The organism is Comamonas nitrativorans (assembly GCF_042654765.1).
Lineage (GTDB): Bacteria > Pseudomonadota > Gammaproteobacteria > Burkholderiales > Burkholderiaceae_C > Comamonas > Comamonas nitrativorans.
In genome coordinates, this window is record NZ_JBHSEW010000011.1 from 76,367 (window position 1) to 130,973 (window position 54,607).

General features: G+C 63.2%; 49 protein-coding genes, 3 tRNA genes, 1 other RNA gene and 2 pseudogenes. 33 read left to right on the forward strand and 22 right to left on the reverse strand.

What is annotated here, in order from left to right; genetic code table 11:
- From ACFO3A_RS12750 to ACFO3A_RS12790, 9 genes are all read left to right on the forward strand, one after another.
- On the forward strand, positions 1–734 hold a 734-nt coding region (locus tag ACFO3A_RS12750), incomplete at its 5' end, for a head fiber protein (RefSeq protein WP_377726959.1).
- Positions 731–1,126 (forward strand): hypothetical protein, encoded by a 396-nt coding sequence (locus ACFO3A_RS12755; RefSeq protein WP_377726962.1) that lies wholly within the window; start codon positions 731–733, stop codon positions 1,124–1,126. The genes ACFO3A_RS12750 and ACFO3A_RS12755, both read left to right, overlap by 4 nt.
- An 88-nt stretch (positions 1,127–1,214) precedes the next feature.
- The gene (locus ACFO3A_RS12760) at positions 1,215–2,408 is read left to right on the forward strand and encodes a phage tail sheath protein (protein ID WP_377726965.1); all 1,194 of its coding nucleotides are present in this window, start codon (positions 1,215–1,217) and stop codon (positions 2,406–2,408) included.
- 32 nt (positions 2,409–2,440) lie between these two features.
- Entirely contained in the window at positions 2,441–2,950 is a 510-nt protein-coding gene (locus tag ACFO3A_RS12765; protein WP_377726968.1) for a phage major tail tube protein, read from the forward strand.
- A 56-nt stretch (positions 2,951–3,006) separates the two neighbouring features.
- Positions 3,007–3,339 (forward strand): phage tail assembly protein, encoded by a 333-nt coding sequence (locus ACFO3A_RS12770; RefSeq protein WP_377726971.1) that lies wholly within the window; start codon positions 3,007–3,009, stop codon positions 3,337–3,339.
- 17 nt (positions 3,340–3,356) lie between these two features.
- Complete coding sequence (locus ACFO3A_RS12775) at positions 3,357–3,476, forward strand: GpE family phage tail protein (protein ID WP_377726973.1); 120 nt, start codon at positions 3,357–3,359, stop codon at positions 3,474–3,476.
- 4 nt (positions 3,477–3,480) lie between these two features.
- Positions 3,481–6,699 (forward strand): phage tail tape measure protein, encoded by a 3,219-nt coding sequence (locus ACFO3A_RS12780; protein ID WP_377726976.1) that lies wholly within the window; start codon positions 3,481–3,483, stop codon positions 6,697–6,699.
- Positions 6,700–6,704: 5 nt separating this feature from the next.
- Entirely contained in the window at positions 6,705–7,178 is a 474-nt protein-coding gene (locus tag ACFO3A_RS12785; RefSeq protein ID WP_377726979.1) for a phage tail protein, read from the forward strand.
- Between the two features lie 2 nt (positions 7,179–7,180).
- Positions 7,181–8,209: a phage late control D family protein gene (locus ACFO3A_RS12790; protein ID WP_377726982.1), complete on the forward strand. Its 1,029-nt coding sequence runs from the start codon at positions 7,181–7,183 to the stop codon at positions 8,207–8,209.
- Between the two features lie 89 nt (positions 8,210–8,298).
- Here ACFO3A_RS12790 and ACFO3A_RS12795 read toward each other — a convergent pair whose 3' ends face one another.
- The 5 genes from ACFO3A_RS12795 to ACFO3A_RS12815 all read right to left on the reverse strand — a co-directional run bounded on the left by ACFO3A_RS12795 (position 8,299) and on the right by ACFO3A_RS12815 (position 10,229).
- On the reverse strand, positions 8,299–8,532 hold the full coding sequence (locus tag ACFO3A_RS12795) for a hypothetical protein (protein ID WP_377726984.1): 234 nt from the start codon (positions 8,530–8,532) through the stop codon (positions 8,299–8,301).
- Between the two features lie 155 nt (positions 8,533–8,687).
- Positions 8,688–9,290 (reverse strand): hypothetical protein, encoded by a 603-nt coding sequence (locus ACFO3A_RS12800; protein ID WP_377726987.1) that lies wholly within the window; start codon positions 9,288–9,290, stop codon positions 8,688–8,690.
- The gene (locus ACFO3A_RS12805; protein WP_377726990.1) at positions 9,265–9,447 is read right to left on the reverse strand and encodes a YdcA family protein; all 183 of its coding nucleotides are present in this window, start codon (positions 9,445–9,447) and stop codon (positions 9,265–9,267) included. The genes ACFO3A_RS12800 and ACFO3A_RS12805 overlap by 26 nt, the downstream gene beginning before the upstream one ends.
- A gap of 68 nt (positions 9,448–9,515) precedes the next feature.
- Positions 9,516–9,863 carry a helix-turn-helix domain-containing protein gene (locus tag ACFO3A_RS12810; protein ID WP_377726993.1) on the reverse strand — a complete coding sequence of 116 codons (348 nt, stop codon included), beginning with the start codon at positions 9,861–9,863 and terminating at the stop codon, positions 9,516–9,518.
- 12 nt (positions 9,864–9,875) lie between these two features.
- Positions 9,876–10,229: a helix-turn-helix domain-containing protein gene (locus tag ACFO3A_RS12815; protein ID WP_377726995.1), complete on the reverse strand. Its 354-nt coding sequence runs from the start codon at positions 10,227–10,229 to the stop codon at positions 9,876–9,878.
- An 82-nt stretch (positions 10,230–10,311) separates the two neighbouring features.
- On the opposite strand from ACFO3A_RS12815, the gene ACFO3A_RS12820 reads away from it, so the two are divergent.
- The 7 genes from ACFO3A_RS12820 (at position 10,312) to ACFO3A_RS12850 (ending at position 16,333) form a co-directional block, all read left to right on the forward strand.
- The gene (locus ACFO3A_RS12820; RefSeq protein ID WP_377726998.1) at positions 10,312–10,527 is read left to right on the forward strand and encodes a hypothetical protein; all 216 of its coding nucleotides are present in this window, start codon (positions 10,312–10,314) and stop codon (positions 10,525–10,527) included.
- The gene (locus ACFO3A_RS12825; protein WP_377727000.1) at positions 10,524–10,913 is read left to right on the forward strand and encodes an Ogr/Delta-like zinc finger protein; all 390 of its coding nucleotides are present in this window, start codon (positions 10,524–10,526) and stop codon (positions 10,911–10,913) included. The genes ACFO3A_RS12820 and ACFO3A_RS12825 overlap by 4 nt, the downstream gene beginning before the upstream one ends.
- 92 nt (positions 10,914–11,005) lie before the next feature.
- A complete protein-coding gene (locus tag ACFO3A_RS12830; RefSeq protein ID WP_377727003.1) occupies positions 11,006–11,230 on the forward strand; it encodes a hypothetical protein in 225 nt (74 codons plus the stop codon).
- A gap of 60 nt (positions 11,231–11,290) precedes the next feature.
- The gene (locus ACFO3A_RS12835) at positions 11,291–11,698 is read left to right on the forward strand and encodes an ASCH domain-containing protein (RefSeq protein WP_377727006.1); all 408 of its coding nucleotides are present in this window, start codon (positions 11,291–11,293) and stop codon (positions 11,696–11,698) included.
- Positions 11,695–14,478 carry a toprim domain-containing protein gene (locus ACFO3A_RS12840; protein ID WP_377727008.1) on the forward strand — a complete coding sequence of 928 codons (2,784 nt, stop codon included), beginning with the start codon at positions 11,695–11,697 and terminating at the stop codon, positions 14,476–14,478. Before ACFO3A_RS12835 ends, ACFO3A_RS12840 begins: the two co-directional genes overlap by 4 nt.
- Before the next feature lie 3 nt (positions 14,479–14,481).
- On the forward strand, positions 14,482–14,688 hold the full coding sequence (locus ACFO3A_RS12845; protein ID WP_377727010.1) for a helix-turn-helix transcriptional regulator: 207 nt from the start codon (positions 14,482–14,484) through the stop codon (positions 14,686–14,688).
- Between the two features lie 295 nt (positions 14,689–14,983).
- Positions 14,984–16,333: an esterase/lipase family protein gene (locus tag ACFO3A_RS12850; protein ID WP_377727013.1), complete on the forward strand. Its 1,350-nt coding sequence runs from the start codon at positions 14,984–14,986 to the stop codon at positions 16,331–16,333.
- A gap of 21 nt (positions 16,334–16,354) precedes the next feature.
- On the opposite strand, the gene ACFO3A_RS12855 is transcribed toward ACFO3A_RS12850, so the two are convergent.
- Both ACFO3A_RS12855 and ACFO3A_RS12860 read right to left on the reverse strand, forming a co-directional pair.
- Positions 16,355–17,905 (reverse strand): DHA2 family efflux MFS transporter permease subunit, encoded by a 1,551-nt coding sequence (locus ACFO3A_RS12855; protein WP_377727016.1) that lies wholly within the window; start codon positions 17,903–17,905, stop codon positions 16,355–16,357.
- 10 nt (positions 17,906–17,915) lie between these two features.
- A complete protein-coding gene (locus ACFO3A_RS12860) occupies positions 17,916–19,223 on the reverse strand; it encodes an HlyD family efflux transporter periplasmic adaptor subunit (protein WP_377727018.1) in 1,308 nt (435 codons plus the stop codon).
- A gap of 129 nt (positions 19,224–19,352) precedes the next feature.
- Between ACFO3A_RS12860 and moaA the strand changes: the two genes are divergently transcribed.
- From moaA to moeA, 3 genes are read left to right on the forward strand one after another with little or no spacing between them, the layout of a single operon-like run.
- On the forward strand, positions 19,353–20,465 hold the full coding sequence (moaA, locus tag ACFO3A_RS12865) for a GTP 3',8-cyclase MoaA (protein WP_377727021.1): 1,113 nt from the start codon (positions 19,353–19,355) through the stop codon (positions 20,463–20,465).
- A complete protein-coding gene (mobA, locus tag ACFO3A_RS12870) occupies positions 20,465–21,106 on the forward strand; it encodes a molybdenum cofactor guanylyltransferase MobA (RefSeq protein WP_377727024.1) in 642 nt (213 codons plus the stop codon). The genes moaA and mobA overlap by 1 nt, the downstream gene beginning before the upstream one ends.
- Before the next feature lie 28 nt (positions 21,107–21,134).
- Positions 21,135–22,415 (forward strand): molybdopterin molybdotransferase MoeA, encoded by a 1,281-nt coding sequence (gene moeA / locus ACFO3A_RS12875; protein WP_377727027.1) that lies wholly within the window; start codon positions 21,135–21,137, stop codon positions 22,413–22,415.
- A gap of 18 nt (positions 22,416–22,433) precedes the next feature.
- On the opposite strand, the gene infA is transcribed toward moeA, so the two are convergent.
- The 4 genes from infA to ACFO3A_RS12895 form a co-directional block, all read right to left on the reverse strand.
- A complete protein-coding gene (infA, locus tag ACFO3A_RS12880; protein ID WP_377727032.1) occupies positions 22,434–22,697 on the reverse strand; it encodes a translation initiation factor IF-1 in 264 nt (87 codons plus the stop codon).
- Between the two features lie 47 nt (positions 22,698–22,744).
- A complete protein-coding gene (locus tag ACFO3A_RS12885; RefSeq protein ID WP_377727034.1) occupies positions 22,745–22,963 on the reverse strand; it encodes a hypothetical protein in 219 nt (72 codons plus the stop codon).
- A gap of 294 nt (positions 22,964–23,257) precedes the next feature.
- The gene (gene rnhA / locus ACFO3A_RS12890) at positions 23,258–23,701 is read right to left on the reverse strand and encodes a ribonuclease HI (protein ID WP_377727036.1); all 444 of its coding nucleotides are present in this window, start codon (positions 23,699–23,701) and stop codon (positions 23,258–23,260) included.
- Between the two features lie 9 nt (positions 23,702–23,710).
- Entirely contained in the window at positions 23,711–24,454 is a 744-nt protein-coding gene (locus tag ACFO3A_RS12895; protein WP_377727039.1) for a class I SAM-dependent methyltransferase, read from the reverse strand.
- A 41-nt stretch (positions 24,455–24,495) separates the two neighbouring features.
- Between ACFO3A_RS12895 and gloB the strand changes: the two genes are divergently transcribed.
- Both gloB and ACFO3A_RS12905 read left to right on the forward strand, forming a co-directional pair.
- A complete protein-coding gene (gloB, locus tag ACFO3A_RS12900) occupies positions 24,496–25,269 on the forward strand; it encodes a hydroxyacylglutathione hydrolase (protein WP_377727042.1) in 774 nt (257 codons plus the stop codon).
- Positions 25,270–25,274: 5 nt separating this feature from the next.
- Positions 25,275–26,747, forward strand: coding sequence for a transglycosylase SLT domain-containing protein (locus ACFO3A_RS12905; protein WP_377727045.1), 1,473 nt, complete (start codon positions 25,275–25,277; stop codon positions 26,745–26,747).
- Positions 26,748–26,767: 20 nt separating this feature from the next.
- Here the strand turns inward: ACFO3A_RS12905 and recR are convergent, their stop codons facing one another.
- From recR to dnaX, 3 genes are all read right to left on the reverse strand, one after another.
- Positions 26,768–27,367 carry a recombination mediator RecR gene (gene recR / locus ACFO3A_RS12910; protein WP_377727047.1) on the reverse strand — a complete coding sequence of 200 codons (600 nt, stop codon included), beginning with the start codon at positions 27,365–27,367 and terminating at the stop codon, positions 26,768–26,770.
- 380 nt (positions 27,368–27,747) lie between these two features.
- Positions 27,748–28,080 (reverse strand): YbaB/EbfC family nucleoid-associated protein, encoded by a 333-nt coding sequence (locus ACFO3A_RS12915; RefSeq protein WP_377727050.1) that lies wholly within the window; start codon positions 28,078–28,080, stop codon positions 27,748–27,750.
- 87 nt (positions 28,081–28,167) lie between these two features.
- On the reverse strand, positions 28,168–30,138 hold the full coding sequence (gene dnaX / locus ACFO3A_RS12920; protein WP_377727053.1) for a DNA polymerase III subunit gamma/tau: 1,971 nt from the start codon (positions 30,136–30,138) through the stop codon (positions 28,168–28,170).
- Between the two features lie 53 nt (positions 30,139–30,191).
- Between dnaX and ffs the strand changes: the two genes are divergently transcribed.
- An RNA gene (gene ffs, locus ACFO3A_RS12925) (signal recognition particle sRNA small type) lies at positions 30,192–30,288 on the forward strand.
- A gap of 163 nt (positions 30,289–30,451) precedes the next feature.
- Here the strand turns inward: ffs and ACFO3A_RS12930 are convergent.
- The 4 genes from ACFO3A_RS12930 to ACFO3A_RS12945 form a co-directional block, all read right to left on the reverse strand.
- Positions 30,452–40,744 (reverse strand): YDG domain-containing protein, encoded by a 10,293-nt coding sequence (locus ACFO3A_RS12930; RefSeq protein ID WP_377727056.1) that lies wholly within the window; start codon positions 40,742–40,744, stop codon positions 30,452–30,454.
- Between the two features lie 138 nt (positions 40,745–40,882).
- Complete coding sequence (locus tag ACFO3A_RS12935) at positions 40,883–42,613, reverse strand: ShlB/FhaC/HecB family hemolysin secretion/activation protein (RefSeq protein WP_377727059.1); 1,731 nt, start codon at positions 42,611–42,613, stop codon at positions 40,883–40,885.
- 151 nt (positions 42,614–42,764) lie between these two features.
- Entirely contained in the window at positions 42,765–43,826 is a 1,062-nt protein-coding gene (locus tag ACFO3A_RS12940; protein WP_377727061.1) for a helix-turn-helix domain-containing protein, read from the reverse strand.
- Between the two features lie 75 nt (positions 43,827–43,901).
- Entirely contained in the window at positions 43,902–44,906 is a 1,005-nt protein-coding gene (locus ACFO3A_RS12945) for a helix-turn-helix transcriptional regulator (RefSeq protein ID WP_377727064.1), read from the reverse strand.
- A gap of 144 nt (positions 44,907–45,050) precedes the next feature.
- On the opposite strand from ACFO3A_RS12945, the gene ACFO3A_RS12950 reads away from it, so the two are divergent.
- The 9 genes and pseudogenes from ACFO3A_RS12950 to ACFO3A_RS12990 all read left to right on the forward strand — a co-directional run bounded on the left by ACFO3A_RS12950 (position 45,051) and on the right by ACFO3A_RS12990 (position 51,003).
- Positions 45,051–47,042: a peptidase U32 family protein gene (locus ACFO3A_RS12950; RefSeq protein ID WP_377727067.1), complete on the forward strand. Its 1,992-nt coding sequence runs from the start codon at positions 45,051–45,053 to the stop codon at positions 47,040–47,042.
- Positions 47,043–47,164: 122 nt separating this feature from the next.
- Entirely contained in the window at positions 47,165–47,317 is a 153-nt protein-coding gene (locus ACFO3A_RS12955; protein ID WP_377727070.1) for a hypothetical protein, read from the forward strand.
- 10 nt (positions 47,318–47,327) lie between these two features.
- Positions 47,328–47,897 (forward strand): annotated as a pseudogene (locus tag ACFO3A_RS12960) (3'-5' exonuclease); the annotation flags it as partial.
- Between the two features lie 138 nt (positions 47,898–48,035).
- Positions 48,036–48,404 (forward strand): YbaN family protein, encoded by a 369-nt coding sequence (locus ACFO3A_RS12965; protein ID WP_377727096.1) that lies wholly within the window; start codon positions 48,036–48,038, stop codon positions 48,402–48,404.
- 57 nt (positions 48,405–48,461) lie between these two features.
- Positions 48,462–48,537: transfer RNA gene (locus ACFO3A_RS12970), tRNA-Asn, on the forward strand.
- Positions 48,538–48,560: 23 nt separating this feature from the next.
- Positions 48,561–48,636, forward strand: a tRNA-Asn gene (locus tag ACFO3A_RS12975).
- Positions 48,637–48,690: 54 nt separating this feature from the next.
- The gene (gene aat, locus ACFO3A_RS12980; RefSeq protein ID WP_377727073.1) at positions 48,691–49,437 is read left to right on the forward strand and encodes a leucyl/phenylalanyl-tRNA--protein transferase; all 747 of its coding nucleotides are present in this window, start codon (positions 48,691–48,693) and stop codon (positions 49,435–49,437) included.
- 3 nt (positions 49,438–49,440) lie between these two features.
- On the forward strand, positions 49,441–50,169 hold the full coding sequence (locus ACFO3A_RS12985; RefSeq protein ID WP_377727076.1) for an arginyltransferase: 729 nt from the start codon (positions 49,441–49,443) through the stop codon (positions 50,167–50,169).
- A 51-nt stretch (positions 50,170–50,220) separates the two neighbouring features.
- Complete coding sequence (locus ACFO3A_RS12990) at positions 50,221–51,003, forward strand: IclR family transcriptional regulator (RefSeq protein ID WP_377727079.1); 783 nt, start codon at positions 50,221–50,223, stop codon at positions 51,001–51,003.
- Between the two features lie 17 nt (positions 51,004–51,020).
- Here the strand turns inward: ACFO3A_RS12990 and ACFO3A_RS12995 are convergent, their stop codons facing one another.
- From ACFO3A_RS12995 to ACFO3A_RS13005, 3 genes and pseudogenes are all read right to left on the reverse strand, one after another.
- Entirely contained in the window at positions 51,021–51,644 is a 624-nt protein-coding gene (locus tag ACFO3A_RS12995; protein WP_377727081.1) for a DUF6806 family protein, read from the reverse strand.
- Between the two features lie 11 nt (positions 51,645–51,655).
- A tRNA-Leu gene (locus tag ACFO3A_RS13000) sits at positions 51,656–51,748 on the reverse strand.
- Between the two features lie 355 nt (positions 51,749–52,103).
- Positions 52,104–52,178, reverse strand: a pseudogene (locus ACFO3A_RS13005) (toxin YhaV); the annotation flags it as partial.
- Positions 52,179–52,329: 151 nt separating this feature from the next.
- On the opposite strand from ACFO3A_RS13005, the gene ACFO3A_RS13010 reads away from it, so the two are divergent.
- Complete coding sequence (locus ACFO3A_RS13010; protein WP_377727083.1) at positions 52,330–53,088, forward strand: type IV toxin-antitoxin system AbiEi family antitoxin domain-containing protein; 759 nt, start codon at positions 52,330–52,332, stop codon at positions 53,086–53,088.
- A complete protein-coding gene (locus ACFO3A_RS13015; protein WP_377727085.1) occupies positions 53,081–54,004 on the forward strand; it encodes a nucleotidyl transferase AbiEii/AbiGii toxin family protein in 924 nt (307 codons plus the stop codon). The genes ACFO3A_RS13010 and ACFO3A_RS13015 overlap by 8 nt, the downstream gene beginning before the upstream one ends.
- Before the next feature lie 367 nt (positions 54,005–54,371).
- Here the strand turns inward: ACFO3A_RS13015 and ACFO3A_RS13020 are convergent.
- Positions 54,372–54,607 (reverse strand): transposase (locus tag ACFO3A_RS13020; protein WP_377727087.1); only part of this gene is annotated, 236 nt, incomplete at its 5' end.

The following is a 54,607-nucleotide window of genomic DNA, read 5'->3' on the forward strand; positions in this document are numbered from 1 at the left end:
AGGTCAATGCCACCGGCCAGGCCGTAGTGAACGTGCCCTGGGTGGATACCAACACCACCTACAACGCCGCTACCACCGGCGCAGCGGGCCTGATGAGCGCTACCGATAAAACAAAGCTCGACGGCATAGAAGCCGAGGCCAACAAGTACACGCTGCCCAGCGCAAGTGCAACGGTGTTGGGCGGCATCAAGCTGGGCCACGCCACGGTGCAGACCGTCGCTGCGGCAGCGCCCACGGCTACGGCCAGCCGCAGCTACGCCGTGCAGGCCAATGCCAGCGGGCAGGCCGTGGTGAACGTGCCCTGGACAAACACCACCTACAGCGCCGCCACGGCCACCGCAGTGGGCTTGGTAGAGCTTGCAACAAACGCAGAAACACAATCTGGCACGGATGCTGCCCGGGCTGTCACGCCCGCTGCCCTGGCTGCCGTGGCACTGGGGCAGAAACAGACTTGGCAGGACTTAACAGGTAGTCGAGCTGCGAATACGAATTACACGAACACCACAGGCCGGGCAATTTTTGTGCATGTGCTTACGGCTCATATAAGTAATGGATCAGCAAATCTGGAAGTGGGTGGTGTATTGGTTTCACATGAATCCGCAGCCATTGGTGGGGGACAGAACAACAATTTGCGGGCAGTGCTAACGGCGGTCGTTCCGGATGGTGGAACATATAAAGTTTCAGCAGGCATTTGGGGTGGCCCCTACATCGAATCATGGGTTGAACTACGATGAAATACTACAAAAACGACATCACGGGCGACGTTTACGCCTACGAAAACGACGGTTCCCAAGACGACAGCATCCTGCCCGAACTGCGCCAGATGACTGCTGCGGAAGTCCACGCCCACCTGAACCCGCCGCCAGCCCCGCCCCGCGTACCGGAAAAAATCACACGCGCCCAGGGGCGGCTGGTGCTGTACCGCGCAGGTTTGTGGCCCGCAGTGCTGACATTTGTTGCAGGCATTGCAGACCCTGATGAGCAATTCGAGGCCGACGCCGCGCTCAATCACACAACCGAGTGGGAGCGCTCCAGCCCCTTCCTGTGCCGTACCGCGCAGGCGCTGGGCCTGGACGATGCGCAGCTGGACGCGCTCTTTCGCGAAGCGGCCCAGATCGTGCCGTAGCAACCGCTGCTACACCTGCCCGCGCTAGCGCCTGCGCAGGGCCATGGGCACCATCGACGGGTCAGCAACTCCCCCCGTCAAAGCGTCCATGTCCACCGAATACCACCACGGCGTGCGCATCCTCGAGATCACCGAGGGCGTGCGCCCCATCCGCACCATCTCTACCGCCATCATCGGCCTGGTGGCCACCGCATCGGACGCCGATGCCGATGCCTTTCCCTACGACACCCCGGTGCTCATCACCAACGTCCAGCGGGCCATGGGCAAAGCCGGCACACAAGGCACCCTGGCGGCCAGCCTGGATGCCATTGCCCAGCAATGCCAGCCCATCACCGTCGTGGTGCGCGTGCCCGATGGCCTGGGCGAAACTGACGAAGACCGCGCCGCCGACCTGGTCAGCAACGTCATCGGCACCACACTGCCCGATGGCAGCTACACCGGGATGCAGGCCCTGCTGTCTGCCCCGGCCAAGCTGGGGGTCAAGCCGCGCATCCTGGGCGCCCCAGGTTTGGCCAGCCAGCCGGTGGCCACCGCCTTTCAAAGCCTGGCGCAAAAGCTGCGGGCCATGGCCTACTGCGGCACCTACACGCAAAGTGTGGAAGAAGCCATCCTCTACCGCGCCAACTTCAGCGCCCGCGAGCTGATGCTGATCCACGCCGACTTCCAGCGCTGGGACACCGTCTCCAGTGCCACCGTCAATGCCCATACCGAAGCCTATGCCCTGGGCCTGCGGGCCAAGATCGACATGGACACCGGCTGGCACAAAACCCTCTCCAACGTCGCCGTCAATGGTGTTACCGGCATCACACCCGCCATCTACTGGGACCTGCAAAACCCCGCCACCGACGCCGGTCTGCTCAACCAGAACCAAGTCACCACGCTGGTCAACCGCGACGGCTACCGCTTCTGGGGCAGCCGCACCTGCTCGGACGAACCCCTGTTTGGTTTCGAGAGCGCCACGCGCACCGCCCAGGTCCTGGCCGACAGCATTGCCGAAGCCCATATGTGGGCCGTGGACAAGCCCCTGCACCCCAGCCTGATCAAAGACATCCTGGAAGGCGTCAACGCCAAGTTCCGTGAACTGACCACACGTGGCTACCTGCTGGGCGGTAGCGCCTGGTTTGATGAAAGTGTCAATGAATCGAGCACCCTCAAGGAAGGCCAGGGCGTCATCGACTACGACTACACCCCCGTGCCACCGCTGGAAGACCTGACGTTTCGCCAGCGCATCACCGACCGCTACTTTGCCGACTTCGCCAGCCGCGTGGCCACCGGCACCTGAACCAACACCCCCCTTATTTTTAGGAGCAAGACATGGGAATGCCCAGCGTCCTCAAACACTTTGCCACCTTTATCGACGGCACCAGCTACGTCGGAGAGGTGCAGGAAATCACCCCGCCCAAACTCACCCGCAAGATGGAAGAGTTTCGCGCCGGGGGTATGCGTGCGCCGGTGGATATTGACCACGGCATGGAAAAGCTCGAAGCCGAAATCACCTCGGGCGGTTGGCTCAAAGACGTCCTCAAGCAGTTCGGCAAGTCCACCGTCGATGGCGTACCCCTGCGCTTTACCGGCGCTGCCCAGCGCGACGACACCGGCGAATACATGGCCATTGAAATCTTCATGCGCGGGCGCTGGCAAGAGATTGACCCCGGCGCAGGCAAGTCTGGCGACGCCAGCGAATTCAAGGCCAAGATGACGTTGAACTACTACCGCCTGGTCATTGATGGTGAGGACATCTGCGAGATCGACGCCATCAACATGATCGAAAAATTTGGCGGCACTGACTTGCTGGAAAAAGTGCGCAGCATCCTGGGCGTCTAAGCCCACTCACCCACCCGCCTGGCGCAGCAGCGCTGGGCCCACTTTAAGGAATCCCCATGCCTGGTACCGAAAAACCAATCCCCACCGCAGCCAAGAACGACAACATCAAAGTCATCACGCTGGACACCCCCTTCCAACGCGGGGAAAAAATGGTGGAGCACATCACCGTGCGCCGCCCCAACGTAGGCGCACTGCGCGGCACATCGCTCAGCTCCCTGTTGATGCTGGATGTGGACGCCATCCAAAAAGTGCTGCCGCGCTGTACCGAGCCGCCGCTGATCAAGTCCGAGCTCGACCAGCTCGACCCCGCTGACCTGGTGCAACTGGGCACGGCGGTAACGGGTTTTTTGCTGACCAAAGAGAAGCGGGAGCAATTGCCCGATGCGTAGAAGACGCCATTGCAGACGTGGCCTTCTTCTTTCACTGGCCCCTGTCTGAGCTGCAGGCCATGCACCTGCATGAGCTGATGGCATGGCGCGAACGTGCCGTAGCCATCCACAACCAAATCAACGCCCCCGAGAAATAACCCCATGGCCGATAAAAACTTGCGCGTCAGCATCATGCTGCAGATGGCTGAGAGGGTGCTGGGGCCGCTGAAGAACATCAGCCACGGCAGCAGCGAAACCGCGCAAACCCTCAAGGCGGCGCGGGAGCAGCTCAAGCTGCTGGAGGCTGCGCAAGGTGATATCGGATCGTTTCAGCGCTTGCAACAAACACTGGGCGAAACAGAAAGCAAGCTTAAGAGCGCCCGCGAACATTTGCGTGCCACAGCCAACGCTTTCGCAGAAAACGACACCCATAAAACATCTGCCACCATGCTCTCCGCCGCACAAGCGGCCGACAAGCTTGGCGCAAAATTCAACGTCCAGCAGCAAAACCTGCGTGGCCTAAGTGCAAAACTCAAAGAAGCGGGGATCAGCACTGACAACTTGGCAACAGACGAGCAGCAACTGCGTGCCAGAATTGCCGCGACCACCGCAAATATTGATAAGCAAACTGCTGCACTCAAGGCCCAAAACGAAATTCAGAAGCAAGCATCAGGTATCCGACGTGCGCAAGCCCGCAACGTGGCCGCCCGGGGCAATGCCCGTGGTGCGCTGCTGGACGGCGTGGCCCTTGCCACCACGCTGGGGGCCCCCATCAAAATGGCCATGGACTGGGAGCAGCGCCTGGCCGAGCTGAACAAGGTGGCGGACAAGACACCGCAAGAGCTGGCTGCCATTGCCAACGCTGCGCAGAGCCTGGCGGTGCAAACTGGCGTGGCCCGGGAAGAAATCATTGGTGCCTACATTGCCGCCAGCCAGGCAGGCTTTGCCGAAAGCGAATGGGCACAGTTTGCCGAGGTGTCCGCCAAAATGGGCGTCGCCTTTGACACCACGGGCGACAAGGCCGGTGAAATGCTCAAGGCCTGGCGCAGCGGCATGAGTCTGAGCATGGACCAGGCCGCCTTGCTGGCGGGCACCGTCAACCACATTGCCAACAGCATGAATGCCACCGCCACAGACATTGGCGGCGTGCTGCAGCGCCAGGGTGCCTACCTGTCTGCCATGGGGCTGACGCAAACGCAGTCCGCCGCACTGGCCGCCACCATGCTATCGGGCGGTGCCACGGAAGAGATTGCCGCCACCGCCAGCAAAAACTTCATGAAGGCCATGACGGTGGGCTTTGCGGCCACCAAAAGCCAGCTCAAAGTTTTTGAAATGCTCAATCTTGACCCTGAAAAACTGGCCAAGCAAATGCAGCAGGCGCCAGAAAAAGCCATTGTGGGTGTCATGCAGCGCCTGCAAAAACTGGCACCCGACCAACTGGCCCCGGCCATGAAAATGCTGTTTGGCGATGAGTCCATTGGCCCGGCAGCCCAGATTGTGAAAAGCGTCGATGGGCTGGTGGCTGCCTTTGCCATGGCCGATGACAGGGCCAAAACCCTGGGCAGCCTGCAGGCCGAGTTTGACAGCATGGGCAACACCACCCAGCAGCAAATGCACAAGGCCCGGGAAGGGGTCAAGGTGGTAACCACCGCACTGGGCGCCGGCTTGCTGCCCGCCATCAACACCACTTTGGCCGCCTTTGCCCCGATGGCCTTGGGCCTGGCGCAATGGATGCAGGCCAATGAAGGCATGGTCACTACCGTGGTCAGCATCATTGCCGCCATCATGGCTTTCAAAATTGCCGCTATTGCTGGTGCCTATGCCTTCACATTTTTGAAGGGTGCTTGGCTGGCGGGTCGGATGGGCATCTTCATGCTGCGAACCAATTTACCCATGATCACTGCGGGCCTCAATGGCGCAAAAGCAGTAGCCTTGACTGCGGGGAAAGCGGTTCCTGCAGCGCTCACGCGCATGGGTTTGGCCATCCAGGCGCCCGCCCGTGGCGGCCTGGGCCTGTGGCAAAAGCTGCGCCAGCGCATGGCCGTGCCAGCAGGCCAGCCGGGCCGCTGGGAACGCCTGCGCAAAACCATGGCCGCCTTCCCCGATGCCGCCAAGGCCATCGGGCGGCGCATGAAAGACGCGGTAGCCGCCCTGCCGCAAACCACCGCCAACGCCTGGGGCCGCATAAAAGACGGCATCGCCGCCGCAGGCACGGCCACCGGCCGCGCCTACAAGCGCCTGCTGGCCTACGTGGCGCTACAGAAAACCGCCGCCCTCGGCGCAGGCCGCCGGGGCGTGGTGGCCATGGCGCTGCGCGGCCCCGGCGGCTTGGCCAAGGATGCGGCGGGCGAGCTGGCCAACCTGGCAAGCAAAGGCATTGCGGGCACCGTCACAGGCATCGCCGCCGCCCTCCTGAAACTACGCGGTGCCATTGCCATCGTAGGGCGGGCGCTGCTGCTCAACCCCATTGGCCTGGCCGTCATGGCCATCGCCACCGCCGCGCTGCTCATCGTCAAATACTGGCAGCCCATCAAGGCATTTTTTGCGGGCTTCTGGCAGGGCTTCAGCGAGGGGCTGGCCCCGCTGTCAGGCATGTTTGCGGGTGTCTTTGGCGGCCTGGGCAACATGCTGGCCCCGCTGCGCCCGGCATGGGATTGGCTGGCGGGAGCCTTTGCCGCCGCCTGGGGTTGGGTGTCACGCCTGTTCACCCCCATCGAGCACACCAAAGAATCACTGCTCGGAGCCACCGAGGCGGGCCGGGGCTTTGGTGCCTGGCTAGCGGGCCTGGTGGTGACGGTGGCCGAGCTGGTCGGCAAATTCTTTGGCTGGGGCGCGGACATCGTGCGCGGCCTGGTCAGTGGGATGCTGTCGGTCGTGGGCACGGTGGTGGACACCGTGGCGGGCATTGCCAGCAAGATCAAAGGCGTGTTCACGGGGGACATGCAGATTAAAAGTCCCTCGCGCGTGTTCATGCAGTACGGCGGCTTCATCGGCCAAGGCGCGGCCATTGGTATGGAAAAAATCCTGCCCACCGTCAGCACCGCCGCCCTGGCCCTGGCAGGGGCTGCCGCCCTGCCCATGCAAACCCATGCGCTGCAAGCACCGCTCATCCAAATGGCTGCAACCCTGCCCTTAGCACAGGCAGAAAGCAGCAACCCCGCTGCCGCAGCCACGCCCATAGCGGCCATTGCACCTGCCGCACCCCGTGCCGGGGGGGCCAGTGCGCCGCCGGCAGTGGGCGGTAGCACCTACCAAATCACCATTCACGCCGCCCCGGGCATGGATGGCCAGGCCATTGCCCGGGCCGTGGCCGCCGAGCTGGATCGCCGTGACCGCGCCGCCGGTGCGCGGAAAAAATCAGCCCTGCATGACATTGACTGACCACGATGAATGACGACGACGAGCAGCTGCACGGCTCCATCCTGCTAGCCCTGGGCCAGTTTGTGTTCGAGCTGGGCACACTGGCCTACCAAGACTTCAAACGCAGCAACGACTGGCGTCACGCCAGCAACAGCCGCGTAGGTGCCCGCCCTGCCTACCAGTTTGTGGGGGTGGGAGATGACAGCATCAGCCTGTCTGGCTGGGTGGCCCCCGGCCAGGTGGGCAGCTACCCCAGCATTGCCGCCCTGCGGGCCATGGGCGACAGCGGGCAAGCCTTTGCCCTGGTCGGCGGCACGGGGGAAGTGTTTGGGCAGTACGTCATCAAGCAGCTGGAAGAAACCGGCACCTTCCACGACAAACGCGGCCGCCCTGGGCGGGTGGACTTCAGCTTGCAACTGACCCGCGTGGATGACAACGCCGGTGGCGACAAAGTCACCGTGGACGATGGTGGCCAGTACGTAGCCCCCGGCGAGGAATAAGCATGGCCAGCCACACCGCCACGCACTACACCCATCTGGCGCCAGACTACCGCCTGGTGGTGGAAGGCAAAGACATATCCGCCGCCGTGCAGCCCCGGCTGATAAGCCTGACGCTGACCGAAGGCCGCGCCAACAGCGCTGACCAGCTGGACATCGAGCTGGACGATGCCGATGGCCAGCTGGCCATCCCCCGTAAAGAAGCCGTAATTGCCCTGACCATTGGCTGGAAGGGCCAGCAGCTGGTGGACAAAGGCAGCTTTGTGGTGGACGAAGCCGAGCACAGCGGCACCCCCGACCGCGTCACCATCCGCGCCCGCGCAGCCGACCTGGGCGGCGAGATCCGCTCCCGCAAGGAAAAAAGCTGGCACGACACCACGCTGGGCACGGTGCTGGCAGAACTTGCACAGCGCAACAGCCTGACGCATAAGATAGATAAAGCACTGGCAGCTATCAAAGTTGAGCACCTGGATCAGACCAACGAGAGCGATATGCACCTGATCACCAGGCTGGCCCGCAAGCACGATGCTGTGGCCACGGTGAAGAAAAAGCACCTGCTGTTTATGCCCATCACAGGCACCACAACCAGCCAGGGCGAGCACCTGCCCACCGTGGCCATCACCCGTGCAGATGGTGACCAGCACCGCTACAGCACCAGCACCCGCGATGCATTCGAAGGCGTGAAAGCCTACTGGTCAGACCGCGTGAATGGCCGGCGCAAAAGCGTGGTGGCAGGCAAAAAAGACGGCAGCCTGAAAACCCTGAAAGAAACCTACGCCAGCGAGCAAGATGCCCTGGCCGCCGCCCGTGCCGAGCGCCAGCGCCTGGAGCGCGGCATGGCCACCTTCGAGCTGACCCTGGCCGTAGGCCGCCCGGACATCACCGCGCAGTCACCAATCAAAGTAACAGGTTGGAAAGAGGAGATTGATGGGGAAGACTGGCTGGTCAAGGAAGTCACCCACAGCCTCAATGAAGGCAGTGGGTGGACCAGCAAGGTACAGATGGAAAGGGGTGGTGCAGATACCGAAAAATGATTATTTTTCTTTTTTATTTTGAATTTTTATAAGTCCGGCACGGAAAAAACCTTGCATATCGATATATTGCGTGGCAGAGCGAACCGCATTTAATCTGTAATCTTGGTGCAGCGGTTCAGTAATTTGTTATAAGCGCGTGACGTATATTGACTCGGAATGATCCAGCCGCCATAGCTCGGATTGCGCCGACCGTCCCAGCGGCAGATATCAAACATGATTTGTTCCAATGGGCCTGTAGCGGGGCCAGACACAGCCATATCGCCGCTCGGTAGTCTTGTGGTTTTGATCTGGCCGTCTATTCCAGATACAACAAAGATACTCATCCCGCCTCCTATTGTTAAGGTACTTGCTACAAGGCTTTGTGCTTTTTTTAAAAAGAGGTACTGCTTAAATTAGCTGCATGCTGCAAATGACTTCAGACCAAGCTATTTACAAAACACGGGCTGTCGGCCCGAGTATTTTTATCAAAGCACCACTACTACTGACTGCGCGTCAGCTTCGTAAGCGATGGAATCAACGTATTCAGCTGCTTGGTAATAGCATTGTATTCTTTAATCAATCGCCTGGACGCTACAGACGAATCAATCACGCCGTGATGGTTCGCCAGCTCTCCAGCATTCAACAGCGCAAACTGCCGCCCTTTAAGGTAAATAAACTGCTTGAGCTTGGCATCATTGCACAAAGCCCGCCGCACGTTATCCACTTGCCGTCCAGCATAAGTTCGCGTCGAGTCCGGTAAAAAATGGATCTCAGAAAAGTGGAATTCGCGGGGGCTCAAATCAATGAGCTTGCCATCTGAAGGGCGACGCCAAACGGCATGAAACTCTGCTTCAAGCATCACGTGGGGCATTTCCCACAGTGCCCAGCCAATCACACGCTCGCCACCGTTACGCTGCACATGATGTGCAACCTGTGTAAAACAATCATTGACGGGTGCACCACGGTCAGGGCTGCACTGGACAACGACAGGTACAAAGTCTGGTACCAAATCATTGCAAAGCGCAGCTATGTGGCTAGTGCCAAGTGGGGCGGGAATTGTCACAATCATAGAAACCTCAGCGGCAAATTTGCTTGCTTGCACTGATCGTTCCATCCTTGCAAACAAACTTCCCATTCTGGCAGTGTGAAACGCCCCCCTTCTTTCCAGAACAAGGGTAGTTGCGGGCATCTGCATTTGCCATCAATCCAAAAAATGCAACGCTGGCCATAACGAAAAAAGCAGAGAGTTTCTTCTTCATACTAATCCTCGAAAAATATCTTCATCAATCACCGTTACGCCCAGCACCTAGATTTTTTCAATACCTTATTAATCGTCCAGCTTCAAAGCGACCTTTTGTGCAATATTCAGTAGATCGCGCAGCAGCAGCGCATTGCTTGTGCCCTTGCGCTGCTCTGCCTTGATGAGTGTTTGGAGATATTGCGCAAAACACTGGTGGGCCTCCCGGGCAGGTGCGGGCGTGCGCCCCCCTGTCAGGATATAAAGCACATCAATTCCAGGAGCGAACTTGTGTAGCTTGCCCAAGTAGTCAACATCCGGCGTGCTCTCGCCCTGCTCGTATTTGCGTTGTGTGCGCTCATCGACTCCCCCATACAAAGCACACACCTTCTGGCTCATACCCAGCCGCTTACGTTCTTCCTTGATTCGCTCATTCATTGGCATTCCCCTTTACGCCGCCCGCTTGGCCCCGCCCTTTACAGGGGCCGCAGATTGCGCTGCCGCAAAGGCCGCGCCCTCAATAATTTTTTTGCCTTCTTCGCTGGTGTGTTCATAGTTGTCCAGCAGCGCCGCCTGGCGCGGTGTGAGCGCAACACCACTGTGGGCCTGGCGCTGGCCAGTCAGGATGTACAGCACATCAACCCCGTGGGGAGCCCAGGCAGCCAAAACAGATGCAGTAGGCGCACCAACACCCTTTTCCCAGTTGATTTGTGAGTGCTTGGAAGCCTCTGCAAGTGCTGCAAAAGCGGTCTGGCTGTAGCCCAGCCGTTCACGTTCTTCCTTGATTCGCTCATTCAGGTTCATAAATTTCAACCAGATTTATTGAAAGGTTGAATTTTTTCAACCATAATGCGTACATCTCTTAACAACCTCTTAACGACGCATTATGCAGACCAAACCCGCCTCGACTTACGTTGCGCCGCGCAATGGCCAGCGGCTGCGCACTTCGCGCGATGAAATCCTTTACGTGCGCATTGCGCCGCCTGATGCGCAGGAAATGCGCCGTCTGGCCGACAAGGAAGATTGCACCTACGCCGCCATGGTGCGCAAGCTGCTGGGCCTGGGCCTGCGCACCTACCCCAGTGGGGGCCACCGCCCATGATGCAAGCGCCCATAGTTGCCCAAAGCGCCGCCGCCCCCACCCGGTGGAAAGGCACGGCCAAGGAGGCCATGCGCCTGCGCTGCCCGCACTGCGAATGCCCGTGTGTGATTCGCAGCAGTGAGCAGATGTCGGTGCTGACCCGCCAGTCGGTCTATTACTGCGTGAATGCGGAGTGCGGCCACACCTTTGTGGCCCTGACCGAGATCGTGCGCACCCTCTCGCCCAGTGCTACGCCTGACCCGAGCGTGAATCTGCCGCTGTCCAGCCACGTGCGCCGCGATTTGCTGCAGGTGACGCTGGAGCACGCCGGCGTTGCCCCGCACTGCACCCGGTTCACCAAGCCGGTGAATGGCGACTTGTTCGCCACAGAGCGGCCCGCTGATTAAAGCGGGTTAGCCCCCTTCTCTCCCCACCCCTGAGATGTGCCTTTTTCAAGGCGCAGGGATTTTTTTTGCCTAAATTTTTTAAGGAGCTGACCATGCAAGAGTCCACCCCCCTGAGCAAAGAGCAGGCCCTTTATCTGCGCTGCATTCAACGCAACATGGAAGCGGCGCGGGTGCTGTTTGAGCAATGCCGTGAAAGGACCGTAGAGCAGTCACTTTGGAGCGCGATGTACACCTGTGCAATGGCTGCAGAGGAGAAGGCCAATGCTTTATTCCCCGATTTGAGGGTTTGGGGGGGGCCTGCTGCTGGCGGGGCCTGAATCGACGGCGTTTGCGCTGGCCCAGAGAATGCATCCGGGGTTCCGCCAGGAGGGGGAGCAATGATGGCCGCACTGAGTATTCGCCAGCCCTGGGCCTGGCTGGTGGTGCATGGCTACAAGGACATTGAAAACCGCGACTGGCCGACCAATTTCCGGGGGCGGTTGCTGGTGCATGCCGGCCTGACGATGACGCGCAACGATTACGAGCAGGCAACCCAGGCGCTGGACGAGGCGGGGCTGCTGCCCCTGGCCGGGCTGCCCGCGTATGAGGCCCTGCCCCGGGGCGGTCTGGTGGGCTGGACGCGGGTGGTGGATTGTTGCCAGGAGCATGCATCGCCCTGGAAACAGGCCGACCGCTGGGGGTTTGTGCTGCGCGATAGCCGGCCTATGCCGTTTTTGCCGTGGAAGGGGCGGCTGAACTTTTTCAACGTGCCCAGGGCCGCATTGCAAGGGTGGGCCGCAGCATGAGTGATTTGCTTGACGATATTGCCCAGCGCCTGCAGGCGGACTACAGCATGAAGGTGGTGGGCAAGCATTTGCGCCAGGGCCTGTGCCCAGAGTGCAGCCAAAAGAGTTTGTGGACGTTTGCCGCCAGCCCTTGGGTGGTGCGCTGTGAGCGGCTGAATAACTGTGGCTATGAGGCCCATGCCCGGGAGCTGTACAGCGATTTGTTTGAAAGCTGGTCTGACCGTGTGCACAAGATGGAGGAGGCCAAGCCCGCCGCGCAGCGCAGCCCGACGGCGGTGGCCGATGCGTATTTGCGTGAGGGCCGGGGCTTTGACCTGGCCCTGATCCGGGGCCTGTACACGCAAGAGCAGTATTACGACGCCAAGGCCGACCGGGGCCGGGGGGCTGGCACGGCAACGGTGCGCTTTGTGGTGGGCGACACGCATTGGGAGCGGCTGATTGACCGCCCCGCCCGCTTTGGCAAGAAGAAGGCCAACTTCAAGTACGGCGGCAGTTATGCAGGCCATTGGTGGGCGATGCCACACCTGAGCTTTGCCGCGCCCAACCCTGCCCAGCCGGATGCCCCCCAGCCGCCCAAGGCGCTGTGGCTGGTGGAGGGAATTTTTGATGCCATTGCCCTGGCGCACCACGGGATTGCGGCGGTGGCGTTGATGAGCTGCAGCAATTACCCGGAGCACGCGCTCAAGGCGATTGCCGAGCAGGTGGAGCGCGAGGGCAAGCAGGTGAGCCGCCCCAAGCTGGTATGGGCACTGGACGGGGACAAGGCCGGGCGCGAATACACGCTGCGCTTTGTGCAGCGGGCCACTGAACAGGGCTGGGAGTGCGCAGCAGCGCAGATCCCGCAGCAGCGCGGTGCGCCCAAGCAGGACTGGAACGATTTGCACCTGCGCGATCGGCTGCAGGACAAGGATGTGGATACCTACCGCTACCACGGTGCCCTGCTGCTGGCGCAAAGCGCTATGGACAAGGCCTTGCTGATTTACAACAGAACCAACCGTACGGAGTTTGATTTTGACTTTGGCAGCCGCCTGTACTGGTTTGAGCTGAATCTGGCGGCCTATAGCAAGGCCAAGGATGCGCTGGAGAAGGCCCAGGAGGAGGGGCCGCCGGGCCCGTACCAGAGTGAGCGAGAGATTCGCGCCAAGGCGCTGGAGCAGTCGGCGGTGCTCAAGCCTATTGCCAATTGCCTGCCGCGGGCCCTGTACTTTCAGCGCAATGAGGTGACGCAGGAGGCGTGGTACTACTTCAGCATTGCCCAGCCGCATGACAGGCGGCCGGTAAAGGGAACGTTTACCTCTGGCCATTTGTCGGCGGCCAGCGAGTTTAAAAAGCAATTGCTTAATTTGGCACCAGGTGCCATTTACAGCGGCAGCAGTGTGCAGTTGGAGCGGATGCTATTGCGCCAGCTGGAGAAGATCAAGGTGGTGCAGACAGTGGATTTTGTGGGCTACAGCAAGGAGCACAAGACTTACCTGCTGGGCGACTATGCCGTCAGCGGCGGCCAAGTGTACGAGGCCAACGAGGAGGATTATTTTGAGATTGGCAAGCTCTCGATCAAGAGCTTGCAGCGCAGCATTGCCTTGCATATCAACACCGACCGCGAGAGCCAGGACAAGAGCTGGCCACAGCACCTGTGGAATGCCTTTGGCCCATCGGGGTATGTGGCACTGGCGTTTTGGTTTAGCAGTCTGTTTGCCGAGCAGGTGCGGGCCGAGCAGATGTCGTTTCCGTTTTTGGAGATTGTGGGCGAGCCAGGCAGCGGCAAGACCACGCTGATCCAGTTCTTGTGGAAGTTGTTTGGGCGCGATTACGAGGGGTTTGACCCCAGCAAGTCCACAGCCAGCGGGCGTATGCGCACGTTCACGCAGGTATCCGGCCTGCCGATTGTGCTGATCGAGAGCGACCGCGAGACCAAGACCGGCAACAGCGCCCATGTAAAGAGCTTTGACTGGGACGAGCTCAAGGATGCCTACAACGGCCGCAACGTGCGCACCACCGGGGTGCGCACCGGCGGCAATGAGACGTATGAGCCGCCGTTTCGCGCCAGCATCGTTATCAGCCAGAACAACCAGGTGCAGGCCAGCCAGGCGATCATGGAGCGTATCTGCCACATGACGTTTACCACCAGGGGCCATACCAAGGCCAGCTTTGAAAGCGCAAAAAAGCTGGAGACCTATGAGATTGAGCAGCTCAGCGGCTTTTTGCTGGCCTGCCTGAAGCAAGAGGAGCATGTGCTGCAAACCTTCCAGACCGAGACCGAGAAGGCCACCAGCTGGCTGCTGGAGCAAGACGGCATCCACAAGCCCCGTATTGCCAAAAACCACGCCCAGCTGTTGGCGGCGGTGATGGCCATGTACCCCCTGATGCGGATGAGTGAAGCGCAGTTCGAGGCGGTGCGCGACCAGATTGTGGCCATGGCCCGGGAGCGCCAGCACGCGATCAGCGCCGATCACCCCCTGGTGCAGGAGTTTTGGGAGGCGTTTGATTACCTGGACACCATCCCCAAACCCAGCGCCGGCGGCCCTGTGCATGTGCCCCGCCTGAACCACAGCCGTGACAAGGGCTTGATCGCCGTGAACTTGAACGAGTTTGTGGAGATGGCCAGCAACCACCGCCAGCAGGTGCCACCCATGAGCGAGCTGAAAAAGGTGCTGCGCACCAGCAAGACCCGCCGCTTTGTGGACGCCAGCCGGGCCGTGAACAGTGCACTTACCAACAACCATGACAAGCCAGACCAGGGCAAGACCGTGCGCTGCTGGATTTTTGAACGCAATTCATAACGCATGAGCCCGCCATTAATTTACCGACGCGATGCACTGCTGAAGGTCCTGGGCATCAGCAAAAGCACCCTGCGCAACTGGATGCTGACGGAGGACTTCCCCCACCCGGTGCAGCTTGGCCCACGGGCCGTTGGCTGGTCCGCCACCCAGGTTCACGCCTGGCTGGAAAAGCGCCCCACCGTCTCCCCGTTCGAGCTACAAGATGCTTGATGCCTCACGTATCGGCAACTCAATGGCCTATTTAATGGCCTATAGAAAGACAAAAACAATGAAAAATGCTTATGAATAAAGGATTTCTGGCGGATGCTGCCTTCCGCCACTTCAAGAATTTTCAAGTCCCCCCACGCGCCAGGGAGGCCCTGGACGAATCCCGCTGCAAGCTTGCGCTGTGGGTCAGACAAGCGGCGCCATGATTCGTGCCAAACCTCCCTAGGGAATACCTGAGTGGCTCTGCGCAGACGGGTCACTATGCTGGCTTGCACGCAAGCGCCAACAGGAGGGGGCCATGAAACCGCTAGTCATCATTCACGGCTGGAGTGACGAGTCGAAATCCTTTGCACGTCTGGGCCAACGAATCGCAACCGACCTGGGCGTGACGCCGACGGAAATCCGGCTCGGGGACTGGATATCCATGAACGACGAGGTCACGTTGCCGGATGTGGCTGCCGCGCTCGGCATGGCCTGGAGCCACCACGGCCTGCCCACTGCGCCTCGCAGTGTCGATCTGGTCGTGCACAGCACCGGTGCGCTCGTGGTGCGCGAATGGATGACCCGCTACCACACGCCCCAGTCCGTCCCGATTCATCGGTTGCTGATGCTGGCGCCCGCAAATTTCGGTTCTCCCCTCGCGCACAAGGGGCGCAGCTTCATCGGCCGGGCCATCAAGGGCTGGGGCGAGCCGAGGTTCCAGACCGGCAAAAAAATCCTCAAGGCGCTGGAGCTGGGGTCGCCCTACACCTACGAACTGGCGCACCGCGACCTCTTCGGCATCAAAAAGCCCTGGTATGGCGCGGGCCGCATCCTATGCACCGTACTGGTGGGCGACGCCGGCTACAAAGGCATCGCCTCCATCGCCAACGAGGACGGCTCGGACGGCACCGTGCGCATCAGCACGGCCAACCTGAATGGGGCCAAGATCACACTGCAACTGGACGAGAAAAACGAGGCCGTGCGCTTCGACCTCCAGGCCCCCCTGGGAGAGATCGCCTTCGGCATCGTGGCCGGAGAGAACCACAGCACCATTGCGCTCAAGGACACAGGGCCGATCAATCCTCTGTCACCCGAACTCATCATGCGTGCGCTGACGGTGGAAGATGAAGGCTGGAGCGAGTGGATTGCCTCTCTCGCCAAGCAAACCCGGGGCGGCGGGGAAGACACCCGCTTTCAGAACACCGTCATTCGCCTGCATGACCAACTGGGGCACAAGGTTCCCGACTACTTCGTCGAACTCTATCGAACCGAAAAATCCGACGACAGATTCGAACAGCGGCTGTACCAGAAATTCATCGACTCCGTGCATCCGTACGAAGACGATCAAAGCTACCGGGCGCTGTACCTGGATATCGGCATCCTGGACAAGCTACGGCCAGAAATCGAGGAAAAGGGCTTGCTGTACTTCAGCTTTCTGGCCTCGCCGGTCTACGCTTCAGGCAGTCGCAATGGCAAAAAATCCGGCCTGCCCCCCGTAGGCTACCTCCCCGTGCCCGAACACAGGACTGGCGGCGTGAAGGTTCAACCATCGCAGTTGGACGAGGTTTTCGCGGCGCACCGCACCGTACTCATTGATGCGCAAATCCATCGGTTTGTCGATCCATCGGTGTTCCAGATGCGTCCCCTGAAGCCTGCCACCCCGTAACTCCCGATCGGCCTTGCAGGGTCAATGCGCCGCCGCATCGGCAGGCATGTTGCCCACGGGCACGGGGCGGCGGGTCAGCCAGATGAAGCCGATCAGCACGATGAACAGCAGCGACGAGGCCCAGAAAATATCGTCCACCGCCCGGGTGTAGGCCTGCTGGTCGATCAGCCGGTTGATTTGCGCCCAGGCCTGCTCCTGGGTCAATCCGGCTTTTTGCAGTTGCGCCAGGGTCTGGGCAAAAACGCCCTGGCCATCGACCAGGGATTCGGTCAGGTGGGCATGGTGCATGGCTGCGCGGTTTTCCCACAGCGTGGTGGTCATCGACACGCCCATGGCCCCGGCGGTGATGCGCACGAAATTGCTCAGGCCCGCCGCTGCCGGAATGCGCATCGGCGGCAGGCCGCTCAAGGTGATGCTGGTCAGCGGGATGAAGAAGAACGCCATCGCCACGCCCTGCACCAGGGTCGGCACCATGATGTGGGCAAAGTCGGTATCGGTGGAAAACTGCGCCCGCATCCCCATCACCAGGGCAAAGACGATGAACGCCAGGGTGGCCATCTTGCGCGGGTCCCATTGGGCCACCTTCTTGCCGACCAGGGGCGTCAGGAGGATGGCGAACAGGCCCACCGGGGCCAGCGCCATCCCCGCAGCAGTGGAGGTATAGCCCAGCCACTGCTGCAACCACAGCGGCAGCAGCACCACATTGCCGAAAAAGACGCCGTAGGCCACCGACAGCGCCACCACCCCGGCGGCAAAGTTGCGCTGGCGAAACAGGCTCAAGTCCACCACCGGGTGGGCATCGGTCAGCTCCCACAGCACGAACACCGCAAAGCTGACCACCGCCACCACGGCCAGGGCGACGACGAAGCCGGAGGCAAACCAGTCGTGTTCCTTGCCGGTATCCAGCATCAGTTGCAGCGCCCCCACCCACAGCACCAGCAGGGCCAGGCCGATGGTGTCGATCGGCAGCTTGCGCGTGGGCGTCTCCCGCGTGCGGTAGATGCTCCAGGTCATCAGGGCCGCCGCCAGGCCGACGGGCACGTTGATGTAGAAAATCCACGGCCAGGAGACGTTGTCGGTAATCCAGCCCCCCAGCAGCGGCCCGACGACCGGGGCCACCAGCGTCGTCATGCCCCACAGGGCCAGGGCCGTGCCGGCGCGGGACGCGGGGTAGCTGGCCAGCAGCAGGGTTTGCGACAGGGGAATCATCGGCCCGGCCACCGCCCCTTGCAGCACGCGGAACAGCACCAGCGTCTCCAGCGACCCGGCAAAGCCGCACAGCCAGGAAGTGAGTACGAACAACAGCACGCTGGCCGTGAACAGCCGCACCGCGCCAAAACGCTGGGTCAGCCACCCGGTCAGCGGCACGGAAATGGCATTGGCCACGCCAAAGCTGGTAATCACCCAGGTGCCCTGGCCGGGGCTGACGCCCACATCGCCGGAGATGGCCGGCAGGGCCACGTTGGCGATGGTCGAATCCAGCACGTTCATGAAGGTGGCCAGGGACAGGGCCAGCGTGCCCAGGGCCAGTTGAACGCCCTTCAGGGGCGGCGGAGGGGTGGCATCGTGCATGGGCAGCCTGTCACGCCCCGGGCCAGGCGGTCAGGGCGGCGACATTCTCGCCAGCGATGATGCGGGCGATGCGCTGCTCGGCCTGCGGCAGGGATAAATCATAATTCATAGCTTTTTCCGCTGATATTTCAATGATTTCAGCATTGTTTGTCTTTGAATTTGTTTGTTCATCGGCAGAAACAGCATCTTTATCGATAGCACTATCCCTTGCAACGTCCGCATCGCGGATATCCACCCGCGCCACCATGGACAGGCCGACGCGCAGCGGGTGCGCCGCCAGCTCCCGGGCATCCAGGCCGATGCGCACCGGCACCCGCTGCACCACCTTGATCCAGTTGCCGGTGGCGTTTTGCGCCGGCAGCAAGGCAAACGCCGCCCCGGTGCCCGCGCCCAGGCCTTGCACCGCGCCGTGGTAGCGCACCTGCTTGCCATACACATCGGCCACCAGCTCTACCGGCTGGCCGACGCGCAGCGCCGCCAACTGGCTTTCCTTGAAGTTGGCATCCACCCACAACTGCTGCAAATCCACCACGGTAAGCAAGGGCGCCCCGGCAGCCACCCGCTGCCCCAACTGCACGCCGCGCTTGGCCACCTGCCCGCTGACGGGGGCCAGCAGGCGCGTGCGCTGCAGCGCCAGATACGCCTCGCGCACCCGCGCCGCTGCGGCCAGCACGCTGGGATGCTCGCTGGCGGCGCTGCCCCGGGTCTGCGCCTGCGCAGCGGTCAGTTGCGCCTGGGCGGCCCTGACGGCAGCCTGGGCCGCCGCCACGGCCTTGTCCGCCGTGCGGGCCTGGGCCCGGGCATGGTCGAACTCCTCCTGGCCCACGGCCCCCGCCTGGGCCAGAGCACGGCGGCGCTGCACGTCCTCCTGGGCGCGGGCCGCATCGGTCTGCTGGCGCAGCAGCTCTGCCTGGCGCTGGACGACCTGGGCCTCCAGCGGCGCATTGCCGGCATACAGGCTGCGCACCTGGCGGGCCGTCTGGGCCAGATCGGCTTCGGCCTTGGCCAGATCGACCAGCGCATCGGCAGGGTCGAGCTGCACCAGCCACTGGCCCGCCTGCACCGGGTCGGTATCGTCGGCACCAATGGCCACCACCGTGCCGCCCACCTGGGGCGTGACCTGCACGACGTGGCCGGCAACGTAGGCGTTGTCGGTGGTTTCGTAATTGCGGTTGACCAGCCATTCCCAGCCGCCCCAGGCCAGGGCGCCGAGTGCCACCACGCTGGCGATGACGACCAGCCCCTTGCGGCGAACCGCTGGCCTGGCCACTGCCGTGCCCCCCTGGGCGGGGGATTTTTTCTCAGAAGAATCGGTCATGCTTGTTCCAGTCAGGGGCGTAATGTAGCGGCGTAAAAACACCCCCGATGTCACGTTTGCGGCCAGGAAAAGGCGCAAACATTACGGGTTTTTCCCAGTGATTGAGGCGGTCGGGCACAATCCGTCGTTATGAATGCGTGCCCCACTTCTTCTGTCGTGCTGCCCTCTGCCGCGTTGCTGGACACGCGCGAACGGGCCTTGCGGGATTTGCGCATCAGCGTCACCGACCGCTGCAATTTCCGTTGCAGCTACTGCATGCCCAAGGAAGTGTTCGGCAAGGACTACGCCTACCTGCCGCGCAGCGCCCTGCTGCACTTCGAGGAAATCACCCGGCTGGCCCGGCTGTTCGCCACCCACGGGGTCGGCAAGATCCGCCTTACCGGCGGCGAGCCTTTGCTGCGCAAGGGCCTGGAGCAGCTCATTGCCCAGCTGGCCGCGCTGCGCACCCCCGCCGGCGCTGCGCTGGAAGTGACCCTGACGACCAACGGCTCCCTGCTGCAGCGCAAGGCCGCCATGCTCAAGGAAGCGGGCCTGAGCCGCCTGACCGTCAGCCTGGACAGCCTGGACGACGCCACCTTCCGCCGCATGAACGACGTGGACTTTCCCGTGGCCCAGGTGCTTGACGGCATTGCCGCCGCCCGCAGCGCCGGGTTCGAGCGCATCAAGGTGAACATGGTGGTTAAGCGCAGCACCAACCTGGACGACGTTCTGCCCATGGCCGAACACTTTCGCGGCACGGGGGTGACGTTGCGCTTCATCGAATACATGGACGTGGGCGCCACCAACGGCTGGTGCATGGACGAGGTCGTCCCCTCCGCCGAGGTCATTGCCCGGCTGCAACAGCGTTTTGCCCTGACCCCCCTGGAGCCGACGGCCCCGGGCGAGACGGCGCAGCGCTGGGGTTACGCCAATGCGCACGGCGCACACGACCCGGCGCTGGGGGAGGTGGGCGTCATCAGCAGCGTGACCCGCGCTTTCTGCGGCAGTTGCAACCGCGCCCGGCTCTCGACCGAAGGACAGCTCTACCTGTGCCTCTTCGCCCACCAGGGCTGGGATTTGCGCCGCCTGCTGCGCGACGGCAGCAGCGATGCCGAGATCAGCGCCGCCATCGCCCGCGTCTGGGGACAGCGCCAGGATCGCTACTCCGAACTGCGCTCCCAAGGCCTGGGGGACGCAGCCGCCGCACCGGCAACGACCAGCGTGCAGCGGCGGCGCATCGAAATGAGCTACATCGGCGGCTGATGGCCCACCGTACCGCCCCATCGCGCAGCAATACCACGGGCCTGGTGCTGGCCGGAGGCCAGGGCACGCGCATGGGCGGGGTGGACAAGGGCTTGCAGCCCTTGGCCGGCCAGCCCCTGGCCTGGTACGCGCTGGAACGCCTGCGGCCCCAGGTGAGTACCTGCCTCATCAGCGCCAACCGCCATCTCGACCAATATGCCGCCTGGGGCGTGCCGGTGCTGGCCGACACCCTGCCCCACTACCCCGGCCCGTTGGCCGGTTTCCTGGCCGGACTGGCCGCCTGCCCGACCGAATGGCTGCTGACCGTGCCCTGCGACAGCCCGTTCTTCCCGGCCGATCTGGCCCAGCGGCTGGCCGCCTGCGCCCAGGAACACCAGGCCCCCCTGGTACTGGCCGCCGCCCCCGATGCCCAGGACGTACTGCGCCCGCAGCCGACCTTTGCCCTCATCCACCACGATCTGGCCCCCAGCCTGGCCGACTTCCTGGCCCAGGGCGAACACAAAATCGGCCTGTGGGCGGCCCGGCAAGGCCGGGTGCTGTGCCCCTTCGACCGCAGCGGCGACGCCCCCTTGCGCAGCTTTGCCAATATCAATACCTTGGCCCAATTACAGGCACAGGGGCAGGCCCTGCCTGCCGCTTAGAACGTGTTTGCGTTCTTAGGAATCCGTCATGCACCAAGACCTCTCCGTTCCCCAAGCCCAGGCGCTGCTGGCCGACATGGTCACGCCGCTGGCCGCCAGCGAAACCCTGCCCCTGCCGCAAGCCCAGGGGCGCATCCTGGCCCGGGACATCGTCAGTCCCATCGACGTGCCCGCGCACAACAACAGCGCCATGGACGGCTACGCCTTCGCCGGCGCCGCCCTGCCATCCGGCAAAACGCCCACGCTCACCATCGTCGGCACCGCCCTGGCCGGCCAGCCCTGGGACGGCACCCTGCAATCCGGTCAGGCGCTGCGCATCATGACGGGGGCCGTCATCCCGGCGGGGGCCGATACCGTCGTGCCGCAAGAGCTGGTGACCGTGCAGGGCAGCACCGTCACCCTGCCTGCCGGTGGCATCCCCCCCGGGGCCAACGTCCGCCTGCGCGGCGAAGACCTGGCCCAGGGCCAGATTGCCCTGCAAAAAGGCCAGATCCTGAACGCCGCCGCCTGGGGGCTGGCCGCCAGCCTGGGACTGGTCACCCTCCCCGTGGCACGGCGCCTGCGCGTGGCCTACTTTTCCACCGGCGACGAAATCCTCAGCCTGGGTGAACCGCCCCGCCCCGGTGCGGTGTACGACAGCAACCGCTACACCATCGTCCGCATGCTGCACCGCCTGGGCGTGGAAGTGCTGGACCTGGGCGCCATTCCGGACGAGCCGCAGCGCCTGCGCCAGGCCTTTACCCAGGCCGCCGCAACCGCCGATGCCATCATCACCAGCGGCGGTGTGAGCGCCGGCACCGCCGACCACACCCAGGCGCTGATGCAGGAACTGGGCGAAGTCGCCTTCTGGCGGCTGGCGCTGCGCCCCGGGCGACCTTTGGCGGTTGGAAAAATAACGGCAAAAAGCGCCTCCAACCCAATGCTGGAAAGCGCTGACAGCTCTCAAAAAAATCAGCCAACCTGGCTCTTTGGCCTGCCCGGCAATCCGGTGGCGGCCATGGTCAGCTTTCTGGCCCTGGTGCGCCCGGCATTGCAGCGGCTGATGGGGGCCACGGTAAGCGCCCCGCTCTACATCCCCGCCCGCTGCAGCCACGCCATCCGCAAAAAACCCGGGCGCACCGAGTACCTGCGGGCCATCGTGGCCCTCGCCGCCGACGGCAGTTTGCAAGTGCGCACCACCGGCGCCCAGGGCTCGGGCCTGCTGCGTTCCATGGTGCAGGCCAACAGCCTGATCGTGCTGGAACACGACCAGGGCGATGTCGCAGCCGGGGACGCCGTGCCGGTGTGGCTGCTGGACGGGATGGTCTAAAAGATCGTGAACAGGTTCTTAACGGGGGCGGCGCTTTGGAACGCCCCCGGTATTTGAGCGAGTCTCCAGATGGCGGAATGTCACGCGCCCCTTGTTCAAATCGTAGGGCGACATCTCAACCGTAACCTTGTCTCCAGCCAGAACACGAATGCGGTGCTTGCGCATCTTGCCGCCCGAATATGCAATCAGCTGATGCCCATTCTCGAGAACGACGCGGAAGCGGGTATCCGGCAGAATTTCTTCGACACGGCCTTGCATTTCAATGAGTTCTTCTTTTGACATGGTTCTCCTGGAAAAATTGGGTTCAAACGAATGCTGAGTGCATGCACTCAATTAAGTTGGTTCGACAGCACCATGGTGCGTGCCTGGGCGAGCGCATAGCTGTTCGCCAGCGCTTCACTGGCGAACTGAGGAATAAAGCGGAAGATGCGGTCATAAACGCCGCGACGGATAGAAACCGAGGAGGCGAACTGGCCTGAATCGTCAATGCGACTGAAGGGTGTAACAACGTAGTTGCCCACCTGCTCTTTGATTTTTTGTTGCAGCATGGAAATATGGACGAACCAGGCCTGCCGTCAGGCACTGTCGTCAAATTAGAAAAAAGGAAATTCCCGGGAGGGGAAGAACGGTGCAGGCCGAAACTGTGAAGCCTGCAAGAATTTGCCAATGGTGTGCGACCGTCTGCGCTTCAAATGAAGGGAACTGCCCGAAGCCAAGGGGCTATAACGGGGGTCAAACATGCACTAGAGTGGGCAAACAACAAAACCAGCGCAGTCGGGCAGTATATACGCGAAAGCTGAATCAGGTACTTGCTCAACTGAATGCCCGTACAGCCTTTGCATTCAAGCCAGCACCTGCTCCACCCCCAGGTTGGCCAGGGCATCGGCCCGCTCGTTGCCTTCATCGCCGGCGTGGCCCTTGACCCAATGCCAGGTAATGCGGTGGCCGGCGTTCTGCACCAGGGCATCCAGGGCACGCCATAGATCGGCGTTTTTCACGGGCTGTTTGGAAGCGGTGACCCAGCCCTTGGCCTTCCAGCCGTGAATCCATTCGGTAATGCCCTGGCGCACGTACTGGCTGTCCAGGTACAGCTGCACGTCGCACGGGCGCTTGAGGGCCTGTAGCGCCTCGATCACGGCGGTCAGTTCCATGCGGTTGTTGGTGGTGTGACGCTCGCCGCCATACAGCTCCTTGCGGTGCGTTCCCGATTGCAGCAGCACGCCCCAGCCGCCCGGGCCGGGGTTTCCTTTGCAGGCCCCGTCCGTGTAAATCACTACGTGGTTCACGTTTCTTTCCTATGTTTTGTTTTTATGTGCCGAAGCCGCTACTGCAGCCGCCGGCACGGCCTGGCGCCGCCAGGTGGAACCCAGCAGATGCACGCCCTGGACCTTTTTCACGGCCAGCACGCAGTATGCCCCGCCCAATACCGGCCAGACCCGTTGGCCCACGCTGTCCAGCCAGCCCCAGCGCCGCTGCCACAAGGCAGTGTCCAAGGCCGGGGCGTGGCAGCCGAAATCGACCGCCACCACCTCCAGCGCCAGCAGTTGCAGCCAGTCGCGCAGCCGCCAATAGCTCAGGGCACGGGCGGCATTGAGCTGGGCCGGGCGCTCCAGCCCATGCTGGGCGCCCCACAGGCTCCAGCGGTTCAGGCCGAAAATCAGCACCCGCCCCTCGGGCACCAGCACCCGGGCCACTTCGCGCAAGGCGGCGTGGGGCGACTGGCAGCGCTCCAGCGTGTGCGGCAGCACCAGCAGATCGAGGCTGGCCTCGGCAAACGGCAGGGCTTCCGGGTGGCAGACGAGCCGGGCCTGCGGCGGGACTTGGCAAGACGGGCTTTCGCAGGTCAAATCGGCCTCTTGCGCCGCCAGCCAGCGCCGAGGCATACGGTTGCAGCGCAGCCCCTGCAAGGCCGGCCAGCCCAGCTGCAAGGCGTAGTAGCCAAAGATGTCGGCCACGGCCTCGTCGCAGCGCTGCTGCTGCCAGTCCAGCAAATACTGTTGCCAGGCCCTGGCCTGCGCTGGCTGCGGTTGATCGTGCAATCCTTGCTCCTTACTCCCTACCCGACATACTGATTCTGCTTATGCTTGTTGTGCCTTTGCCTGCGTTTTCCGACAACTACATCTGGCTCGTCCACAACGGCCAGGATGCCCTGGTGGTCGATCCCGGCGATGCCGCCCCGGTACTGACCGCTTTGCAGGCGCAGCAACTGACGCTGCAGGCCATTGTATTGACGCACCACCATGGCGACCATACGGGCGGGGTGGCGCAGCTGCGCCAGGCCACCGGCTGCCGCGTCCTCGGCCCCGCCCGCGAGCCGCTGCCCGAACCGGTCGAGCGCGTCCATGCCGGGCCGCCGCTGACCTTGCTGGGCCTGTCCTGGCAGGTGCTGGAAGTGCCCGGCCATACGGCAGGCCACATCGCCTGGTACTGCCCCGACCTGGGCAGCGACGGGGCGGTATTTTGCGGCGACACCCTATTCTCCGGCGGCTGCGGGCGCCTGTTTGAGGGCACGGCGGCGCAGATGCACGCCGCGCTACAGCAATTGGCGGCGCTGCCGGCCAAAACCGCTGTTTTCTGTGCGCACGAGTACACCTTGAGCAATTTGCGCTTCGCCCTGGCCGTTGAGCCTGATAATGCTGCGCTGCAACAGTACCGGCACTGGTGCCAGCAGCAGCGCGATCAGGGGTGGCCCACCCTGCCCTCGACCATCGGGCAGGAGTTGGCCATCAACCCCTTCCTGCGCTGCACGCAGCCCGCGGTACAACGCTCTGCCCACGCTTTCGACCCCGCCACCGCTCCTACGGCTGCCGCAGTTTTCGCTACGCTGCGGGCCTGGAAAAACGTTTTTGCATGACCGGCATGACTGCTTTGCGCCTTTTTTTCCTTCTTGTTTCGCTCTGGCTGGCCGGTTGCGCCACCGTCACCGTGGACGACGGCCCGCAAGCCAGCGGCCCGCTCAAACCCCTGCCCCAATCCAGCCCCACCTCGGGCAAGGTCGCCCGGCTGGAGCCGCCCCAGGATTTGTGGGAGCGCATCCGCAGCGGCTTTGCCATGCCCGACCTGGAGGGCGATCAGGTCGCCGACCGCGAACAGTGGTACAGCAGCCGCCCGGACTACATCCTGCGCATGACCGAGCGCTCGAAAAAATACCTGTTCCACATCGTCGAGGAGCTGGAAAAGCGCAACATGCCGATGGAGCTGGCGCTGCTGCCCTACATCGAAAGCGCGTTCAACCCGCAGGCCGTCTCCAGCGCCAAGGCGGCAGGCATGTGGCAATTCATGCCGGCCACGGGCACGTATTTCGACCTCAAGCAGAACATGCTGCGCGACGACCGGCGCGACGTGCTGGCCTCCACCCGCGCAGCGCTGGACTACCTGCAAAAACTGCACGACATGTTCGGCGACTGGCACCTGGCCCTGGCCGCGTACAACTGGGGCGAAGGCAGCGTCAGCCGCGCCATCAAACGCAACGAGAAGGCCGGCCTGGGCACCGCCTACACCGACCTGACCATGCCGGCGGAAACCCAGCAATACGTGCCCAAGCTGCAGGCGGTGAAGAACATCATCGCCAACCCCGAAGCCTTCCAGACCGAGCTACCGGTGATCGAAAACCACCCCTTCTTCCAGGTCGTGGAAATCCAACAGGACATGGACGCCAAGGTGGCGGCCGAGCTGGCCGACGTATCGATGGACGACTTCAAGGCCCTCAACCCCTCGCTGAAAAAGCCCGTGATCTTCGCCGCCGCCACGCCCAAAATCCTGCTGCCCTGGGACAACGCCAAGGTGTTCGAGCAGAACCTGCGCGAACTCAAGTCCGGCAACGCCACCCGGCTGGCCAGCTGGACCGTCTGGACGGCCCCCAAGACCATGCGTCTGGCCGACGTAGCGGAAAAAACCGGCGCCACCGAAGCGCAGTTGCGCGAGGTCAACGACATCCCGCCGCGCATGATGATCAAGGCCGGTTCGGCCCTGATGGTGCCGCGCTCCGAAGCTTTCGACCGGGACGTGGCCCTGCACATCGCCGAAACCGCCAGCCTGGCCTTCACCCCCGAATACAGCCTGGTCACCCAGCGCAAGGCCATCCGCGTGCAGCGCGGCGACACCCTGCTGGCCCTGGCCCGCCGCCACCAGGTCAGCGCCGCACAGCTGGCCAGCTGGAACAAGCTACCCGCCAACGCCAGCCTGCGCACCGGCCAGACCCTGAGCATCTACACCCAGGTACAGCAGGCCGCACGCAGCACCGGCAAGAAAAAAGCCCCCGCCCCCACCAAGCGTGTTGCCCAGGTCACCCCGAAAAAGCGCACTGCAACGACGACCAAACGCAAGCGTTAAAAGCTTTTTAAAACAGGTTCTTAGCGCCGCTCCACCAGCGCATGGGCAATAGTGCCCAGATCGACGTACTCCAGCTCGCTGCCCACGGGCACGCCCCGCGCCAGGCGGGTGACCTGCAGACCCCGGGCCTTCAGCAGTTCGGCGGCCATGTGCGCGGTGGCCTCGCCCTCGGTGGTGAAGCTGGTGGCCAGAATGACCTCCTGCACCTGCCCGTCCCGGGCGCGTTCCAGCAGTTGCCCCAGCCCCAGGTCGGCCGCGCCCACGCCGTCCATGGGCGAGATGCGGCCCATCAGCACGAAGTAATACCCCCGGTAGGCGCCGGTGCGCTCCATCGCCGCCAGATCGGCCGGGGTTTCCACCACACACAGGCGGGCGGCATCGCGCCCGGCATCGCTACAGATGGGGCACAGCGCCTGGTGCGAAAAGGTATGACAGCGCTGGCAATGCACCACGGTGTCCAGGGTCTGCACCAGCGCCTGCGCCAGCGCACGGGCGCCGTCCTGGTCGCGCTGCATGAGGTGAAACGCCATGCGCTGCGCGGTCTTGACGCCCACGCCGGGCAGGCGGCGCAAGGCAGCAATCAGCGGCTGCAGGGGCTGGGTATCGGAGGTTTCGGACATGGCAGGCAGGACGGCACAGGACAGATCTGCGCGGTCATTTGAATAAACATAGCTGTTACCGCTGAATTTAAAAGGATTTCAATGATTAACAGCATTGAAATCCTTTGTTCATCAGCGGAAAAAGCTCTCTTTTTAGAACGTGTTTACGATCTCGGCGTGAAGGGGTGCGGGATGCGGATCGGGATGGGCTGCTAGGGTGAACGCTGCGGCTCCAAAGCTGCCTGCGCAGCTTTGGACAGCATGAACGGGGCCAGCCTCTGGCTGGCCCGCGCCCTGCAAGGGCAAACCGCAGCCATAGCGGTGCTATGGCGAGGATTTGCAACGCCGCAGACCGCCCGAGGCCGCGACTGCACACCCGCGCCGAGATCGTAAACACGTTCTTAGAAGGGGAACTTCATCCCGCCGGGCAGGCCTGGCATCCCGGCGGTGATCTTGCCCATTTTCTCGCTGCTGGTTTCTTCGGCCTTGCGCACGGCGGCGTTGAAGGCGGCGGCCACCAGGTCTTCGAGCATGTCCTTGTCTTCGGCCAGCAGGCTGGGGTCGATGGTGATGCGCTTGACGTCGTGCTTGCAGGTCATGACCACTTTGACCAGACCGGCGCCCGATTCGCCTTCGACTTCCATCGTGGCCAGCTCGTCCTGGGCTTTTTTCAGGTTGTCCTGCATGGCCTGGGCCTGCTTCATCAGGCCGGCGATTTGTCCTTTGTTGAACATGGTGGTTTTCCTTTTCCTTGAGGGCAAAAAATCAAAACCGGCGATGGTGCCACGGGTTCCCCCTGGTTGCAGCCTCGCCGGCGTATATCAAACAGGCCGGATGCTGCCCGGCACGATGGTGGCGCCAAACTGCGCCATCAGCGCCTGCACCTGGGCATCGCTGGCCACGATTTCCTCGGCCCGGCGCTGGCGGGCCTGGGCCTGGGCCTGGTTGCGCAGGAAGGGACTGTCCTGCACCGGGCCGACCTGCACCTGCAGCGCGGGGCAGCCGAACGCCTGCGCCAGGGCCGTGGCCAGGCGCTGCACGGTCTGCTCCTGCGTCAAAGAGGTGCGCGGCACCTGCAAGCGCCAGCCATCGGCAGCACGCGCCAGCAATTGCGCCTGCAAGGCCAGCTCCCGCACCAGGGCGGTAATGGTCTCGGCGGCAATCAGTTGCTTGACACAGTCGTGCCAGAAATCGCCCAGCGCACGATCGGCATCGACCGGCTCGGCAGGCGCGGCGGCGGGCACCGGTGCATCGGCAGGCGGCTGCGGTACTGCCGCCGCAACGGCAGCCGGAACCTCCTGGCTTGCCGCTGCCATATCTGCCGCCATCGGCGCATCGGCTGCGCCATCGGCATCCGAGGCATACCCGGCATCGGGAGGGATGTCCTCCCACGGCGGCGGTTCGCTGGCGGACGGTGCAGGGGCAGAAACAGGGGCAGACGCTGCGGCAACAAACTGTGGTGCCGGAGTTTCTGCCACCGTGAGGGGCGCAGCAGGGACGGGAACGGGGGCGGGCACCGCTGCCGGGGCCAGCGTGGGCGCATCGGCCACTGGCGACGCAGGCGCAAGGGTCGGCGGCACGGCCACGGGGTTGGTTACTACAGCGACGGCGGCGGCTGGCGCAGCGGTAGCGATGGCCGCAGCGGGCGCAGGCGGCTCAATCAGCGTTTTTCTTTCTGCGCCGGGCGCTGCCGGGGCCTTGAACGCCAGGGGGCGCAGCAGCACCATGGTCAGCGCCGCGTATTCGTCCGGGGCCAGCCCCAGCTCCTGCTGGCCGTGCAGGGCAATGCTGTAGCACAGCTGGATTTCATCGGCAGGCATGGCCGCAGCCAGGGCCTGCAACTGCGGCGCATCGGGGTCGGCAGGGTCGCCAGCCATGCCCGGCACCGCCTGCAGCACGGCCATGCGTTGCAGCAGGGCGCTGAGTTCCTGCAGCGTTCCGGCGGCAGAAATGCCATGGCCGCGCAGGGTATCGACGGTTTCGACCAACTGGCGGCCATCGCCGGCAGCCAGAGCCGACAGCAAGGTGAACACATGGCTGCGATCGACCGCGCCCAGCATCTGGCGCACGGCGGCCTCCTGCAACTGGCCGCTGCCAAAGGCGATGGCCTGGTCGGTCAGACTGAGCGCATCGCGCATCGAGCCCCGGGCGCCCCGGGCCAGCAGGCGCAGCGCCTGGGGCTCGAAGGCCACGCCTTCCTGCGTCAGCACGGTCTGCAAATGCTCCAGCACGGTTTGCGCGGCCATGGGGCGCAGATTGAATTGCAGGCAGCGCGACAGCACGGTGACCGGCACCTTTTGCGGATCGGTCGTCGCCAGGACGAATTTCAGGTACTCGGGCGGCTCCTCCAGCGTCTTCAACATGGCGTTGAACGCCGTGTTGGTGAGCATGTGCACCTCGTCGATCATGAAGACCTTGAAGCGCCCCTGCACCGGCTTGTAGACGGCCTGCTCCAGCAGGCTTTGCACCTCGTCCACGCCACGGTTGGAGGCGGCGTCCAGCTCGATATAGTCGGGAAAGCGCCCGCTATCGATTTCCGTGCAGGCCGGGCAGACCCCGCAGGGCGTGGCGGTGATGCCGCCCTGCCCGTCGGCGCCAGTGCAATTGAGCGACTTGGCCAGAATGCGCGACACCGTAGTCTTGCCCACGCCGCGCGTGCCGGTAAACATATAGGCATGGTGCAGGCGCTGCTGCGTCAGCGCATTGGTCAGGGCCTGCACGACATGCTCCTGCCCCACCATTTCGGAGAAGTTGCGCGGTCGGTACTTACGGGCGAGCACTAAATAAGACATAACCGCCCATTCTACGGGCTGCGCCAATGCCGACCTGTCTATAATCACGCCCTGACGGGCCTTCCCGCATGGGGAAGTGGCCAACCGGGTCAGGTGGGGAACCAAGCAGCCCTAACCGCAGAACCAGTGCCGGGAGCAAGGCTCGTCACCCTCCTCTTTATTTAAACGCTGCGAGCCACCCGGTTCGGCAGCGTTTTTTCATTGGCAGCACGCCTGGCAGCCCTGCAACCGACCAAAAAAAGCACCGCCCCAAAAACGTAAACACGTTCTGAAAGCGGTGCTTTTCAGAGCAGGCAAGAGGGTGCCACTGCTCTTAATCGCGTGCCGACTCTTCGCCCGGGACGGGGATGAATCCAGGGGCCAGCGTCAGGTACGGCACGCCGCTGCTGGCCGTTTGCACGCTGGCGGCATCTTGCAGCCAGTGCGGGCGCGGGTCGGACTGGCCCTGCGCCAGGCGCCAGATCACGCCGCCGTTCATGGGGGAGATCACCGTCAGGCTGCCGTCCACGTACTGAATGTCGTAATTGGCGGCATCGAAGCCATGACCACCCACGGCATTGCTGGCCGCGATGGCGTAGGTGCCGGCCACAGCATCGGCGGGGGCACCGGCGCTGTCCAGCGTGACGCTGCCGACGGTTTCGCCCTGCACCAGGCCGCTGGCGGTAAAGCCGATGCTGCCGCTCAGCGCCAAAGCGACACCTGCGGGCCTGGTGGCGTTGCGGACGGTAATGGTCAACGCCCTAGCCGCAATGTCCGCCTGCGCCGTGCGGTTGAATGTCACGTCGTAGTTGCCTGCGTCCGTGCCGCTGACCGTGGCGGTGACGTTCACCGTTTTTCCCCGGCCTGCGTTCTTGTCGGTAAAGCTGCCACCGGTGCTGGCAACGCTCAGGTCGTCCCCTTGCAGCACGCCGGACAGGCTGCCGTGCGTCACGGCAGACAGGGTGCCATCGTAGGTTTTGCCATCTGCCGTGACCGTGCCGGTGATTGCCAGCCTGTCAATGTCGGCCCGGGCGGTGCGGTTGAACGTCACGTCATAGTTGCCTGCATCCGTGCCGCCCACCGTGGCGGTGACGTTCACCGTTTTGCCCACACCTGCGTTCTTGTCGCCGAACTGGCCGCTGGCGGTAATGCGCAGATCGTCACCGTCCACCAGTCCGTCGAGCTGCGCCCCGTCGGTACGCACCGTGGCTACCGTGCTGCCGTCGTAGGTTTTGCGGTCGGCAGTGATACCGCTGACGACCAGCGCCTTGCGGTCAATGTCTGCCGTAGCGGTGGCCTGATCGGTGATGGCGTAGTTGTCCACATCGGCCCCGCTGTAGCGGCTGGTCAGCGTGACGGTTTTGCCCTGGCCTGCGTTCTTGTCGTCGAATACGCCGCTGGCGGTAACACGCAAGTCGTCGCCCTCCACCAGTCCATCGAATTGCGCCCCGCCAGTGTTCACCATTGCAACGGTGCTGCCGTCGTAGGTTTTGTTGTCGGCAGTGATGCCGCCGACGGTCAACGCCTTGCGGTCAATGTCTGCCGTGGTGCTGGTCTGGTCGGTGATGGCGTAGTTGTCCACATCCGCCCCGCCGTAGCGGCTGGTCAGCGTGACGGTTTTGCCCTGAGCAGCATTTTTGTCGCTGAATACGCCGCTGGCGGTAACGCGCAGGTCGTCGCCCTCCACCAACCCATCGAACTGCGCCCCGCCCGTGTTCACCGTGGCTGCCGTGCTGCCGTCGTAGGTTTTGTTGTCGGCAGTGATGCCGCCGACGGTCAGCGCCTTGCGGTCAATGTCTGCCGTGGTGCTGGTCTGGTCGGTGATGGCGTAGTTGCCCGCATCGGCCCCGCCGTAGCGGCTGGTCAGCGTAACGGTTTTGCCCTGACCGGCGTTTTTGTCGCTGAACTGGCCTGTGGTGGAGACGGTCAGGTTGTCACCGGCCACCAGTCCATCGAACTGCGCCCCGTCGGTACGCACCGTGGCTGCCGTGCTGCCGTCGTAGGTTTTGCGGTCGGCAGTGATGCCGCCCACGGTCAGCGCCTTGCGCTCGATATCGGCGGTGTAGCTGTTGCCGTCCGTCAGGCGGTAGTTGCCGGCCAGGGCGTCGTTGTCGCCATCGCTCAGGGTGTAGGCCACATCGACATGCTTGCCGGTGCCGGCATTTTTATTATCGAAGGTGCCGCTGACGCTGATGTTCAAGCGCTCCTCGCCCACCCAGCCGCTGATGGTGCCCAGGCGCACATCGGCATGGGCATTGCCGTCATAGGTTTTGTCGGCCACGGTGGTACCGGCAACGGTCAGCGCCTTGCGGTCAATATCCGCTGTGGTGGTGTCCTGATCGGTAATGGCGTAGTTGCCCGCATCGGCCCCGCTGTAGCGGCTGGTCAGCGTGACGGTTTTGCCCTGGCCTGCGTTCTTGTTGTCGAATACGCCGGTGGCGGAAACGGCCAGGTTGTCACCGGCCAGCAGTCCGTCGAATTGCGCCCCGCCCGTGTTCACCATTGCAACGGTGCTGCCGTCGTAGGTTTTGTGGTCGGCGGTAATGCCGCCCACGGTCAGCGCCTTGCGGTCAATGTCTGCCGAGGTGCTGGTCTGGTCGGTGATGGCGTAGTTGCCCGCATCGACCCCGCTGTAGCGGCTGGTCAGCGTGACGGTTTTGCCCTGGTCAGCGTTCTTGTCGCTGAACTGGCCGGTGGCGATAACGCGCAAGTCGTCGCCATCCACTAGCCCGTCGAACTGCGCCCCGCCCGTGTTCACCGTGGCAAAGGTGCTGCCGTCGTAGGTTTTGTTGTCGGCAGTGATGCCGCTGATGGTCAGCGCCTTGCGGTCAATGTCCGCCGTGGTGGTGGTCTGGTCGGTGATTGCATAGTTACCCCGGTCAGTGCCGTCGTAATGGCTGGTCAGCGTGACGGTTTTGCCCTGAGCAGCGTTTTTGTCGCTGAACTGGCCTGTGGTGGAAACGGTCAGGTTGTCACCGGCCACCAGTCCGTCGAACTGCACGCTACCGGTGTTCACTGTGGCAGCAGTGCCGCCGTCGTAGGTTTTGTTGTCGGCGGTAATGCCGCCCACCGTTAGCGCCTTCTGGCTGATCTGCACGCCACTGTGCGTGCTGTTCAGCACGGTGTAGTTGTCTGCATCGGTGCCTGTCAGCTTGTAGACCACAGTGGCGGTGCGGGTGCCTGCGTTTTTGCTGTCCAGCGTGGCGCTGGTCACGTCCAGGGTAACGTCGTCGCCGCTGTATACGGTCACGGTGCCTGTGCCGGTCTGGGCCAGCACATCGGTGCTGCCGTCGTAGGTACGGCCTGCCACGCTGGTGCCGGTCACGGTCAGCTCGGCCTTGTCGATGGTGGCGGTCAAGTCGGTGTTGTCGGCCACAAAGTAGTTGCCGCCGTCTGCACCGCCCAGGGTGTATTGCACGGTGACGGCTTTGTCCTTGCCTGCGTTTTTGTCGGCAAAGCTGCCGCTGGCCTGGGTCAGCGTAACGGTGTCGTCGTCGATCACCTCCGCCTGGTTCAGCGTGCCGGTGGCGGTGACGTTGGCGGTGGCAGTGCTGTCGTAGGTTTTGCCTGCCACCGTGGTGCCAGTTACGGTCAGCGCCTTCTGGCTGATCTCGATACCGCTGTGCGTGCTGTCGGCCACGGTGTAGTTGTCTGCATCGTCGCCTGTCAGGGCATACGCCACGGTGGCGGTGCGGCTGCCTGCGTTTTTGCTGTCCAGCGTGGCGCTGGTCACGTCCAGGGTGACTTGATCGTTGTCGAACACGGTCACTATGCCTTTTGCGGTCTGGGCCAGCACATCGTCGCTGCCGTTGTAGGTACGGCCTGCCACAGTGGTGCCGGTCACGGTCAGCGCCTTGCGGTCAATGTCTGCGGTGGTGTCGGCTTGATCGGTGATGGCGTAATTGCCCGCATCGGCCCCGGCATAGCGGCTGGTCAGCGTGACGGTTTTGCCCTGGCCTGCGTTCTTGCTGTCGAATACGCCGGTGGCGGAAACGGTCAGGTTGTCACCGGCCACCAGTCCGTCGAATTGCGCCCCGCCCGTGTTCACCGTGGCAACGGTGCTGCCGTCATAGGTTTTGCGCTCGGCGGTGATGCCGCTGACGGTCAACGCCCTGCGGTCGATGTCCGCTGTGGCGCTGGCTTGGCTGATGATGTCGTAGTTGTTCCGGTCAGCGCCGCTGTAGCTGCTGGTAAGGATGACCTTTTTGTCTGTGCCTGCGTGCTTGTCCTCAAACACACCGGTGATGCTGTCAATGCGCACATCGTCGCCATGCAGCAGACCAGCAGACTGCGCCCCGCTGGTGTGGACGGTAGCGTCGGTCGTGCCGTCGTAGGTTTTGCTGTCGGCGGTAATGCCGCTGACAAACAACGCCCGGCGGTCAATGTCTGCGGTGGTGTCGGTTTGATCGGTGATGGCGTAATTGCGCACATCGATTCCGGCATAGCCGCTGGTCAGTATGACGGTTTTGTCGGTGCCCGCGTTCTTGTCGCTGAACTGGCCAGTGGCGACAACGCGAAGATCGTCGCCTGCCACCAGCCCATCCAGCACGGCGTTGTCCGTGTGCACGGTGGCGTCGGTCGTACCATCGTAGGTTTTGCGCTCGGCGGTAATGCCGCTGACGGTCAGCGCCTTGCGCTCAATCTCGGCGGTGGCGCTGGCTTGGCTGGTGATGTCGTAGTTGTTCCGGTCAGCGCCGCTGTAGCTGCTGGTCAGGATGACGGTCTTGATAGTGCCAGTGTCAATGCCCGCGTGCTTGTCCTCAAACACGCCGATGATGCTGTCAATGCGCAGATCGTCGCCATGCACCAACCCGTCCAGCATGGCGCTGTCCGTGCGCACGGTAGCGTTGGTGGTGCCGTCGTAGGTTTTGCTGTCGGCGGTGATGCCGCTGACGGTCAGCGCCCGGCGGTCAATGTCTGCGGTGGTGTCGGCTTGACCGGTGATGGCGTAATTGCCCGCATCAGTACCGACGTAGCTGCTGCTCAGGATGACCTTTTTGCCGGTGCCCGCGTGCTTGTCCTCAAACACGCCGGTGATGCTGTCAATGCGCAGATCGTCGCCATGCACCAGCCCGTCCAGCACGGCGTTGTCCGTGCGCACGGTGGCGTCAGTCGTGCCGTCGTAGGTTTTGCTGTCAACGGTGATGCCGCTGACGGTCAGCACCCGGCGGTCAATGTCTGCGGTGGTGTCGGCTTGATTGGTGATGGCGTAATTGAGCACATCGATTCCGGCATAGCCGCTGGTCAGTGTGACGGTCTTGTCGGTGCCTGCGTGCTTGTCGCTGAACTGGCCTGTGGCGATAACGTGCAGGTCGTCGCCCGCCACCAGCCCGTCCAGCACCATGTTGTCCCCGCGCAAGGTGGCATTGGTCATGCCGTCATAGGTTTTGTTGTCGGCGGTAATGCCGCTGACGGTCAGCGCCTTGCGGTCAATGTCGGCGGTGGTGTCGGCTTGACCGGTGATGTCGTAGTTGTTCCGGTCAGCGCCGCTGTAGCTGCTGGTCAGGGTGACGGTCTTGGCTGTGCCTGCACGCTTGTCGTGAAACTGGCCGGTGGCGCTCACGTGCAGATCGTCGCCTGCTACCAGCCCGTCCAGCACGGCGCTGTCCGTGCGCACGGTGGCGTCGGTCGTGCCGTCGTAGATTTTGCTGTCGGTGGTAATGCCGCTGACGGTCAGCGCTCGGCGTTCGATGGCAACGTTGTGCGCGGTATCGCTGACGGTGTAGTTGCCTGCGTCGCCGCCCGTCAGCGCATAGGCCACGGTTGCGGTGCGGCTGCCTGCGTTTTTGCTGTCCAGCGTGGCGCTGGTCACGCCCAGGGTGACTTGATCGTTGTCGAACACGGTCACGGTGCCTTTTGCGGTCTGGGCCAGTACATCGGTGCTGCCGTTGTAGGTACGGCCTGCCACGGTGGTGCCGGTCACGGTCAGCTCGGCCTTGTCGATGGTCAGACTGGCATCGGTATTGGCGTAGCTGATGTCGTAGCCCTGCTGGCCCGAATACAGTCCGCCCAGCGCCAGCGTGCCCGCCGTTGTGCTGTAGTCGCCCGCATTCTTGCTGCTGGTGGTGTAGGCCAGGCTGCCGTCCAGCGCTGCGCCGGGGTCGCTGGGGGTATAGCCGGTACTCACGCTGACCGCATTGCCGTTGTAGGTGACGGGGCTGGCATTGAGCGCATCCGCCGTAACGGTGACTTGCTTCAAAAAGCTGCGCAGCAGCGGGCCGCTTTGGCCTTCGTAGATGCGCCAGACAGCGCCCGTGCCGCCCTGGTCGTCGATGTCTGCACCCCAGTCCGCAAAGGTGGAAAGGTTTTTCAGCTCGTTCAGCGTTTTGCCTGTGCCATGGGCATTGCCGCCCCAACCTTTGTTTGTTGCACCGTTGTTATGGATGATGTCGCCTGCCGCATCGGTGGTGGCGTAGTACGAATTGTCAACGCGGTCCCTGTCGTTCTCGCTGTCGCCGTCATTGCTGCTGTCATAACTGCTGCCCACCAGACCGCCCAGCGCCCTACCGCCTGCTACCAGACCAGTGGCATAGCTTTGCGCAATGGTGGAGCCATCGTTTTCCCCCACCAAGCCACCTACGTACCAGGAACTGCCTGCTGTCACCGCACCTGTGGCGTAGCTGTTGCTAATGGTGCTGCCATCCAGGTTACTGCCCACCAGGCCACCGACCCAGAAAGAGTTGGTGGCTTGTACATCGCTGCTGGCATAGCTGTGGCCGATGCTGCTGTCAAAAGCATTGAATCCTGCCAAACCACCCACGCCATTGCCATGCCCTTGCACTACACCACCGGAGGCATAACTGTGGCTGATGTTGCTGCTGTTGCCGTTGAAGCCCACCAAACTGCCCACGTAATCGCGGCCTGTGACCTGCGCGTCGATAAGGCCGACCTGTTGCACGCTCGCTGTCATGGTTTCACCGAACAGCCCCACGTAATCCTGGCTGGGGCGGTCAATGTGCAAGCCGCCGATGGTGTGGCCCTGGCCATCAAAGCTGCCGGTAAAGGGGGTGCTGTCGTCGCCAATCGGCTGCCAGCCCTGGCCGCCATGGGCCGTAGCGCTGGCGTGCTGGGCGTAGCCGCTGGTGCTGCTGCTCAGGTCGTTGTTCAGTTGGTAGTGCTTGTCCAGCAGCAGGCTCATATTCGACAGTTGCCCCCAGTTGGCAATGCCATAGGCGCTGTCCGCCGTGCCCCAGCCGTCGGCAAACAGGGTGCTGCGCGTCACATCTTCGGCACGGGTGACGCCGATCAGCGAGGGCAGGGCTATTTCATAGCCTTCCTCCGCCGCGCCGCGACCCAGAATTTCCCAGTTGGCGCCAACGCCTGCCCAGCCGCTGTAGGTGCTGGCGCTGCCGAGTTCCAGCCACGTTTTGCCCACACTACCCACGCCCCCGCCCGCCGTGTTGCCGGTGCTGTTGCCTGCGGCATCGGTGGTGGCGTAATAGGCGTTCTGGATGGTGCCGTCGTTCCGGGAGCCCACCAACCCGCCGAGCTGGCTGCTGCCGCTGACCTTTCCAGTGGCATAGGCGTGGCTGATGCTGCCGCCGTTCAGCACTATGCCCACCAGCCCGCCAACACTGTTGCCTGTGCCGACAACCTCTCCGGTGGCATAGGCTTGGCTGATGCTGCTGCCGCCGCCGTCCAGGTAGCCCACCAGCCCGCCGACATAGCTGCTGCCGTTGACTTTTGCGGTGGCATAGACTTGGCTGATGTTGCCGTTGTAAGCGCCGCCCACCAGGCCGCCGACCCGACCGCCGACTCCGCCGACCTCGCCGGTGGCATAGGTGTGGCGGATGCTGCCGTTGTAGGCGTAGCCCACCAGCCCACCGGCATAGCTGCGGCCCACAATCTTGATCCCCACCAGCCCCACATTGCGCAGCGTGGCGGTGGAGGTATAGCCGAACAGGCCCACTCTATCCTGGCCGGGGCGGTTGATGGTCAGGCCGCCGATGGTGTGGCCCTGGCCGTCAAAGATTCCGGTAAAGCGGCTGGCGCTGCTGTTCGTGCTGTTGTCGCCAATCGGCTGCCAGCCCGCACCGCCGTTGGCCGTGGCGCTGGCGTGCTGGGCATAGCCGCTGGTGGTACTGTCCAGGTCGTTGTTCAGTTGGTAGTGCTTGTCCAGCAGCAGGCCCATATTCGACAGTTGCCCCCAGTTGGCAATGCCGTAGGCCGCAGCCGCCGTGCCCCAGCCGCCGTCGAACCAGGTGGTGTTCTGCACATCCTGGGCGCGGGTGACGTTTTTCAGGAAGGCCAGCCTGCCCGTCTCATACCCCTCCACCGCCGCGCCGCGCCCGCCCAGTTGCAGTTGCCAGATGTTGGTGTCCCAACCGGCATAGGTGCTGGCGTCCGTCAGCTGTGCGTAGGTCCTGGCGGTGCCGAGGGTGTTGTATCCAGCGCCCTGGTTGATGGCCTTGCCATCCGCATCGGTGGTGGCGTAATAGGCGTTGTTGATGCTGCTGTCACCGTAGATGTCGCCCACCAGCCCACCGGTGTGGATCCCACCCATGGTGCTGCCGGTGGCGTAGCTTTGGTTGATGCTGCTGCTGAAGCTGAAGCCCACCAGCCCACCGGATGCTGCGCCCCGACCCGTGGTGCTGCCGGTGGCGTAGCTTTGGCTGATGCTGCTGCCGTAGCTGTTGCCCACCAGCCCGCCGGTGATGCCCATGCCCGTGCCCGTGGTGTTGCCGGTGGCGTAGCTTTGGCTGATGCTACTGTTGTAGCTTTCGCCCACCAGCCCGCCGGTGTGTCCACCACCCATGGTGCTGCCGGTGGCATAGCTTTGGCTGATGCTGCTGTTGTCGCTGTTGCCCACCAGCCCGCCGGTGTATTCCCCACCCGTGATGCTGCCGGTGGCGTAACTGTGGCTGATGCTGCTGTCGTTGCTGTTGCCCACCAGTCCGCCGGTGTATGGCCCACCTGTGGTGCTGCCGCCCTCCAACCCCACATTGCGCAATAGGGAATTGCTGGTATTGCCAAACAGGCCCACATAGTATTGGCCCTTGCGGTTTATCGTCAGGCCGCTGATGGTGTGGCCCAGGCCGTCAAATACACCGGTAAAACTGTTGCTGGCGCCGCCAATCGGCGCAAAGTTGTTGATGCCGCTGGCATCCACATCGCCGCCCAGGGCGTATTTGCCGGACAGGCCGCTGTTCATGTCCTGCAAAGCCGCCGCATCCTTGATGACGCTGTAGCCGCTACCGTTGATGTCCAGCCGGCCCGCGCCAGATTGTGCAAAGTTAACCTTGCCCGCAAAGCCGCCGTTTGCGCCAAAGCTGGCGTTGATGCTGCTGCCTGTGGCCGGGGTGGCGCTGCTGCTGCCTTGCGTACCGCCGTAGTTCAGCGCCAGCGTGCCGCTGCCGTTGACGTTGATGGCGGCGTTCAGGTTGATGTTGCGGTCGGCATTCAGCGTGAGCTTGTTGGCGCTGTAGCTGATGTCCGCATTGACATGGATGTCGCCTTTGTCGCTGCCCGTGCCGTTGGTTCCGCCATTCCAGCCTGTGTTGTCCGCGTTGTTGCTGGTGGAAACAGTCACATTGCCGCTGCCCAGCGCGTTCTGGATGGCGCCGGCCTTGCCTGCGTCAATGGTGATGCCCACCGGGTCGATCAGCCATTCGCCGCCGTTTGTGTTGACTTTCAGGTTCTTGTCGATGCTGACCGTGGCGGCGCTGGTGTCGATGAACTTGGCCTCCAGCTTGCCAGCAGCCTGGGTTTCGCCGTGCTGCATGTCGGCGATCAGCAGGATTTTTCCGTCCCGCTCTTGCAGCGTGTTGGCCTGGATGGTGCCGGTGTTGCTGACCACGCTAGCGGCCAATGCGTCTGCGGCCTTGCCGGTCATGATGACCTGCCCGCCATCGGACACGATGAGTTGCTTGTTTTCGATCAGCGTGCGGATGGTGGCCGGGTCTACCTGCACGTTGAGCAGGCCGTTTGCGCCTGCTTGCAGGGTGATCTGGTCGCCTGCGGCCATGACGACGCTGCCGAGTTGGGCGGTGACGATGCCGTCGTTGCTGACGGTTGGGGCCAGCAGGGCAATGCTGCCGCCATCCTTGGCCGTCAGCTCGCCCTGGTTGGTGATGCTGCCCGTTGTGCCATTTCTGCTGAATTTGTAGTTGCCGTTCAGAAAGTCGTCGTTGGCAATGTTCATGGTGGACGCCACCAGCCCGCCCACATCCACCTTGCTGCCTGCACCGAATACGACGCCGTTGGGGTTAATGAGCCACACCTGCCCGTTGGCGTTGAGCTGGCCGTGAATCTGGCTGGCATCGCCCTGGGTGACGCGGTTCAGGGCGATGGAATCACGGCCAAGCTGGTTGAAGGTGACGGCGGCATCCTTGCCGATGTTGAAGCTTGTCCAGTCAATGATGGCTTTGTTGCTGCCCTGGCCCACCGTCATCTGGTTGCCGTTTTGGCTGATGGTGGCGTTGCCGGATACCACGTTGCCGCCCGTGGGCAGTTCATTGGCCGGGGGCACCTGCGCCCAGACGGGCATGGCAAAGGCAGCGCTCAAAAGCACGGCTGCCGGGGCCAGTGCCTTGCAGGTTTTGGATTTGGATTTGCCCTTGGCACATTCGGGCGCAGGGACGTAGCGCTGGGTGTCGTTGTTCCAGACGAGGCGGTAGGTGTGGTTCATGGCGGGCTTTCTGGAGGAATAAAGGTTTTGGTAGCTTGTTCCTCTGGTTATTGCTGAGTTTCAGTTTGTTTTGTTGCTGAAATCGTTTATTTAACAGCGGTAAAAGCTTCTGTATTTGATGTTTTTGGGGGATTTCCGTCAGAACAACCGCGTCAAGCTGACCCAGCCACGCGGGCTGCTCTTTTTGCTGTTGTCGTTGTTGCGCCCGTTGGTGGCCCCCTTGTTGCTGCCGATGGGGGCGGCGACGCTGGCGTTCATGAGCCAGTCGGTGCTGCGCCAGTTGACGCCCAGGCCTGCGCCTTGCAGGGTGTAGCGGTTGGGTTGGCTGCTGCCTGCGTTCCAGTTGGCCCAGGGGTTTTTGTGTTGCTGGATGTGCCCTGCGTCGTAGAAGGCGATGGCTTGCCAGCTGGGGGCGAAGTTTTTTTGCAGTTCGAGCTGGATGAGGATGCCCTGGTCGCCGCTGGCTTCGTTGACGGGGTAGGCCCGGATTTGGTTGGGGCCGCCCAATGTCATGCGTTCGCTGCTGGCAAGGTTGCCGTTGGCCCATTGACCGCTGGCGCTGGCCTGGATTTGCCAGGTGGGGGCGAGGGCTTGCAGGCGGCTTAAGTTCCAGGCGAGTTTGGTGTAGCTGCCGTGGGTTTGGGCGGTGGCTGCGTCAGCGGTTTTGTCGCCGGCGATGTTGCGGATGTTGAGGCTGCCGGTGGTCAGTTGCACACCGCCCCAGGTGATGCCGCCTGCGCCGAGGTTGTCGCGGATGTCGCCGTTCAGTCCTGCGGTGAGGGCGTTGAGTTTGTGGCGGCGCAGAGCCTGGCCGAGCATGTTGTCGTTGTAGCGTCGGTGTTCGTAGCCGAGGCTGGCGCTGAGGTTGCGGTCGGCTTGCCGGATGAGGGGGTAGGTGGCGGTGAGTCCTGCGGTGTGGGCTTTGCCTTCGGCGTCCAGGCTTTTGTAGGTGCCGCCCAGGTCGTAGTCGAGGGTGCTGGCGTGGGCTGCCAGGCGCAGGCCGCTGTGGCCTAGGGGCAGGCTGTAGCGGGCGACGGCGCTGCGGATGTCTTGGGCAATCAGCAGGCGCAGGGCGAGTTGGTCGCCGCTGCCGGTGAGATTGTTGAGGGCAAGGCCGCCGGTGGCTTGCGCCCTGCCGGTGGATTGGATGCCGTGGTTGTTCAGGCCGATGTCGCCGGTGATGAAGGGGGTGTCCTGGATGTTGACGGCCAAGGCGGTGTCGCCCTGGTTGTGTCCGGCTTGCAGGGTGCCGGTGGCGGCGATACCGGGCAGGTCGTTGGCCAGGAGCAGGCCGCGTTCCAGAGCGGCGGATGAGAGGGGCGCCCCGGCTTGCAGGCGGTGGGTGATGAGGGCTTGCACTGCATCGGCGTTGGCCCGGCTGCCGCTTTGCTGGAGGGTGCTGCCGCTAAAGCGCCCTTCCAGGATCTGGATGCGGACGGTGCCGTTGGTGACATCCTGCTGGGGCAGGTAGACACGGGCGTACCAGCCTTGTTGGCGGTAATGCTCGGCAATCTGCTGGATGGCGTGTTCGAGTTCGGCCAGGGTGAGGCTTTGGCCGATGTGGGGTGCGACCAGGGCGTCGAGTTCTTCGACGGGGATGAGGCTGGCGCCTTCGATGACGATGTGCCGCACGGTGACGCGGGTAGCTTTGGCATCTGCGGGCATGGGCTTGGCTGCGGGGGCGGCCTGGGGGGCGGGGGCGGCGCTGGGCGGGGTTTGCAGGCTGCGCTCGGCTTCGCGTTGCAGGCTGCCTGCGTCTATGGTGGGGGCGGTTTGGGCTTGGGCAGCGGCGGCCGTCAGCAGCAGCAAGGCGCTGGATGCCAGGTGGGCAGAGGGGCTACGGCGGGCGACGGTCGGATGGTGGGGCATGGCGGGGCTGGTGTAGTTTCAAAAAAAAGTTGTTGGCGGACGCTGGCCCACCCTGACGGTGATTCTTGATGGTGGTCAATCGCCCGGCTTGACTGTGCGTTTCGCGGTATTTGCCTGGGCGTTTCACCATCGGGCCTTTGCAGGCGTGCGCCTACAGCCCTTGAATCCAGTGGGTGTATTCGGTCACGATGTGGGCCGCTTCTGGGGGCAGGCGGAGGCTGTCCTGGGTCTGCGCGGTCTGGCCCATGGCCCTGGCATCGCTGGGGGTGACGCCGAAGGCGGCGCGAAAGGCGCGGCTGAAGTGGGCCTCGCTCACAAAGCCCAGGCGGGCGGCGATTTCGGCAATGCGCAGCCGCCGCTTGAGCGGGTGGGTCAGGTCATGGAAGGCTTTGAGCAAACGCCTGCGCTGCACGTAGTGGGCGACGCCGCCCAAAGGCTCGAACAGGCGGTAGAGCTGGCTGCGCGAGATGCCGAAGGCGTCCGCCAGCGCCTGGGGCGTGAGGGCGGCGCTGTTGGACACACGCAGCTGCCGGGCAATGTGCTGCTGGATGCGCTCCAGCGTGACGGCCTCCAGCGCCTGCTGTGCCTGGCCCCAGGTGTTTTTGTCCGGGCGCAGGCAGGCGGCCAGCATGTGTGCGGTGGCCTGGGCCAGGGCGGGGGTGTCGGCCTGGGTGACGGCGGGCAGGTGCCGTTGCAGGGAGGCCACGTGGTCGCCCAGCAGCCCGCCCAGCGGGTTGCCTGCGCCCAGCACGCGGCCATGCAGGTCGGGGGTGGCGTGGCCGAAGGCGTCGTCCACCAGGGTGCGCGGCACGATGAGGGAGACGCCGCGCGAGGCCTGCGCCAGGGTGTGCTGGGTGCGGTCAAGGGCAAAGACGGCGATGTCGCCCGCACGCACCTGGATGTCCTGCTCGCCGTCGCACTGGCCGACGAAGCCGCCCTGGTGATAGCACTGCACGAGGTAATGGTCCAGCCCGTCGCGGGCGATGCGAGCGGCGCGGCGCGAAAACTGCTGTGCGCCAAAGCTGTGTTCCACCAGCAGCAACTGGCCCAGGTGACTGGCATGAACGCTGGCCTGAAAGCCCTCCAGCCCCTCGCGCGAGAGCGGAGCAACGTCAAAGACGACGCCGATGACCTCCTGCCACGCAGCAAAACGGCCTTCCCCGGCGGTCTGGGCGGAGTCGAAACGGGACGATGGAATACTTGCTGCTGCCATGCCGCCAAGGCTAGGCGGGCACGGCGCAAGGCACCTCCACTCAGCGCCACGGCGGCCGCAGATTGCGGTTCGGGTTTATACGGAGAGTTGCTGCCCGTGCAGATGCCGCATATCGCTGGGAGCGGCGGCAAAGCGCTGCTTGAAGGCCCGGTAGAACCATGAGAGGTTGTTGAAACCGGCGTCGTACGCAATGGCGCTGACCGTGTGCCCGGCGTACCGGGGGCTGGCGAGCTGCTCGACAACGCGTTGCAGGCGCAGTTCCAGCAGGTAGTCGCTGAAGGCGATGCCCTCCTGCTCGAACAGCCCCCGCACGTAGCGGGGGGAAATGCCATGGCGGGCCGCCACCCATTGCAGCGACAGATCGCCACGCCCGCAGTGCACGCGCAGATCGGCCTGGATGGCCTTGAGCCGCGCCTGCCGCAGCCCGCGTGCACTGGCGCGGGCCTGCGCCTGGGGGGTGGCGCCCAGGGCCAGGGCGCTCAAGTCCAGCAGCTGGTCGCTGGCACGCAGGCGCTCGACATCGCTGGTGTCGCTGGCGTGGACGGACGAGCGGGTCAGCTCCAGCGCCTGCCGGGCCAGCAGCCGCAAGGGCAGAGAATCCGCCAGGTTCTGGCGCAGGGCGCGGTCCACGTCGGCCAGCTGCGGCAGCAGGCGCTCGCGCGGAAAAGCCAGCAGCAGGCACCGGGAGTTGGGGTGGTGGAAGCTGGTGGTGCCGGCCCGCTCGTTCAGGGCCATGCAGCCGGAATCGGTGGCGCAGACCATTTCGTCCTGGTGGCCCAGCCCGCGCTGGCGCACCGTCCAGGCGCTGCCGGTATGCCCCGGGCCGCCGGGGTTCAGGAACAGCAGCACATCGTCGTTGCCATCGGCCAACTGCCGGGCGGTGCGGGTGACGCTCAGGGGAGAGCTCTCGAAAGCCGCCACGGCCACGCCGGGCAGCAGGCGGATGCGCATGGACAGGTCCAGAGTGCCGTCATCCGAAATATCCGGGGCCATGTTCGCCATGGCGGCGCAGGTTTCCCGCGTGGCATCCAGGCGCTCGTGCGGAAGGTAGTGACGGGTACTGAATTCGATGAAGGCCATGAGTGTGTGCTGCGAGATTCGGCGCCAGGGTTTGTGAATACGTTTCAAATATTACTAGGTGTAGTGCCCGCCTCGCTGCCACAGCAGCCCTGGCGATTCCCCCGCCCAGCACGCTCCGGGCCACGCAGGGATAATCCGCGCCCTATGTCTCTCCTGCCCCACCAGCTTGAACTGCTTGCTCCCGCCCGCAATGCCGACATCGGCATCGAGGCCATCAACCACGGCGCCGATGCCGTCTACATCGGCGGCCCGGCCTTCGGCGCCCGCGCCACGGCGGGCAACGACGTGCGCGACCTGGAGCGCCTGATCGCCCACGCGCACCGGTTTCACAGCCGCATCTTCATCACCCTGAACACCATCCTGCGCGACGACGAGCTGGAAGACGCCCGGCGCATGGCCTGGCAGGTGTACGAGGCCGGGGCCGACGCCCTGATCGTGCAGGACATGGGCCTGCTGGAGCTGGACTTGCCGCCCATCCAGCTGCACGCCAGCACGCAGACCGACATCCGCACGCCGGAAAAAGCCCGCTTTCTGCAAGACGCGGGCTTCTCGCAGATCGTCCCGGCGCGGGAGCTGGATCTGGGGCAGATTGCCGCCATCCGCGATGCACTCCAACCCGGCACGACGATCGAGTTCTTCGTCCACGGCGCCCTGTGCGTGGCCTATTCCGGCCAGTGCTTCATCAGCCACGCGCACACCGGGCGCAGCGCCAACCGGGGCGACTGCAACCAGGCCTGCCGCCTGCCCTACGAGGTGCTGGACGGCCAGGGCCGCATCATTGCGCACGAAAAGCACGTGCTGTCGATGAAGGACAACAACCAGAGCGACAACCTGCGGGCGCTGATCGACGCGGGCGTGCGCAGCTTCAAGATCGAGGGGCGCTACAAGGACATGGGCTATGTGAAGAACATCACCGCCCATTACCGCAAGCTGCTGGACGAGATCGTGGAACAAGGCGAGTTCACCCGCGCCGCCTCGGGCCGCACCACCTTCAGCTTCACGCCCGACCCGGACCAGAACTTCAACCGCGAGTTCACCGACTACTTCGTGCATGGCCGCCAGATCGACATCGGCGCCTTCGACACCCCCAAGACGCCGGGCCGCGCCATCGGCTGGGTCACCCGGATTGGGCAAACCGGCGACAAATGGTTCGAGCTGGAAACCGGCGACAAAACCACCCAACTGCACAACGGCGACGGCCTGTGCTACTACGACCTGCAAAAAGAGCTGGTGGGCGTGCATATCAACCGCGCCGAATGCGTTCACGCCCAAAAAGGCATCTGGCGCGTCTTCCCCAAGGATGCGCTGGCCAGCTTCAAGGACTTGCGCAAAGGGCTGGAAATCAACCGCAACCGCGATATGGACTGGAACCGCACGCTGGAGAAAAAATCCAGCGACCGGCGCATCGGCCTGTGGGCCAGCCTGACGGAAACCCCGGACGGCTTCGCCCTGACGCTGACCGACGAAGACGGCTTTACCGGCCACGCCCACATCGTGCAGGAACACCAGAGCGCCACCGATGCCGCCCGGGCCGAGGCCACGCTGCGCGAGCAGCTGGGCCGCTTTGGCGCCACCATCTTTGCCGCGCACGACATCGCCCTGCACCTGACCCAGCCCTGGTTCGTGCCCGCCTCGGCCCTGAACGCGCTGCGCCGCGAAGCCGTCGCCGCCCTGGAAGCCGCCCGCGCCCAGGGGCTGGCCCGCCTGCCCCGCGCCGTGCCGGTGCAGCCGCCCGTGCCCTTCCCCGAGGACACGCTGACCTATCTGGCCAACGTCTTCAACCACAAGGCGCACGACTTCTACGTCAGGCACGGTGTCAAGGTGATCGACGCGGCCTACGAAAGCAAAGAGGAAGAAGGCGAGGTCAGCCTGATGATCACCAAGCACTGCGTGCGCTTTTCCATGAGCCTGTGCCCCAAGCAGGCCAAGGGCGTGATCGGCGTCAAGGGCACCATCAAGGCCGAGCCGCTGCACCTCATCAACGGCAAGGAAAAGCTCAAGCTGGTCTTTGACTGCAAGCCCTGCGAAATGCACGTGGTGGGCAAGATGAAAAAATCCGTCCTGCACCAGCACGAACGCCAGATGCGCGAACAACCCATGCAGTTCTACCGGGCGCGGCCCGGGGTGAAAGCTTAATATTTGAGAGCTGCTTCCGCTTATCAATAAAGGATTTCAGCATCAAAAATGTCTGAATACCTTTATTTACCAGCGAAAAAAGCTATGTTTTCAATGAACACAGCGGGTTTCCTACACCGTTCATGACAAGGTCTTTGGTGATGCGCATTGAGGGCGGTGCAGCCATCGGCCAGGGCGTGGGAATACGCAGCATGGGCGCACGCATCGGCCGACTGGGCAGAACGCCTGCCCCCGGCCAGGGCACGACCGTTTGCATGGTGCTGGCGCTGCAATAATGGCGTCCCTATGCCTCGCCGTATTGCCCCCAGCAAGGCCGATAGCGCCCTGCTCCCCCCCTGGACACCCCTGCCCGACAGTGCCATTTACGTGCCGGGCACCGACGCGCAGTTCGCCCAGGCCCGCACCGTTCTGCTGGCGGCAAGCGCTCTGGGCTTCGATACCGAAAGCAAGCCCGTTTTCCAGGCCGGGCAGCGCGACGATGGCCCCCACATCGTCCAGTTCGCCACGCCGCAGGCCGCCTGGGTGCTGCAACTGCGCCACCCCCAGGCGCTGGCGCTGGCCCGCGAGGTGCTGGCCGCACCCACCATCCTGAAGGCCGGTTTCGGGCTGGACAACGACCTGCGCATCCTGCCCCGGCGCCTGGGGGTGCAGCCGGTCAACATACTCGATCTGGACAAGGTTTTTCGCCGCCACGGCTTCGGCCACAACACCGGGGTGCGGGCGGCAATGGCGGTGGTGCTGGAGCGCAGCTTCACCAAATCCAAACGCACCAGCACCAGCAACTGGGCAGCGCAAAAACTCGGCCCCGCGCAAGTGCGCTACGCCGCCAACGATGCCCATGCCCCGGCGCTCATCCATGCCGCCCTGCCGGCCTGGGAGGCTCGGCAGCCGCCCCTGGCTCCGAGCAAGCCGCCACGCCCCAAAAAACCCTACCGCCCACCGCAGGCTCCGCAACAGTTTGTGCCCGCCAGCACCAGCCATTCAAGCCCCATCATGCGCTGGCTGCTACGCCTTTTTGCACTGCTGTGCCTGGGGCTGGGCATTGCCGGGGTCTTTCTGCCCGGTCTGCCCACCACGGTATTCATCCTGATGGCCAGTTGGGCCGCCGCCCGCAGCAGCCCGCGCATCCACGCCTGGCTGCACCGCCACCCGTTGTTCGGTCCCATGCTGCGCAACTGGGAGGCCGGCGGCTACGTCAGCCGCCGCGCCAAGCACAGCGCCGCCATCACCATGGCCATCAGCGCGGCCATCCTGTGGTGGCTGGCCCGCCCCTGGTGGGCGCCGATGCTGGCCAGCACCTGCATGGCGGCAGTGCTGCTGTGGCTATGGCGCAGGCCGGAACCGCCCGCCGCGCCGCAATAGAAAAAAATCCGCGATTTTTTGCAACATTGAAAAATCTGTGCCTATAATCGCGTTTCTTCCCCGATAGCTCAGTCGGTAGAGCGACGGACTGTTAATCCGCAGGTCCCTGGTTCGAGCCCAGGTCGGGGAGCCAGATTTTTGATATGTACCGAATATTCCCTGATAGCTCAGTCGGTAGAGCGACGGACTGTTAATCCGCAGGTCCCTGGTTCGAGCCCAGGTCGGGGAGCCAAACAAAGCCAGACAGATTACGATTTGTCTGGCTTTTTTTTCATCTATCGAGAATGTGACCGCCGCCCCGCCGCCCCTGCCCTGGCTTACTGCCCACGACCCCTTTCCCCCGGTCACCCAGGCCTGGGGGCCGGACACGCCCCTGCCCGGACTGCTGGCCGCCGGCGCGGTGCTGGATGCGCCACACCTGCACGCGGCGTACCGGGAAGGGATTTTTCCCTGGTTCAGCGCCGGTCAGCCGCCGCTGTGGTGGTCGCCCGATCCGCGCATGGTGCTGCAGGTAGCGCAGTTCCGCCTGCACCGGTCGCTGCGCAAAACCCTGGCACAGTTCCGCCGCACGGCGCAATGCGAAATCCGCATCGACCACAGCTTTCGCCAGGTCATGGAGCATTGCGCCCACACCCCCCGCCCCGGGCAGGACGGCACCTGGATCGTGCCCGGCATCATCGACGCCTATTGCGCCCTGCACGCCCAAGGGCTGGCGCACAGCGTGGAAACCTGGGTGGATGGCAAGCTGGTCGGCGGGCTGTATTGCGTTGCCCTGGGCCGGGCGGTGTACGGCGAATCGATGTTCGCCCACGCCCGGGATGCCTCCAAGATCGCCCTGACCGCCCTGGTGGCCCTGTGCCGCAGCCAGGGCGCCCCGCAAATCGACTGCCAGCAGGCCACGGCGCACCTGGCGTCGCTGGGGGCGGCAGAAATGCCCCGGGCCGACTTTCTGCGCATCGCCCAGACCCAGCAGCAGCAACCGGCGCTGGATTGGACTTTCGACCCCTCTTTCTGGGCTACGCTTGACACCTAGCGTATGACCACCGAGCCATTCACCCGCACTCTCCAGCTCTACACCACCACCGACTACCCTTGCAGCTACCTGCCCGGGCAGCAGGCCCGCTCCCTTGTGGCGGCCCCCAGTCACCTTATCGACACCGCCACGTACTCGGCCCTGGTTACCCAGGGTTTTCGGCGCAGCGGCAGCTTTACCTACCGCCCCCAATGCCGCAACTGCCAGGCCTGCCTGCCCTTGCGCATCCTGGTGCCGCAATTCACTCCTACACGCAGCCAGCGCCGCGCCTGGCAACAGCACCAGCATCTGCAAGCCAGCGTTCAAAGGCTGCACTACAACCCGGCGCACTACGCGCTCTACCAGCGTTACCAGCACGCCCGCCACCCAGGCGGCGGCATGGACAGCGACAGCGTGGAGCAATACCGCCAGTTCCTGCTCGACAGCCAGGTGGAAAGCCGCATCGTGGAGTTTCGCGATCCCCTGGCAGACAACGCCCTGGCGATGGTCGCCATCATCGACCTGATCGCCGATGGCATTTCTGCGGTGTATACCTTCTACGAGCCCGACCACGCCAAGGCCAGTTACGGCACCTTCGGCATCCTGTGGCAAATCGAGCTGGCCCGCAGCCTGGCCCTGCCGCACCTGTACCTGGGCTATTGGATTCAGGACAGCCCCAAGATGCGCTACAAGCAGGCCTTCGCACCGCACGAAATTCTGCGTAACGGGCAGTGGCAAGCGCACACCGGGTAATTTCCCGTGGGAGCAGGGCTAGAATGCGGCCCATTTGCTTCCCTATTTCACATGAAGAAAAACGATAACGAGGTTCCGAACAAGCCCAGCGTCCAGGTGCTGGAACGCATGTTCACACTCATTGACGTTCTGGCTGCCAAAGAGGAGCCGGTCGCCCTCAAGGAAATCAGCGAAAGAACCGGACTGCACCCCTCCACCGCCCACCGCATCCTGAACGATCTGACCTCGGGCGGTTTCGTTGATCGCCCCGAGGCGGGTACGTACCGCCTGGGAATGCGCCTGCTGGAGCTGGGCAACCTGGTCAAGGCCCGCCTGAGCGTGCGCGAAGCGGCCCTGCCCCTGATGCGCCTGCTGCACAAGCAAATTCAGCAACCGGTAAATCTCAGCATCCGCCAGGGCGACGAAATCGTCTACGTCGAACGGGCCTACAGCGAACGCTCGGGAATGCAGGTGGTGCGTGCCATCGGCGGCCATGCGCCCTTGCACCTGACCTCGAACGGAAAACTCTTCCTGGCCGCTGACGACCCTCAGAATGTGCGCACCTACGCCATGCGCACCGGCCTGTCGGGCAACACCCAGAACAGCCTGACTCAGCTCCCCCAACTGGAGCGGGAACTGGCCAAAATCCGGCAAACCGGCGTCGCCTACGACAATGAAGAACTGGAACTGGGCGTGCGCTGCATGGCCAGCGGCATTTACGACGACCAGGGCAAACTGGTCGCTGCCCTGTCGATCTCCGCCCCGGCAGACCGCCTGGACGAAGGATGGATTCCCAGGCTCAAGGCCTGCACCCATCAAATTTCCACAGCCTTGGGCTTCAAGGGCGCGGCCTGACGCCCCAAGAGCCCTGCTTAATGCAGATGCCGGGGCCGACGCCCGCCACCGCTGCCGCCACGCGGCCCGCCCCGGGGGGGCTGGCGCCCCAGATCGAGCGAATTGACCAGGTTATCGAACCGTTGCGCGAACAGCTTGTCGATCTCCCCGACCACCCCCGCCAGCTCAGAGGCATCGAAGTGGCGCTCCATCGTGTGGATCACGTCCTGCACCAGCATATCGCGCTGCACCTTCATGATCGCCGCCGGTGTCGGGCCGACGAACAGCATCACGAAATCGTCGCGTGACTGCTCGTCCTCTGCCGCTTCTTCCTCGTCGAACTCGGCATCATAGAACGTCACTTCGATCGCCGCGCCATCCTGCGCCAGTTCGTTCAGCCCCATGCACAAATCATCCAGGGCATAGCGGAAATCCTCGGCACCGGAAACCGTCCAGCACATCTGCACGGTGTGCGAAGCACTGTCAAACAGGATGCCAGGCTCCTCCTCGTACGCACTGGCAGCACCATCGCGCAAGGAGCGGGCACCCGCGTAGGACCAAAGGGGTTTCAGTGCCTCTTGCAGCTGCGCGAACGTAACGTCCGGACGCAAAGCCACTTGACCATGCACATGAATTTCAAAGGGGGTGTTATAGCGATTCATCGTCAAATCAGTGGTGCCTCGGGCCGGGGTCGAACCGGCACGCCCCTTATCCAGGAAGCAGCGGATTTTAAGTCCGCGGTGTCTACCAATTTCACCACCGAGGCCACGTTCACCTTAAGCTGTGCATGTAAGCAGTAAAGCTTACCTGATTTTTACAGCCATGCTTGAGCTTTCAAGCCAAGGAAATATGAAAAAGGGAGGCATATGCCTCCCTTTTATTTGGAGCGGGAAACGGGCTCCATGACGAAGCCATAACTCATTGATTGAAAAAAATTAACTTCATCCAGAGTGACGGGATGGACTAGATTGTGGACTAACTATTTCGCAACGTCAACGTCGGTTGTCCGCATGCATCCAGTGGCTTCCGCTGGCATCCATGATGTATCCCGCCAAACCGCATCGGTCGTCATTGCTGAGGCAGATGTCTTGCATGCTGCCCGCTGATGCAGCGTTGATCTAAGCATGAACGATGATCTTTGCCTTCGAATCAGGCCGGAAGAATAGGCGGAATTGCCTTCCAATCTTGGCACGTCGTCAGTGGCGCGGTGGGCCTATCTTAGCTGCGCTTTTCAATTTAGCTGGTTGTGATTAGATTTAATCGTTAAATTCCACTGCGGGGTGAATTTTAGAGAAAAATCCATCAAACCCAGTGGCGGTTGATTAAATTTTGACGTATATTTCCAACATGATCAAACATTTGCGACATAAAATAATCAAACACCTGCAGGCGGAACTTCCTCGGGGAGCACCGTTCGATCTCCCGATGCTTGAAACCTTCGGCGTGTCCCCCAAACTGGCCGCTCACTACGCCGAGAGCGGCTGGCTGGTGCGCCTTGGGCACGGCGTCTATGCTTATCCCAACGACAACTTTGACGCCAGCGGTGCATTGCGGCTTCTGCAAGAGCGGGTCGCCGGGCTGCACGTTGGCGGCAAAAGCGCCCTGGCGTTGCAAGGGGTTCGGCACAATCTGGCCCCCAGAGAAACCCTGGTGCTCTGGGGCGAGGCCCGCTTTGCGTTGCCTGCCTGGTTCACCACACGGTTTCCTGCGCGTTACGTCAATGCAAGGCTGTTCGATTGGCCCAACGATGACCTCGCCAGCAAAACCCTGCACACACCACCCGGACAGCCTGCTGGACTTCGGGTGGCAGTGCCCGAACGCGCAGTGCTGGAGCTGCTCTACGACACCGGCACACGGGAAAGCCTCGAAGAATCCCGCAACCTGTTCGATGGCCTGCGCTCACCGCGCAGGGATGTGCTCGGACGGTTGCTGGCCTGTTGCACCAGCGTCAAGGCCGTGCGCCTATTTCTTACCTGGGCGCGGGAAACCGGCGTTATTGACGTGGATGAGCTACTGGCGCAATACCCGGTACGCTCCGGCAGTGCCAGCCGCTGGATGAGCCGGCTGGATGACGGAACCCTGTTGAGCCTGAACCCTCATGGATAAACACTACGCCGACACCGTCCGCCTGTTGCTGAACATCGCGCCCGACGTGTTCGATAACGACATCTTCGCCATGAAGGGTGGCACTGCCATCAATTTGTTCCTGCGAGATATACCCCGCCTATCGGTGGATATAGATGTGGTGTACCGCCCCTGGCAGACTCCACGTGATCAGGCACTAGAGGATATCAACCAGGAACTGGCAGCCATCGCGCAGCGTGTCGAACGCCTTGGCGTACAGACAAGGCTGATCCGCAGCAAAGACCTTGGCGACACCAAGCTGATCGTCGAGAACGAAACCAGCCAGGTCAAGGTCGAAGTCAATGTCGTGTTCCGTGGCACGGTGCTGCCCATCGAGCGCAGGCCGTTGAGTGCCCGCACTGGCGATCTGTTTGGGGTTGAGTTTGCGGTGCCGGTGCTCGCCCCGGACGAACTCTATGCAGGCAAGCTGGTCGCCGCCCTGGATCGCCAGCACCCGCGGGATCTGTTCGACGTCTGGCAGTTGTTCCAGAGCGGAGGCCTGAGCGATTCTATGGTGGAGTGCTTCGTGGTCTATCTGGCAGGGCATAACCGACCCACCCATGAAGTGCTGTTCGGCAACGACAAGGACATCGCGGCCGAATATGAACGCGCTTTCGTGGGCATGACTGAAGTGGACTGCCCACTTGAGGTTCTGCTCGAAACCCGAACCCAACTACGCCAGGAACTGCCACGGCGGTTGAGCGCCGCCCACCGGCAGTTCCTGAGCGGACTGGCTCGCGCCGAACCCGACTGGCCGCTGTTGCAATGCCCGCACGCCGACCAGTTGCCCGCGTTGCGCTGGAAGCTCGCCAACCTGACAACCTTTCAGAAATGTCGTCCCAAAGACTTTGCCGCACAGGCTGATACACTTGATGCCTCGCTGCTTTCAGGTCGATGATTGGTACCCGCTATCGCCCTTAATCCGAAAGCCAGAAATTACAGACTAACGTAGAAGACCTGGACGCGCCACAGTTCTCGTTATCTGAAGCTTTCGGAAATTGATAACCGGCTATGCAGTGTCAGCCGGTTGTCAATGTTGATCAGGTGGTGAAGACACCATATATCATGGCAGAGCTCTTTCCACGGTATGCGTCAGGTGCCATCGTCTTGGATTGGATTGCCGCCCACAGCGACGGATAATCGCCTCGGTGTTACTGCGCCAGGCGTACGGCGCGTTCCCGGACTTCGGGGGAAAACTTAGTTTGATTGCTCGTGGTGGCTCCATTTTCTCAAAGGTTGGAGCCTCCGCAAAATCCTAGAGCGTGTTATGAACTTCCCGCACCAGCCAGTACCCGTGCGGCGGCGGGTAGCATGAGCACCGCAAAGACCAGGAAATGCAGCCCGCCGAGCACTTCGGGCAGTCGCTCATAGTCTCGCGAGAGCCTGCGGAACCTCGCCAGCCAGCCGAAGCTGCGCTCCACCACCCAGCGCCGGGGCAGCAGCACAAAGCCTTTTTTCGCTTCGGGCAGCTTCACAATCTGCAGGTCAATCCCGTTATCCT

Bases quoted from the DNA above. Each gene is read 5' to 3' on its own strand.
- ACFO3A_RS13015 (WP_377727085.1), top strand. From the start codon at position 53,081: ATGGATAAACACTACGCCGACACCGTCCGCCTGTTGCTGAACATCGCG.
- ACFO3A_RS12805 (WP_377726990.1), bottom strand. From the start codon at position 9,447: ATGAAGAAGAAACTCTCTGCTTTTTTCGTTATGGCCAGCGTTGCATTT.
- ACFO3A_RS12930 (WP_377727056.1), bottom strand. From the start codon at position 40,744: ATGAACCACACCTACCGCCTCGTCTGGAACAACGACACCCAGCGCTAC.
- moaA (WP_377727021.1), top strand. From the start codon at position 19,353: ATGAATGCGTGCCCCACTTCTTCTGTCGTGCTGCCCTCTGCCGCGTTG.
- ACFO3A_RS12840 (WP_377727008.1), top strand. From the start codon at position 11,695: ATGAGTGATTTGCTTGACGATATTGCCCAGCGCCTGCAGGCGGACTAC.
- gloB (WP_377727042.1), top strand. From the start codon at position 24,496: ATGCTTGTTGTGCCTTTGCCTGCGTTTTCCGACAACTACATCTGGCTC.
- ACFO3A_RS12855 (WP_377727016.1), bottom strand. From the start codon at position 17,905: ATGCACGATGCCACCCCTCCGCCGCCCCTGAAGGGCGTTCAACTGGCC.
- ACFO3A_RS13010 (WP_377727083.1), top strand. From the start codon at position 52,330: ATGATCAAACATTTGCGACATAAAATAATCAAACACCTGCAGGCGGAA.
- dnaX (WP_377727053.1), bottom strand. From the start codon at position 30,138: ATGTCTTATTTAGTGCTCGCCCGTAAGTACCGACCGCGCAACTTCTCC.
- ACFO3A_RS12985 (WP_377727076.1), top strand. From the start codon at position 49,441: ATGACCACCGAGCCATTCACCCGCACTCTCCAGCTCTACACCACCACC.
- ACFO3A_RS12820 (WP_377726998.1), top strand. From the start codon at position 10,312: ATGCAGACCAAACCCGCCTCGACTTACGTTGCGCCGCGCAATGGCCAG.
- ACFO3A_RS12955 (WP_377727070.1), top strand. From the start codon at position 47,165: ATGACAAGGTCTTTGGTGATGCGCATTGAGGGCGGTGCAGCCATCGGC.
- ACFO3A_RS12845 (WP_377727010.1), top strand. From the start codon at position 14,482: ATGAGCCCGCCATTAATTTACCGACGCGATGCACTGCTGAAGGTCCTG.
- ACFO3A_RS12770 (WP_377726971.1), top strand. From the start codon at position 3,007: ATGCCTGGTACCGAAAAACCAATCCCCACCGCAGCCAAGAACGACAAC.
- ACFO3A_RS12755 (WP_377726962.1), top strand. From the start codon at position 731: ATGAAATACTACAAAAACGACATCACGGGCGACGTTTACGCCTACGAA.
- ACFO3A_RS12825 (WP_377727000.1), top strand. From the start codon at position 10,524: ATGATGCAAGCGCCCATAGTTGCCCAAAGCGCCGCCGCCCCCACCCGG.
- ACFO3A_RS12945 (WP_377727064.1), bottom strand. From the start codon at position 44,906: ATGGCCTTCATCGAATTCAGTACCCGTCACTACCTTCCGCACGAGCGC.
- ACFO3A_RS12905 (WP_377727045.1), top strand. From the start codon at position 25,275: ATGACTGCTTTGCGCCTTTTTTTCCTTCTTGTTTCGCTCTGGCTGGCC.
- ACFO3A_RS12765 (WP_377726968.1), top strand. From the start codon at position 2,441: ATGGGAATGCCCAGCGTCCTCAAACACTTTGCCACCTTTATCGACGGC.
- moeA (WP_377727027.1), top strand. From the start codon at position 21,135: ATGCACCAAGACCTCTCCGTTCCCCAAGCCCAGGCGCTGCTGGCCGAC.
- ACFO3A_RS12835 (WP_377727006.1), top strand. From the start codon at position 11,291: ATGATGGCCGCACTGAGTATTCGCCAGCCCTGGGCCTGGCTGGTGGTG.
- mobA (WP_377727024.1), top strand. From the start codon at position 20,465: ATGGCCCACCGTACCGCCCCATCGCGCAGCAATACCACGGGCCTGGTG.
- ACFO3A_RS12850 (WP_377727013.1), top strand. From the start codon at position 14,984: ATGAAACCGCTAGTCATCATTCACGGCTGGAGTGACGAGTCGAAATCC.
- ACFO3A_RS12790 (WP_377726982.1), top strand. From the start codon at position 7,181: ATGGCCAGCCACACCGCCACGCACTACACCCATCTGGCGCCAGACTAC.
- ACFO3A_RS12780 (WP_377726976.1), top strand. From the start codon at position 3,481: ATGGCCGATAAAAACTTGCGCGTCAGCATCATGCTGCAGATGGCTGAG.
- ACFO3A_RS12995 (WP_377727081.1), bottom strand. From the start codon at position 51,644: ATGAATCGCTATAACACCCCCTTTGAAATTCATGTGCATGGTCAAGTG.
- ACFO3A_RS12785 (WP_377726979.1), top strand. From the start codon at position 6,705: ATGAATGACGACGACGAGCAGCTGCACGGCTCCATCCTGCTAGCCCTG.
- ACFO3A_RS12915 (WP_377727050.1), bottom strand. From the start codon at position 28,080: ATGTTCAACAAAGGACAAATCGCCGGCCTGATGAAGCAGGCCCAGGCC.
- ACFO3A_RS12830 (WP_377727003.1), top strand. From the start codon at position 11,006: ATGCAAGAGTCCACCCCCCTGAGCAAAGAGCAGGCCCTTTATCTGCGC.
- ACFO3A_RS12935 (WP_377727059.1), bottom strand. From the start codon at position 42,613: ATGCCCCACCATCCGACCGTCGCCCGCCGTAGCCCCTCTGCCCACCTG.
- ACFO3A_RS12760 (WP_377726965.1), top strand. From the start codon at position 1,215: ATGTCCACCGAATACCACCACGGCGTGCGCATCCTCGAGATCACCGAG.
- ACFO3A_RS12795 (WP_377726984.1), bottom strand. From the start codon at position 8,532: ATGAGTATCTTTGTTGTATCTGGAATAGACGGCCAGATCAAAACCACA.
- ACFO3A_RS12940 (WP_377727061.1), bottom strand. From the start codon at position 43,826: ATGGCAGCAGCAAGTATTCCATCGTCCCGTTTCGACTCCGCCCAGACC.
- infA (WP_377727032.1), bottom strand. From the start codon at position 22,697: ATGTCAAAAGAAGAACTCATTGAAATGCAAGGCCGTGTCGAAGAAATT.
- ACFO3A_RS12810 (WP_377726993.1), bottom strand. From the start codon at position 9,863: ATGAATGAGCGAATCAAGGAAGAACGTAAGCGGCTGGGTATGAGCCAG.
- ACFO3A_RS12860 (WP_377727018.1), bottom strand. From the start codon at position 19,223: ATGACCGATTCTTCTGAGAAAAAATCCCCCGCCCAGGGGGGCACGGCA.
- ACFO3A_RS12990 (WP_377727079.1), top strand. From the start codon at position 50,221: ATGAAGAAAAACGATAACGAGGTTCCGAACAAGCCCAGCGTCCAGGTG.
- ACFO3A_RS12815 (WP_377726995.1), bottom strand. From the start codon at position 10,229: ATGAACCTGAATGAGCGAATCAAGGAAGAACGTGAACGGCTGGGCTAC.
- ACFO3A_RS12950 (WP_377727067.1), top strand. From the start codon at position 45,051: ATGTCTCTCCTGCCCCACCAGCTTGAACTGCTTGCTCCCGCCCGCAAT.
- ACFO3A_RS12965 (WP_377727096.1), top strand. From the start codon at position 48,036: ATGCGCTGGCTGCTACGCCTTTTTGCACTGCTGTGCCTGGGGCTGGGC.
- ACFO3A_RS12885 (WP_377727034.1), bottom strand. From the start codon at position 22,963: ATGCTGCAACAAAAAATCAAAGAGCAGGTGGGCAACTACGTTGTTACA.
- recR (WP_377727047.1), bottom strand. From the start codon at position 27,367: ATGTCCGAAACCTCCGATACCCAGCCCCTGCAGCCGCTGATTGCTGCC.